The sequence below is a fragment of the Phytomonospora endophytica genome (assembly GCF_014202425.1).
Taxonomy (GTDB): Bacteria; Actinomycetota; Actinomycetes; order Mycobacteriales; family Micromonosporaceae; genus Phytomonospora; species Phytomonospora endophytica.
In genome coordinates this window covers 288358-344066 of record NZ_JACHGT010000009.1, presented here as the reverse complement: position 1 = coordinate 344066, position 55709 = coordinate 288358, and the positions used below count along the sequence as shown (strand labels likewise).

Annotated in this window: 56 protein-coding genes (2 of these 56 only partly in view); 38 read left to right on the top strand and 18 right to left on the bottom strand. The window is 71.6% G+C overall.

What is annotated here, in order from left to right:
* The 5 genes in view from HNR73_RS22240 to tsaB are tightly spaced (at most 54 nt apart) and all read left to right on the top strand, a layout consistent with a single transcriptional unit that may run on beyond the window.
* Positions 1 to 362 carry the final stretch of an NAD(P)H-hydrate dehydratase gene (locus tag HNR73_RS22240; RefSeq protein ID WP_373316602.1) on the top strand. 1060 nt of this gene lie to the left of the window's left edge, so 362 of the gene's 1422 nt are visible here — the last part of the coding sequence; the start codon falls outside the window, past its left edge; its stop codon occupies positions 360 to 362.
* 54 nt (positions 363 to 416) lie between these two features.
* Complete coding sequence (gene alr, locus HNR73_RS22235; protein WP_184789499.1) at positions 417 to 1526, top strand: alanine racemase; 1110 nt, start codon at positions 417 to 419, stop codon at positions 1524 to 1526.
* A complete protein-coding gene (locus HNR73_RS22230) occupies positions 1523 to 2677 on the top strand; it encodes an alpha/beta fold hydrolase (RefSeq protein WP_184789498.1) in 1155 nt (384 codons plus the stop codon). Before alr ends, HNR73_RS22230 begins: the two co-directional genes overlap by 4 nt.
* Positions 2674 to 3153, top strand: coding sequence for a tRNA (adenosine(37)-N6)-threonylcarbamoyltransferase complex ATPase subunit type 1 TsaE (gene tsaE / locus HNR73_RS22225; protein WP_203686052.1), 480 nt, complete (start codon positions 2674 to 2676; stop codon positions 3151 to 3153). Before HNR73_RS22230 ends, tsaE begins: the two co-directional genes overlap by 4 nt.
* A 10-nt stretch (positions 3154 to 3163) precedes the next feature.
* Positions 3164 to 3814, top strand: a complete 651-nt coding sequence (tsaB, locus tag HNR73_RS22220; RefSeq protein WP_184789497.1) for a tRNA (adenosine(37)-N6)-threonylcarbamoyltransferase complex dimerization subunit type 1 TsaB — start codon at positions 3164 to 3166, stop codon at positions 3812 to 3814.
* Here the strand turns inward: tsaB and HNR73_RS22215 are convergent.
* Positions 3807 to 4385 carry a protein kinase family protein gene (locus HNR73_RS22215; protein ID WP_184789496.1) on the bottom strand — a complete coding sequence of 193 codons (579 nt, stop codon included), beginning with the start codon at positions 4383 to 4385 and terminating at the stop codon, positions 3807 to 3809. The two genes, tsaB and HNR73_RS22215, sit on opposite strands and share 8 nt — an antisense overlap.
* Positions 4386 to 4522: 137 nt before the next feature.
* Between HNR73_RS22215 and rimI the strand changes: the two genes are divergently transcribed.
* The 4 genes from rimI to HNR73_RS22195 all read left to right on the top strand — a co-directional run bounded on the left by rimI (position 4523) and on the right by HNR73_RS22195 (position 8994).
* Positions 4523 to 4972, top strand: coding sequence for a ribosomal protein S18-alanine N-acetyltransferase (gene rimI / locus HNR73_RS22210; protein WP_184789495.1), 450 nt, complete (start codon positions 4523 to 4525; stop codon positions 4970 to 4972).
* Positions 4969 to 6039 carry a tRNA (adenosine(37)-N6)-threonylcarbamoyltransferase complex transferase subunit TsaD gene (gene tsaD, locus HNR73_RS22205; RefSeq protein ID WP_184789494.1) on the top strand — a complete coding sequence of 357 codons (1071 nt, stop codon included), beginning with the start codon at positions 4969 to 4971 and terminating at the stop codon, positions 6037 to 6039. The genes rimI and tsaD overlap by 4 nt, the downstream gene beginning before the upstream one ends.
* Positions 6040 to 6128: 89 nt before the next feature.
* Positions 6129 to 8546, top strand: a complete 2418-nt coding sequence (locus HNR73_RS22200; RefSeq protein ID WP_184789493.1) for a hypothetical protein — start codon at positions 6129 to 6131, stop codon at positions 8544 to 8546.
* Between the two features lie 13 nt (positions 8547 to 8559).
* Complete coding sequence (locus HNR73_RS22195; RefSeq protein WP_184789492.1) at positions 8560 to 8994, top strand: nuclear transport factor 2 family protein; 435 nt, start codon at positions 8560 to 8562, stop codon at positions 8992 to 8994.
* Positions 8995 to 9015: 21 nt separating this feature from the next.
* Here the strand turns inward: HNR73_RS22195 and upp are convergent, their stop codons facing one another.
* The gene (upp, locus tag HNR73_RS22190; protein ID WP_184789491.1) at positions 9016 to 9648 is read right to left on the bottom strand and encodes a uracil phosphoribosyltransferase; all 633 of its coding nucleotides are present in this window, start codon (positions 9646 to 9648) and stop codon (positions 9016 to 9018) included.
* A gap of 62 nt (positions 9649 to 9710) precedes the next feature.
* Between upp and deoC the strand changes: the two genes are divergently transcribed.
* Genes deoC through HNR73_RS22175 form a run of 3 tightly spaced genes read left to right on the top strand, consistent with a single transcriptional unit; the run spans position 9711 to position 12917 of the window.
* Entirely contained in the window at positions 9711 to 10616 is a 906-nt protein-coding gene (gene deoC, locus HNR73_RS22185; RefSeq protein WP_184789490.1) for a deoxyribose-phosphate aldolase, read from the top strand.
* An 8-nt stretch (positions 10617 to 10624) separates the two neighbouring features.
* Positions 10625 to 12052, top strand: a complete 1428-nt coding sequence (locus HNR73_RS22180) for an aldehyde dehydrogenase family protein (protein ID WP_184789543.1) — start codon at positions 10625 to 10627, stop codon at positions 12050 to 12052.
* On the top strand, positions 12045 to 12917 hold the full coding sequence (locus HNR73_RS22175; protein WP_184789489.1) for an aldehyde dehydrogenase family protein: 873 nt from the start codon (positions 12045 to 12047) through the stop codon (positions 12915 to 12917). The genes HNR73_RS22180 and HNR73_RS22175 overlap by 8 nt, the downstream gene beginning before the upstream one ends.
* A 175-nt stretch (positions 12918 to 13092) precedes the next feature.
* Here HNR73_RS22175 and HNR73_RS22170 read toward each other — a convergent pair whose 3' ends face one another.
* From HNR73_RS22170 to HNR73_RS22155, 4 genes are all read right to left on the bottom strand, one after another.
* Positions 13093 to 14484: an alpha/beta hydrolase family protein gene (locus HNR73_RS22170; RefSeq protein WP_184789488.1), complete on the bottom strand. Its 1392-nt coding sequence runs from the start codon at positions 14482 to 14484 to the stop codon at positions 13093 to 13095.
* A 108-nt stretch (positions 14485 to 14592) separates the two neighbouring features.
* Entirely contained in the window at positions 14593 to 15174 is a 582-nt protein-coding gene (locus tag HNR73_RS22165) for a winged helix-turn-helix domain-containing protein (RefSeq protein ID WP_184789487.1), read from the bottom strand.
* Between the two features lie 49 nt (positions 15175 to 15223).
* On the bottom strand, positions 15224 to 16366 hold the full coding sequence (locus HNR73_RS22160) for a carboxylate-amine ligase (protein WP_239122062.1): 1143 nt from the start codon (positions 16364 to 16366) through the stop codon (positions 15224 to 15226).
* A 209-nt stretch (positions 16367 to 16575) separates the two neighbouring features.
* Positions 16576 to 17055 carry a gamma-glutamylcyclotransferase family protein gene (locus tag HNR73_RS22155; RefSeq protein WP_221331061.1) on the bottom strand — a complete coding sequence of 160 codons (480 nt, stop codon included), beginning with the start codon at positions 17053 to 17055 and terminating at the stop codon, positions 16576 to 16578.
* 35 nt (positions 17056 to 17090) lie between these two features.
* Here HNR73_RS22155 and HNR73_RS22150 point away from each other — a divergent pair, with 35 nt between their 5' ends.
* Together HNR73_RS22150 and HNR73_RS22145 are read left to right on the top strand one after the other, a co-directional pair.
* Entirely contained in the window at positions 17091 to 18482 is a 1392-nt protein-coding gene (locus tag HNR73_RS22150) for an NAD(P)H-quinone dehydrogenase (RefSeq protein ID WP_184789484.1), read from the top strand.
* Positions 18483 to 18590: 108 nt separating this feature from the next.
* Positions 18591 to 19490, top strand: a complete 900-nt coding sequence (locus HNR73_RS22145) for a DUF4349 domain-containing protein (RefSeq protein ID WP_184789483.1) — start codon at positions 18591 to 18593, stop codon at positions 19488 to 19490.
* Here HNR73_RS22145 and HNR73_RS22140 read toward each other — a convergent pair.
* The 3 genes from HNR73_RS22140 to HNR73_RS22130 form a co-directional block, all read right to left on the bottom strand.
* The gene (locus HNR73_RS22140; protein WP_184789482.1) at positions 19487 to 19867 is read right to left on the bottom strand and encodes a DoxX family protein; all 381 of its coding nucleotides are present in this window, start codon (positions 19865 to 19867) and stop codon (positions 19487 to 19489) included. The genes HNR73_RS22145 and HNR73_RS22140 overlap by 4 nt on opposite strands.
* A 160-nt stretch (positions 19868 to 20027) precedes the next feature.
* A complete protein-coding gene (locus HNR73_RS22135; RefSeq protein ID WP_184789481.1) occupies positions 20028 to 21245 on the bottom strand; it encodes an amidohydrolase in 1218 nt (405 codons plus the stop codon).
* Between the two features lie 559 nt (positions 21246 to 21804).
* Complete coding sequence (locus HNR73_RS22130; protein ID WP_184789480.1) at positions 21805 to 22113, bottom strand: hypothetical protein; 309 nt, start codon at positions 22111 to 22113, stop codon at positions 21805 to 21807.
* A 139-nt stretch (positions 22114 to 22252) separates the two neighbouring features.
* Between HNR73_RS22130 and HNR73_RS22125 the strand changes: the two genes are divergently transcribed.
* Complete coding sequence (locus HNR73_RS22125) at positions 22253 to 23527, top strand: MFS transporter (RefSeq protein ID WP_184789479.1); 1275 nt, start codon at positions 22253 to 22255, stop codon at positions 23525 to 23527.
* Here the strand turns inward: HNR73_RS22125 and HNR73_RS22120 are convergent.
* The gene (locus HNR73_RS22120) at positions 23503 to 25086 is read right to left on the bottom strand and encodes an acyl-CoA mutase large subunit family protein (RefSeq protein WP_184789478.1); all 1584 of its coding nucleotides are present in this window, start codon (positions 25084 to 25086) and stop codon (positions 23503 to 23505) included. The genes HNR73_RS22125 and HNR73_RS22120 overlap by 25 nt on opposite strands.
* A gap of 98 nt (positions 25087 to 25184) precedes the next feature.
* Between HNR73_RS22120 and HNR73_RS22115 the strand changes: the two genes are divergently transcribed.
* The 8 genes from HNR73_RS22115 to HNR73_RS22080 all read left to right on the top strand — a co-directional run bounded on the left by HNR73_RS22115 (position 25185) and on the right by HNR73_RS22080 (position 37210).
* Complete coding sequence (locus HNR73_RS22115) at positions 25185 to 27161, top strand: serine/threonine-protein kinase (protein ID WP_184789477.1); 1977 nt, start codon at positions 25185 to 25187, stop codon at positions 27159 to 27161.
* 62 nt (positions 27162 to 27223) lie between these two features.
* On the top strand, positions 27224 to 28897 hold the full coding sequence (locus tag HNR73_RS22110; protein WP_184789476.1) for a phospho-sugar mutase: 1674 nt from the start codon (positions 27224 to 27226) through the stop codon (positions 28895 to 28897).
* A gap of 256 nt (positions 28898 to 29153) precedes the next feature.
* Positions 29154 to 30848: an ABC transporter ATP-binding protein gene (locus tag HNR73_RS22105; protein WP_221331059.1), complete on the top strand. Its 1695-nt coding sequence runs from the start codon at positions 29154 to 29156 to the stop codon at positions 30846 to 30848.
* 59 nt (positions 30849 to 30907) lie between these two features.
* Positions 30908 to 32086, top strand: a complete 1179-nt coding sequence (locus tag HNR73_RS22100; RefSeq protein ID WP_184789474.1) for a hypothetical protein — start codon at positions 30908 to 30910, stop codon at positions 32084 to 32086.
* Between the two features lie 3 nt (positions 32087 to 32089).
* Positions 32090 to 33322 (top strand): hypothetical protein, encoded by a 1233-nt coding sequence (locus tag HNR73_RS22095; protein WP_184789473.1) that lies wholly within the window; start codon positions 32090 to 32092, stop codon positions 33320 to 33322.
* On the top strand, positions 33319 to 33987 hold the full coding sequence (locus HNR73_RS22090; RefSeq protein WP_184789472.1) for an ABC transporter ATP-binding protein: 669 nt from the start codon (positions 33319 to 33321) through the stop codon (positions 33985 to 33987). The genes HNR73_RS22095 and HNR73_RS22090 overlap by 4 nt, the downstream gene beginning before the upstream one ends.
* Positions 33965 to 35197, top strand: coding sequence for an ABC transporter permease (locus HNR73_RS22085; protein WP_184789471.1), 1233 nt, complete (start codon positions 33965 to 33967; stop codon positions 35195 to 35197). Before HNR73_RS22090 ends, HNR73_RS22085 begins: the two co-directional genes overlap by 23 nt.
* A gap of 273 nt (positions 35198 to 35470) precedes the next feature.
* Positions 35471 to 37210, top strand: a complete 1740-nt coding sequence (locus tag HNR73_RS22080) for an ABC transporter ATP-binding protein (protein ID WP_184789470.1) — start codon at positions 35471 to 35473, stop codon at positions 37208 to 37210.
* A gap of 7 nt (positions 37211 to 37217) precedes the next feature.
* Here the strand turns inward: HNR73_RS22080 and HNR73_RS22075 are convergent, their stop codons facing one another.
* Entirely contained in the window at positions 37218 to 37589 is a 372-nt protein-coding gene (locus tag HNR73_RS22075; protein ID WP_184789469.1) for a DoxX family protein, read from the bottom strand.
* 95 nt (positions 37590 to 37684) lie between these two features.
* Between HNR73_RS22075 and HNR73_RS22070 the strand changes: the two genes are divergently transcribed.
* The 4 genes from HNR73_RS22070 (at position 37685) to HNR73_RS22055 (ending at position 40227) form a co-directional block, all read left to right on the top strand.
* On the top strand, positions 37685 to 38284 hold the full coding sequence (locus HNR73_RS22070; RefSeq protein WP_184789468.1) for a TetR/AcrR family transcriptional regulator: 600 nt from the start codon (positions 37685 to 37687) through the stop codon (positions 38282 to 38284).
* An 80-nt stretch (positions 38285 to 38364) separates the two neighbouring features.
* Positions 38365 to 38793, top strand: a complete 429-nt coding sequence (locus tag HNR73_RS22065; RefSeq protein WP_184789467.1) for a MarR family winged helix-turn-helix transcriptional regulator — start codon at positions 38365 to 38367, stop codon at positions 38791 to 38793.
* Between the two features lie 2 nt (positions 38794 to 38795).
* Positions 38796 to 39218, top strand: a complete 423-nt coding sequence (locus tag HNR73_RS22060) for an organic hydroperoxide resistance protein (protein ID WP_184789466.1) — start codon at positions 38796 to 38798, stop codon at positions 39216 to 39218.
* A gap of 1 nt (position 39219) precedes the next feature.
* Positions 39220 to 40227: an NADP-dependent oxidoreductase gene (locus tag HNR73_RS22055; RefSeq protein ID WP_184789465.1), complete on the top strand. Its 1008-nt coding sequence runs from the start codon at positions 39220 to 39222 to the stop codon at positions 40225 to 40227.
* A gap of 52 nt (positions 40228 to 40279) precedes the next feature.
* Here HNR73_RS22055 and HNR73_RS22050 read toward each other — a convergent pair whose 3' ends face one another.
* Positions 40280 to 40861, bottom strand: a complete 582-nt coding sequence (locus HNR73_RS22050; protein WP_184789464.1) for a histidine phosphatase family protein — start codon at positions 40859 to 40861, stop codon at positions 40280 to 40282.
* A gap of 70 nt (positions 40862 to 40931) precedes the next feature.
* Here HNR73_RS22050 and HNR73_RS22045 point away from each other — a divergent pair, with 70 nt between their 5' ends.
* A complete protein-coding gene (locus HNR73_RS22045) occupies positions 40932 to 41657 on the top strand; it encodes an SDR family oxidoreductase (protein ID WP_203686058.1) in 726 nt (241 codons plus the stop codon).
* On the opposite strand, the gene HNR73_RS22040 is transcribed toward HNR73_RS22045, so the two are convergent.
* Positions 41615 to 41971, bottom strand: coding sequence for a winged helix-turn-helix transcriptional regulator (locus HNR73_RS22040; RefSeq protein WP_239122060.1), 357 nt, complete (start codon positions 41969 to 41971; stop codon positions 41615 to 41617). The two genes, HNR73_RS22045 and HNR73_RS22040, sit on opposite strands and share 43 nt — an antisense overlap.
* An 87-nt stretch (positions 41972 to 42058) precedes the next feature.
* Between HNR73_RS22040 and HNR73_RS22035 the strand changes: the two genes are divergently transcribed.
* On the top strand, positions 42059 to 42916 hold the full coding sequence (locus HNR73_RS22035; protein ID WP_184789462.1) for an NAD(P)-dependent oxidoreductase: 858 nt from the start codon (positions 42059 to 42061) through the stop codon (positions 42914 to 42916).
* A gap of 352 nt (positions 42917 to 43268) precedes the next feature.
* Here the strand turns inward: HNR73_RS22035 and HNR73_RS22030 are convergent, their stop codons facing one another.
* The gene (locus HNR73_RS22030; RefSeq protein WP_184789461.1) at positions 43269 to 44456 is read right to left on the bottom strand and encodes a class I SAM-dependent methyltransferase; all 1188 of its coding nucleotides are present in this window, start codon (positions 44454 to 44456) and stop codon (positions 43269 to 43271) included.
* 95 nt (positions 44457 to 44551) lie between these two features.
* Here HNR73_RS22030 and HNR73_RS22025 point away from each other — a divergent pair, with 95 nt between their 5' ends.
* The 4 genes from HNR73_RS22025 to HNR73_RS22010 all read left to right on the top strand — a co-directional run bounded on the left by HNR73_RS22025 (position 44552) and on the right by HNR73_RS22010 (position 47751).
* Positions 44552 to 44758, top strand: coding sequence for a DUF1918 domain-containing protein (locus HNR73_RS22025; RefSeq protein WP_184789460.1), 207 nt, complete (start codon positions 44552 to 44554; stop codon positions 44756 to 44758).
* A gap of 219 nt (positions 44759 to 44977) precedes the next feature.
* Positions 44978 to 45286 (top strand): co-chaperone GroES, encoded by a 309-nt coding sequence (gene groES / locus HNR73_RS22020; RefSeq protein ID WP_505862857.1) that lies wholly within the window; start codon positions 44978 to 44980, stop codon positions 45284 to 45286.
* Positions 45287 to 45385: 99 nt separating this feature from the next.
* The gene (gene groL / locus HNR73_RS22015) at positions 45386 to 47017 is read left to right on the top strand and encodes a chaperonin GroEL (protein ID WP_184789458.1); all 1632 of its coding nucleotides are present in this window, start codon (positions 45386 to 45388) and stop codon (positions 47015 to 47017) included.
* An 89-nt stretch (positions 47018 to 47106) separates the two neighbouring features.
* Positions 47107 to 47751, top strand: a complete 645-nt coding sequence (locus HNR73_RS22010) for a maleylpyruvate isomerase N-terminal domain-containing protein (RefSeq protein ID WP_184789457.1) — start codon at positions 47107 to 47109, stop codon at positions 47749 to 47751.
* Between the two features lie 54 nt (positions 47752 to 47805).
* Here the strand turns inward: HNR73_RS22010 and HNR73_RS22005 are convergent, their stop codons facing one another.
* Genes HNR73_RS22005 through HNR73_RS21995 form a run of 3 tightly spaced genes read right to left on the bottom strand, consistent with a single transcriptional unit; the run spans position 47806 to position 48871 of the window.
* Entirely contained in the window at positions 47806 to 48147 is a 342-nt protein-coding gene (locus HNR73_RS22005) for a peptidase inhibitor family I36 protein (protein ID WP_184789456.1), read from the bottom strand.
* A 38-nt stretch (positions 48148 to 48185) separates the two neighbouring features.
* Positions 48186 to 48521: a peptidase inhibitor family I36 protein gene (locus HNR73_RS22000; RefSeq protein ID WP_184789455.1), complete on the bottom strand. Its 336-nt coding sequence runs from the start codon at positions 48519 to 48521 to the stop codon at positions 48186 to 48188.
* Positions 48518 to 48871 (bottom strand): peptidase inhibitor family I36 protein, encoded by a 354-nt coding sequence (locus HNR73_RS21995; protein ID WP_184789454.1) that lies wholly within the window; start codon positions 48869 to 48871, stop codon positions 48518 to 48520. The genes HNR73_RS22000 and HNR73_RS21995 overlap by 4 nt, the downstream gene beginning before the upstream one ends.
* Positions 48872 to 48981: 110 nt before the next feature.
* Here HNR73_RS21995 and HNR73_RS21990 point away from each other — a divergent pair, with 110 nt between their 5' ends.
* Entirely contained in the window at positions 48982 to 49560 is a 579-nt protein-coding gene (locus HNR73_RS21990) for a TetR/AcrR family transcriptional regulator (RefSeq protein WP_184789453.1), read from the top strand.
* A gap of 140 nt (positions 49561 to 49700) precedes the next feature.
* Positions 49701 to 50351, top strand: coding sequence for a helix-turn-helix transcriptional regulator (locus tag HNR73_RS21985; protein ID WP_184789541.1), 651 nt, complete (start codon positions 49701 to 49703; stop codon positions 50349 to 50351).
* Positions 50352 to 51819: 1468 nt separating this feature from the next.
* Here HNR73_RS21985 and HNR73_RS21980 read toward each other — a convergent pair.
* Positions 51820 to 52197: a DUF5319 domain-containing protein gene (locus tag HNR73_RS21980; RefSeq protein WP_184789452.1), complete on the bottom strand. Its 378-nt coding sequence runs from the start codon at positions 52195 to 52197 to the stop codon at positions 51820 to 51822.
* 116 nt (positions 52198 to 52313) lie between these two features.
* Here HNR73_RS21980 and guaB point away from each other — a divergent pair, with 116 nt between their 5' ends.
* The 3 genes from guaB to HNR73_RS40810 all read left to right on the top strand — a co-directional run.
* Positions 52314 to 53834 carry an IMP dehydrogenase gene (guaB, locus tag HNR73_RS21975; protein ID WP_203686050.1) on the top strand — a complete coding sequence of 507 codons (1521 nt, stop codon included), beginning with the start codon at positions 52314 to 52316 and terminating at the stop codon, positions 53832 to 53834.
* 15 nt (positions 53835 to 53849) lie between these two features.
* Entirely contained in the window at positions 53850 to 54974 is a 1125-nt protein-coding gene (locus tag HNR73_RS21970) for a GuaB3 family IMP dehydrogenase-related protein (RefSeq protein WP_184789450.1), read from the top strand.
* A 179-nt stretch (positions 54975 to 55153) separates the two neighbouring features.
* Positions 55154 to 55709 carry the 5' end (the start) of a DUF6346 domain-containing protein gene (locus HNR73_RS40810; RefSeq protein ID WP_184789449.1) on the top strand. It continues 1511 nt past the right edge of the window, so the window shows 556 of its 2067 coding nt (coding positions 1–556); its start codon is at positions 55154 to 55156; its stop codon lies beyond the right edge, outside the window.

Below are 55709 nucleotides of genomic sequence, written 5' to 3'. Positions count from 1 at the left end.
GCCTCAACGACGGTGAGGCGCCCGGCGCCGACCGCGTCGCCGCCGCCCGGCACCTCGCGGAACGCTACGACGCCGTCGTCCTCCTCAAAGGACACCGCACGGTCGTCGCCGCCCCCGACGGTCGCGCCTACGCCAACCCCACGGGCCACGCCGCCCTGTCCACCGCGGGTTCCGGCGACGTCCTCGCCGGGCTCCTCGGCTCGCTGCTGGCCGCGGGGACCGAACCGGCGATGGCCGCCGTCGCCGCCGCCTATCTCCACGGCCTCGCCGGTGCCCGTGCCGCCGAGGGCGGGCCCGTCTCGGCGACCCGGGTGGCCGCCGCTCTGCGGCCCGTCGTCCGCGACCTCACCGGGCCGGCATGACGTCGGCGCGTACTTCTGACAGGGGCGATAAGTGACCGGACGTACGCTGTGACCATGCTTTCTCAGACCGAGGCGCTCGTCGACCTGGCCGCCGTACGCGCGAACACCGCGCTCATGGCCGGCCTGACGCGCGCCGAGGTCATGGCGGTCGTGAAGGCCGACGCCTACGGTCACGGCATCGTGCCCTCCGCTCGCGCCGCCCTGGAAGGGGGCGCGACCTGGGTCGGGGTGGCCACCCTCGACGAGGCGCGCGCGGTCCGCGCCGGAGGCGTCACCGCGCCCGTGCTGGCCTGGCTGCACACCACCGGATCGGACTTCGCCGAGGCGATCACCGCCGAGGTCGACCTGTCGGTGTCCTCCCTCGCGCAGCTCGACGAGGTCACCGAAGCCGCCCGCGGGACCGGCCGTGCCGTGCGGCTCCACCTGAAGGCCGACACGGGCCTGGCGCGCGCCGGGGCCCGCCCCGAGGACTGGCCGCGTCTCCTCGACGCCGCCGCCAAGGCGCAGGCCGACGGGCACGCCGAGATCATCGGCGTGTGGAGCCACCTGGCGTGCGCCGACGAACCCGGCGCCGACTCCAACGCCGTCCAGCTCGCCGCGTTCCTCGAAGCCCTCGAAGCCGCCGACGCCGCCGGGGTCCACGCCCCCGTCCGGCATCTGGCGAACACACCGGGCCTGCTCGCCGCGCCCGAGACGCATTTCGACCTGGTACGGCCCGGTCTCGGGCTGTTCGGCCTGTCGCCGTTTCCCGGCGACGATCACGGCCTGCGCCCGGCGATGACGCTGCGCGCGAAGGTCGCGCTGGTCAAACGGGTCCCCGCCGGGACGAGCGTCTCCTACGGCCACACGTACACGACCACCGAGGACACGACCCTGGCGCTCGTGCCGCTCGGGTACGGCGACGGCGTGTCGCGCGCGGCCTCGGGCTCGGGGCCTGTGGACATCAACGGCCGGCGCTTCACCGTCTCCGGACGGATCTGCATGGACCAGTTCGTCGTCGACGTCGGCGACCACCCCGTCGCCGAAGGCGACATCGCGACGCTGTTCGGCCCCGACGGCCCCTCGGCCGACGAGTGGGCGGATGTCACCGGGACCATCAACTACGAGATCGTCGCACGGGTCGGACCGCGGGTACCCCGCCGGTACGTTGGAGGTGAGGCGTGAGTCCCGAACCCAAACCCCCCGCGAGTAAGGCGAAGAAGGCCGGGATCATCGGCGCGATCGTGGGCTTGGCGGCCGCGGGGATCGCGGCGGGCGTGGCGACGGAGCGGTATCTGGTGCGAAAGGCCCGCAACATCGACGACGATCCCTATGCCGACGAGCCTTTCGGTCTGCTCCCCTACGACAGGAGCGCGACGGTCACGACGGCCGACGACATCGAGATCTACGCCGAGATCGAGGGCGCCGACGACGCGCCGGTCACGGCGGTGTTCGTGCACGGTTTCTGTCTCGACATGGGCACCTTCCACTTCCAGCGCCGTGCGTTGACGCAGGCGAAACTCCCGGTGCGCGCGATCTACTACGACCAGCCCGGTCACGGCCGTTCGGGCGCGCTGCCGGTCGCCGAGTACGACATCGAGACGCTCGGCACGGGCCTCGGCGCCGTCATCGACGCGCTCGCGCCCAAGGGCCCGCTCGTCCTCATCGGGCATTCGATGGGCGCGATGACGATCATGGCGCTCGCCGAGCAGCGGCCGGAGTTGTTCGCCGAGCGCGTCAAAGGCGTCTCGCTGCTGTCGACGAGTTCCGGCGGGCTGTCGGAGGTCTCCTTCGGTCTCCCGAAGATGATCTCGCAGCTGCGCCGTCCGCTGCTGCCGCTGGTCACCCGCGCGGCGACGATGACGCCGACCATGATCGACCGGGCCCGCCGCGCCGCCGGGGACATCGCCTGGCTCCTGACCCGCCGCTACGGCTTCGGCACGTCCCGGCCCAGCCCGAGCGTCGTCTCCTACGTCGAGCTGATGAACACCGCGACGCCCATGCAGACCGTCGCCGGGTACCTCAAGACCCTCATGGAGCACTCCCGCGCCGACAGCCTCATGGCCTTCACCGGCGGCGACGTCCTCATCATCGGCGGCGCCAAGGACAACTTCACGCCCGTCGCGCACACCCGCCTGCTCGCCGAGGCCATGCCCGCCGCACGCCTGGTCGTGCTGCCCGAGGCGGGTCACGTCGCGCCCCTGGAGTTCCCCGACGAGGTGTCGGGACCGCTCATCGCCCAGCTCCACCGCATCTGCGAGGCCGTCACGGCCTCACCGCTGAAGAAGCTCTTCAAGCGCAGGCGCAAGAACACCGACCAAGGAGAACGCACGTGACCAGCCCCAGCCCGGTGCGGTTCGAAGCCGCGCGGGTAGAGGACACCAAGGCCGCCGGCGAACGCCTCGCGAAGGCCCTGCGCCCCGGCGACCTCATCGTCCTGATCGGCCCGCTCGGCGCGGGCAAGACCGCCTTCACCCAGGGCCTCGGCGCCGGGCTCGGCGTGCGCGGCTCCGTCACCAGCCCGACCTTCGTGATCTCCCGCGTCCACCGCGGGCCGCTGCCGCTCGTGCACGTCGACGCCTACCGCCTCGGCGGGACCCTCGAAGTCGACGACCTCGACCTCGACGCCGACGTCGCCGACTCGGTCACGGTCGTCGAATGGGGTGAGGGCCTCGTCGAGCAGCTCACCGACGGGCACCTCGAAGTCCGCATCGAGCGGCGCCCCGACGACGTCCGCGTCCTCACCTTCACCGGTGTGGGCGGCGACTGGCCCGAACGGCTCGCCGCCTTCGCCGACGGCGCCCGCGCATAGGATGCCCAGCGTGCATGTACTCGCCGTCGACACTTCGACACCCGCGACCGCCGCCGCGGTCCTCGACGTCTCCGACACCGCCGTCACGGTCGTGTCCGAGCACCGCGTCGTCGACGCCCGCGCGCACGGCGAGAGCCTCTCGCCGCTGATCGCCAAGGCCCTCGCCGAAGCCGGCATCGCGCCCGGCGACCTCGCCGCGATCGTCGCCGGGGTCGGGCCGGGGCCGTTCACGGGCCTGCGCGTCGGACTGGTCACCGCCGCCGCGATGGGCCACGCCCTGGTCGTCCCGACCTACGGCGTGTGCTCCCTCGACGCGCTCGGCGCCGGCACGAACGGCCGGGTCCTGGCCGCCACCGACGCCCGCCGCCGCGAGGTCTACTGGGCCGTCTACGACAACGGTGAACGCGTCGAAGGCCCCTCGGTGGACAAGCCCGCCGACCTGAGCCTCGACGGTGTCGACACCGCCATCGGCGACGGCGCGCTGCTGTACGCCGAGGTCCTGGGCGTGGAGGTCGGCGAGGAGCCGCGCTACCCCGTGTTGCGCGCGCTCGTCGAGGTCGCCGCCGACCGGGTGCGCGCGTCGGCGGTCGGCGAACTGCTCACGCCGCTGTACCTGCGCAGGCCCGACGCGACACCGCCGCCGGGCGTCGTCGTCACTTGATCTTCAGCGAGCGCAGGACGGTCTGACAGGCCGAACCGAGCTCGGCGGGCAGCTTGTCCCACTGGCAGATGACCTGGACGAGGTTGGGGCCGAAGAACAGGTAGGTCGCCTCGAAGGTCGTCGTCTTGCCGTTCTCGGCCTTCTCGACCGACTGGACGAAGCCCCGGTGCCGGTTGGCGATGGCCAGGATCGGGTCGCCCTTCGGGGTGACGCCCGCCGCGTTGTTGTACTCGCTGATCTTGGCCAGGAGTTCGGCGTCGGTGGCGCCGGTGAAGTCCTGCGGGAGGGCGTAGGAGACGACCATGATCGCCTCGACGCTCTGGACGTCCTTGAGGGCGATGATGTCGGGCGTGCGGTAACTCTCGGAGATGATCATCGGGAGCGGCACGGCGGAGGTGCTGCCGAAGTCGCCGGGCATCCGGAAGTCGACGATGAGGCGGCCCTCGGGGTCGACCTCGCCCGAGCTGGACGGGCCGGCCCCCGGATCGGCGGGCGGGTCCTCGCTCGTGCAGGCCGTCAGCGCGACGACCGCCAGGGCGAATGCGGCGATCAGGCGGGTCCAGCGCGGCACGGGGCACCTCCGGGGTGGTTCTCGCGGGTCGAACGCCGGCGGAGGGGGTTGGCCGGCCGATCCCAGGGTACGGCGTGTCGGCGACCGCGACCCCGCCGGAGCGAACACGCCGGGACCACAGGGCGCAAGATAGGCCTATGCACTTGCAGCGCCTCCGCTGGTGGCACATCGACGCCCTGCTCCCCATCGAACGCGACGTCTTCGGTGCCGAGGCGTGGTCGCCGGCGATGTTCTGGTCGGAGCTCGCGGCCGGCCACCACTACCTCGTGGCCCTCGACGACTCGGCCGACCCGCCCGCCGTCGCCGCCTACGGCGGTCTCGCGGTCAGCGGCGAGGAGGCCTGGATCAACAACATCGCCGTCGTTCCCGCCTACCGCCGCCGGGGTCTGGCCAGCCGCATCGTCGACGCGCTCCTCACCGAGGCGAAAGGCCGCGGGGCCCGTCAGGTCGCACTGGAGGTGGCCGTCGACAACGCCCCCGCGCAGCGCCTCTACGATTCCTACGGGTTCGCGCAGATCGGGTTGCGGCGCGGCTACTACCAGTCGACCGGCACCGACGCGCTGGTGATGATCAAGGAGCTGACGTGAGCAACGAGCCGCTGGTCCTGGGGATCGAGACGTCCTGCGACGAGACGGGTGTCGGCATCGTGCGCGGGCACACGCTGCTCGCCGACGCCGTCGCCACGTCCGTCGACCAGCACGCGCGCTTCGGCGGGGTCGTGCCCGAGGTCGCCAGCCGCGCGCACCTGGAGGCGATGGTCCCGACCGTCCAGCGCGCCCTCGACGACGCCGGCGTCACCCTCGACGACGTCGACGCGATCGCCGTCACCGCCGGTCCCGGCCTGGCCGGGGCGCTGCTCGTCGGCGTCGCCGCCGCGAAGGCCTACGCGCTGGCCGCCGGGAAACCCATCTACGGCGTGAACCACCTGTCGGCGCACATCGCCGTCGACACTCTGGAGAACGGTCCCATCCCCGCGCCCGCGCTCGGCCTGCTCGTCTCCGGCGGACACTCCTCGCTGCTGCTCGTCGAAGACCTCGCCGGGCGCGTCGTGCAGCTCGGCGCGACCATCGACGATGCCGCCGGCGAGGCCTACGACAAGGTCGCCCGCCTGCTCGGCATGCCCTTCCCCGGTGGCCCGCCCATCGACCGCGCGGCCCGCGACGGCGACGCCGGCGCGATCACGTTCCCGCGCGGCCTCACCGCCCACCGCGACATGGAGAAGCACCGCTACGACTTCTCCTTCTCCGGGCTCAAGACCGCCGTCGCCCGCTGGGTCGAGGCCCGGCAGCGCGCAGGGGAGACCGTGCCCGTCAACGACGTCGCCGCGTCCTTCCAGGAGGCCGTCTGCGACGTGCTGACCCGCAAGGCCGTCGCCGCCGCGAAAGACCACGGCATCGACACGATCCTGCTCGGCGGCGGTGTCGCGGCGAACACGCGGCTGCGGTCCATGGCCGTCGAACGCTGCGAGAAGGCCGGGATCCGCGTGCGCGTCCCACGGCCGGGGCTGTGCACCGACAACGGTGCCATGGTCGCCGCCCTCGGCTCGCACCTCGTCGCCGCCAACGTCGAACCCTCCGACCTCGGCATCCCCGCCGACTCGGCCCTGCCGGTCGAACTGGTCAGCATGGTCCGCCATGAGGCCCGTGCCCTTTGAGGCACACTTGCCCAACGCGCCTGTCCTTACCAGGGAAAACGTGCCACGCTCGATCGTGACGGACGCACGTCTCCACCCCGGAGAGTCCCATGCGCGAACACGCCGGCACGGCCACGGCGTCGCGGCCCGCCCGCGACGGCCGTAAGACGCCGCCGCGCCCGCCGCACGCCTTACTCGCGCTACAGGCCAAGGCCGGGAACAGGGCCGTCGCCGGACTCGTCGCCGTCCAGCGTTGCGGGCCCATCCCGCACGAGCAGTGCCCCTGCGACACCGACGGGGAACCCAAGGTCCAGCGGCTCGCCGACGGAGCCGGACTCGTCTCCGGTTTCGCCGCCGCACCCGGCTCCTTCGGCGCCGGGCTCCCCGAACTGAGCGGTTCCCTCGCCGAGCTGCGGGCATCCGACGCGCCCGAGGCCGCCGAGCGGCTCCCCACCGTCGACCAGCGGCCCGGGCTGCCCGCCGCGAAAACCCCGGCGGCGCCCAAACCCGTCGCCGATCCCAAGCTCGGAGCACCGCGCACGCCCGCGCCGGTCAGCCCGCCCGCGACGGCGCTGTCCGGGCCGCCGCCGGTCCTGGAACTGTCCGGCGAGGCCGACCCCGGCCTCGCCCACCGCGCCGGGGAGTCCGCGCTCGGCGAGCTCGGCGCCGTCGCCGGCGAGTCGGGCAGGGAGGCCGCCGCCGATCACGGCGAGAACGCCGTGGGGGAGGCCGCGCCGGCCGTGCGCGTCAGCCCGGCGCCGTTGAGCGTGCCGTCGGCCACGCTGACCGCGCCCGCGATCGTGCCTCCGGCCGGCGACTCCCCGACGATGGCGCAGGCCGAGTCGAGCCTCGGCGGGTGGCTCACCGAACGTACCGGGGAGGCCGCGTCCGGTCTGCGGGCCGGGGAGTCGGCGGGCCGCGACCGGATCGACAAGGCCGTCGGCGACGGTGACGCGCGGCTCGCGAAGGCCACCGCCGACACCACGACCAGGCAGCAGGCCCTCGGTACCGGCGTCCAGCAGGACGTGGCGGGGGAGCGCGCCACGTGGACGACGACCGCGACCGCGATGCACGCCGAGCACACCACGTCGACGAAGGCGAAACTCTCGGCGCTCGACGCCAACGTGAGCGGGATCGTGGGCGAGGCCGACCGGGGTGCCAAACGCGAGTACGCCTCGGCGGAGTCGGCGGCGAAGGCCCAGCAGGGGACGTCGCTGCTCGACCGCGCGGCGGGCGCGTTGAGCACGCTCAAGCAGGCCGTCGGCGGACTCTTCGACCGCGCTCGGCAGGCCGCCAAGGGCCTCTACGACGCCGCCAAGTCGAGGGTGTCCGGGCTGGTCGGGGCCTTCGCCGACGCCGTACGGGCGGGCGCCGCGGCGGTCGCGGAGAAGATCCGCGCGGCCGCCGCGCGCGCCAAGGCCGCCATCGCCGCGAAAGTCCGCGCCGCCGTCGAGGCGGTGAAGAAGGCCGCGTCGGACCTCGCCGCCCTCGGCCGGAAGGTCCTCGACGGTGTCGGCGCCGCCGTCCGCGCCGGGCTCGCCGTGATCGGCCGGGCGGCGCAGGCGGCGATGGCGGCGCTGCGCAAGGCGGCCGAGCTGGTGAAGCGGGCGCTGTCGGCGATCGCCGACCTGATGCGGCGCATCGCCGCCTACGAGCCGATCCCCGTCGGCCTCTACGAACTCGCCGCGATGTTCAAACGCGAAGGCGAGCGCCTCGCGGCGAACCCGCGGGCCGTCACCGCGAACATGGGCGGCGCGGCGGCGAAAGGGGCGCCCGACCCGCTCAACGTCGGGCCGGCGGGCAGTTGCGGCGTCTGCAAGGGCGGGGCGATGCGCGCCGGGAGCACCGCCCACCGCATCATCCAGGCCGCCTACATCACGACCGGGGGGTTCGTCGAGTACCCGATCCCGCAGCGCGACCCCACCCGCCGCGACTGGCGCGTCGACCTCGCCCGCTGGCAGCCCGACGGGTCGCTCGCCATCGGCGAGATCAAGCCCGGTCATGAGGCGGGCTACGAGTCCGGGGTCAAGTCGATCGCGAAGTACCTGGCGGGGATCGAGGGGATCCAGCCCGGCCTGCGGCTGATCCCGCTGACCGATCTGATCCCCGACGCGAAGTACCCCAACCCCGAGGGCGGGCCGAACTGCCCCGACCAGACCTTGAAGGTCAACCCGCCCGTCGGCGGCATCTACGGGTACCGCTGCGAGCCGCGCCGGGAGCGGATCGAGCAGCAGTGCGAGTGCGAGGAGAAGAAGCCGCCGCCGTTGCCGGTCGGCAAGAAGAAGGAGAGCGAGGCCGACGAGAAGGAGAAGGACCAGGCGAAAGAGGCCTGGCCGGGCCTGACGCCGGTGCTGGCGTTCATCCTCGTCGCGGCGATCCTGTACTTCGTGGCGGCCGCGCTCGTGGCGATCTTCTCGCCGGAGCCGATCAGCAAGACCGCCGGTGCCGTCGCCGCGATCGCCCTGTTCGTCGGCCTGGCGGCTCTGCTGGCGCAGGCGAAGGGCGGGGGCGGGGACACCCAGGCCTGACTATGCTCCGCGCATGACCACCCCACGCGAGGTATTCCTGAAGTTGGTCAACGGGGTCTGCGACGGCGACCCGGACCTGGCCGAGCTCTACGCCGAGGACACCCACGTCAGCCACCCCTTCGACCCGGCGGGCTCACCGCCGCTGACGAGCCGCGAGGAGCTGCGAGCGCACTTCGCCGGGCGGCCGGGAGTCGTGTACCCGAAGCTGGAACGGCGGGTCGCCGGCCTCGTCGTGCACGAGACGACCGACCCGGAGGTCATCGTCGCGGAGTTCGCCTACGAGGGCCGCAACCTCGACACCGGCGGGGAGTTCCGGATGCCGTGCGTGTTCGTGATGCGGATCCGTGACGGGGAGATCGTGGAGTCGCGCGACTACCTCGACCACGTGCGCGGGTACAAGGACCGGGGGATGGTCGAGGAGCTGGTGAGGGTGTTGCGGGCGGGGTAGACCCGCGCCCGCCGCCCGTCGTCAGAACCTCCGGTACGCGCCGAACTGCCGGTCCCCGGCATCCCCGAGTCCGGGCACGATGAACGCCTCCTCGTTCAGTCCCTCGTCGATCGACGCCGTCGTCATCCGCGGCACCAGTCCCGACGCGCGCAACCGCTCCACGCCTTCGGGTGCGGCGAGCACGCAGATCACGTCGATGTCGGTGCAGCCGCGGCTGGCGATCATCTCGCAGCACGCCACGAGCGACCCGCCGGTCGCGAGCATCGGGTCGAGTACGACGACGTGCCGGCCGGTCAGGTCATCCGGCAGCGACTCCATGTAGGCGCGCGGCTCGTGGGTCTTCTCGTCGCGGGCGAGCCCGACGAAGCCCATCGATGCCTCGGGCAGGATCGCGTGGGCGGCGTCGGCCATGCCCAGCCCGGCGCGCAGCACCGGCACCAGCAGCGGCGGGTTCGCCAGTCGCGTCCCCGTCGTCTCGGCGACCGGCGTGCTGATCGGGTACTTCTCGGCCGCGATGCCTCGCATGGCCTCGTAGACCAGCAGCGTGGTCAGCTCGTGCAGCGAGGCCCGGAAGGTGCCCGAGTCCGTCTCGGCCGCGCGCATCGTGGTGAGCCGCAGGGCGGCGAGGGGATGATCGACAACGTGTACGTCCACAGCCCCAGACCCTAGCGGCTACTCTCCGGTAGCCCGCACGCCCGGCCCGTACACTCACCTGCATGACCGAGCTGTCCACCCTTCTGTCGGGACTGCCCGGCGTGGACCGGGTCGGCGCCGACCAGCGCGCCGCTACCCTCGCCACCCGGTCGATCAAGACCACCGCGAAAGCGTGGGCGATCGACCTGGCCATCCGGATGGTCGACCTGACCACCCTGGAAGGCGCCGACACCCCCGGCAAGGTCCGCACCCTGTGCGCCAAGGCCCGTCGTCCCGAGCCGTCCGACGCGTCGTGCCCGAGCGTGGCCGCGATCTGCGTGTACCCGTCGATGGTCCCGGTGGCCGCCGAGGCCCTCAAGGGCTCCAAGGTGCACCTCGCCAGCGTCGCCACGGCCTTCCCGTCGGGGCAGGCCCCTCTCGACATCAGGCTCGACGACACGCGCGCGGCCGTCGCGGCCGGTGCCGACGAGATCGACATGGTGATCAACCGGGGCGCGTTCCTGTCGGGCGACGTGCAGCGCGTGTACGACGAGATCGTCGCGGTCAAGGAGGCGTGCGGCAAGGCGCACCTCAAGGTCATCCTGGAGACCGGGGAGCTCGCGACCTACGACAACGTCCGCCGTGCCTCGTGGCTGGCGATGCACGCCGGCGCCGACTTCATCAAGACCTCCACCGGCAAGATCTCCCCGGCGGCGACCCTGCCGGTGACGATGCTGATGCTGGAGGCCGTCCGCGACTTCCGTGAGGCCACCGGCCGCCAGGTCGGCGTGAAGCCCGCCGGCGGGATCCGCACCACCAAGGACGCGATGAAGTACCTCGTCGTCGTCAACGAGACCGCGGGCGAGGACTGGCTGGACCCGGACTGGTTCCGCTTCGGCGCCTCCAGTCTCCTCAACGACCTGCTCATGCAGCGTCAGAAGCTGACGACCGGCCACTACTCCGGTCCTGACTACGTCACGGTGGACTAGCCATGTCGATCTTCGAGTACGCCCCCGCGCCCGAGTCGCGCGACATCGTCGACATCAAGCCCTCCTACGGCCTGTTCGTCAACGGCGAGTGGACCGACGGCAAGGGCGAGGCCTTCAAGACGATCAACCCCGCCACCGAGGAGACCCTCGCCGAGGTCGCCTGCGCCACCGACGCCGACGTGGACGCCGCCGTCGCCGCCGCCCGCGCCGCCTACGACAAGGTGTGGGGCCCGATGCCGGGCCGCGAGCGCGCGAAGTACCTGTACCGCATCGCCCGCATCATCCAGGAGCGCGGCCGTGAGCTCGCCGTCCTGGAGTCCCTCGACAACGGCAAGCCGATCCGCGAGTCGCGCGACGTCGACATCCCCCTCGTCGCCGCGCACTTCTTCTACTACGCGGGGTGGGCCGACAAGCTCGGCTACGCCGGGCTCGGCCCGAACCCGCGGCCGCTGGGCGTGGCCGGTCAGGTCATCCCGTGGAACTTCCCGCTGCTGATGCTGGCCTGGAAGATCGCGCCTGCGCTGGCCTGCGGGAACACCGTGGTGCTCAAGCCGGCCGAGACGACGCCGCTGACGGCGCTGCTGTTCGCCGAGATCTGCCGGCAGGCGGACCTGCCCCCGGGCGTGGTCAACATCCTGACCGGCGCCGGTGAGACCGGCGCGGCCCTGGTCAACCACCCCGACGTCAACAAGGTCGCCTTCACCGGTTCGACCGAGGTCGGGCGCCGCATCGCCGAGTCGGTCGCGGGGACCCGCAAGAAGCTCACCCTGGAACTGGGCGGGAAGGCCGCCAACATCGTCTTCGACGACGCCGCGATCGACCAGGCCGTCGAAGGCGTCGTCAACGGGATCTTCTTCAACCAGGGACACGTGTGCTGCGCCGGTTCGCGGCTGCTGCTGCAGGAGTCGGTCGCCGAGGACTTCCTCGCGCGGCTGCGCCGCCGCATGGGCACCCTGCGGGTCGGCGACCCGCTCGACAAGAACACCGACGTCGGCGCCATCAACTCCGCCGAGCAGCTGGAGCGCATCCGTGCCCTGTCGGAGATCGGCGAGGCCGAGGGCGGCGAGCGCTACACCGCGCCCTGCGAGCTGCCGGAGCGTGGCTTCTGGTTCGCGCCGACGATCTTCACCGGGGTCTCCCAGTCGCATCGCATCGCGCGTGAGGAGATCTTCGGGCCGGTGCTGTCGGTGCTGACCTTCCGCACGCCCGAGGAGGCCGTCGCCAAGGCCAACAACACGCCCTACGGGCTGTCGGCCGGGGTGTGGACGGAGAAGGGTTCACGGATCCTGTGGATGGCCGACCGGCTGCGCGCGGGCGTGGTCTGGGCCAACACCTTCAACAAGTTCGACCCGACCTCGCCCTTCGGCGGCTACAAGGAATCCGGGTACGGCCGCGAGGGCGGCCGGCACGGTCTGGAGGCGTACCTCGATGTCTGACGAAGCCAAGCGCCTGGCCGTGCGCAAGACCTACAAGCTCTACGTGGGCGGGAAGTTCCCGCGCAGCGAGTCCGGGAGGTCCTACCAGGTGACCGGGTCCGACGGTGCCGTCCTCGCCAACGCCTCCCGCGCGTCCCGCAAGGACGTCCGCGACGCCGTGGTCGCCGCCCGTAAGGCCCAGCCGGGCTGGGCGGGTGCGACGGCCTACCTGCGCGGGCAGATCCTGTACCGGGTCGCCGAGATGCTCGAAGGCCGCCGCGCGCAGTTCGCCGACGAGGTCCGCACCGCCGAGGGCGGGACCCGCAAGGCCGCCGAGGCGGCCGTGGACGCCGCGGTGGACCGCTGGGTCTGGTACGCGGGCTGGGCCGACAAGATCCCGCAGGTCCTCGGTGGGGGGAACCCCGTCGCGGGCCCGTACTTCAACCTGTCCAGCCCGGAACCGACCGGCGTCGTCGGGGTCCTGGCGCCGCAGGACTCCTCGCTGCTGGGCCTGGTCAGCGTCATCGCGCCCGCGATCGCGACGGGTAACACGACCGTCGTCGTGGCCGCCTCGGAGCGTCCGCTGCCCGCCGTGACGCTGGGGGAGGTGCTCGCCACCTCCGACCTGCCGGGCGGTGTGGTCAACCTCCTCACCGGACACGTCGCCGAGCTCGCGCCGCACCTGGCCTCGCACGCCGACGTCAACGGTGTGGACCTGACCGGTGTCGACGACGACGAGCTGGCCCGCTCCCTCGAAGTCGCGGCCGCGGGAAACCTCAAGCGGGTCCTGCGCCGGGCGGAGAACGACTGGACGGCCGAGCCGGGCATCAAGCGCCTGCGCGCGTGGACCGAGATCAAGACGGTCTGGCATCCGGCGGCGGGATAGTCGCGGATTTCGTGGGCCGGAGATGATTCACCCGGATGCGTGGAGGTCGATGCTCGGCACGCATCCGGGGATACCTCTTGAGTGTGCGGGTAGACGTGTACACCGCGACGGACAGCTTGTGCGTTGTTTCGCGTGGGTTAGGGGAGATCGCGGATGATTTCGGCGGGGCCGCCCGTCAGGGCAGCAACAGCCCCCAGTGCGCGGTCCACGGCACGAACACCGCTCCCGCCGCAACGACCGTCCACAGCCGCACCCGATGCGTCCCGCGCAGGGTTTCCCGCCCGCGTAGGCCGAGGACGGCCGCGGCACCCGTCGCGATGACCGTCGCCAGTGCCAGACCCTGGAGGATCCACCACGGCACGGGCTGCCCGAGGACGACCGGTCCGGCGAGGTTGGCGGCCGTGACGACCAGGAAACCCAGGTAACCGAGGAAACCGGCCAGCGTCGCCGTACCCAGCCCGACCGCGAGCCGCGTCGTGCGGGCCGCCACCGCGGGTTTCCCGCGACGGCCGCGCGCCCGCTGGACCAGCGCGGTCACCGGGTAGGCCAGGTACACCAGCAGCATCAGCAGGTACGCGGCCATCTGCACCCACGGCGTGTTCAGTCCACCCGGCTCCTCGACGGCCCGGCTCGGCTCGGTCGCCCCGGTGAACGGCGCCGCCGAACTCGGCGGCGGACCGTCGGCGAGGCCGTGGATCCAGGCCGCCTCCAGCTCGCCGTAGGCGGCGGGCAGTGCGTCCGGGCGGTCGAAGCCGTCGTCGAAGGTCGCGCCGAGGTTGTGCCGCACGCCCGGCAGGAACGCGATCGTGCAGGAGGTGCCGCCGCCCTCGGCGAGCGCTCCGGCGATGGCCGGGGCGCTCTCGGCGGGCACGGCTTCGCGGTCGAGTTCGCCCCAGACGGCCAGGACGGGCTGCCGGACCCGCCGCCAGGTGGGGAGGGGATCGTGGCCGACTTCGCCGAACAGGCCGCTGGCCGCGCCGAAGGGCAGCGCGGTCTCGGGGAGCATGTCCGCGAGGGATCCGCGCACGCCCTGGTGGCGCAGGTACTGGCGGTAGGCCCAGGCGGTCTGCCTGGCGGGGGTGACGCCGACGGCGCCGGCGACGACCACGAAGGCCACGTCGGACGACGTCGCCGCCGCGATCGGCGCGGCCCAGGCGCCTTCCGACAGTCCCCACACTCCGGTGCGCGCGGGGTCGACGCCGGGCTGTGCGCGCAGGAGCGCGTGGGCGGCGAGGGCGTCGTCGGCCAGGACGGTGTAGTCGCGGTGGAAGAGGTCGTAGTCGGGCCGTTTGCCGTAGGTGAGGACCACGACGCCGAGCCGGGCGAAGGCCGCCGCCTCCTCGGCGAGTTCGGCGCGGGTGACCGGTCCGGCGCCGGGCAGCATGACCATCGCCGGGTGAGGGCCGGGGGTGTCGGGCGAGACGACGGTGGCGTGGAGGGTCACGCCTCCGGAGCCGGTGAAGTCGAGGTCGGTCGCGGCGGCGTCGGCACGGGCCGGGAAGGCCAGCAGCGCGGCGGCGAGGGCCGCGAGCAGCGGCCATGTCGTTTTCCGGGCAGGGTGCGGCACGGATAGGGTCCTTTCGGGAACGTGCGCGTGCAGGAGCGCCCTGATGGGCGTGCGTGTGCTTCCTCGCCGGGTCGTCGAGTTGCCGCTCGACGGCCCGGTTCCGCGTGCTCAGTGGCCGGTGTCGTCCTCCTCGATGATCGGGAACGCGATGAAACGCGTGTGCACGTCGAGCGCCCCCTCCGGGGTGTCGGCGGGGGCGCGTTTGTAGCGGTAGAGGAGGCGGATGTACTCCTCCTGGAACTCGGCGAGCTCGGCGGGCGTCATGCGGACCGTCGAGCGGGAGTAGGCCAGTGAGTCCGACCAGCCGTCGAGGTCGTCGCGGCCGCGCTGGAAGCGGTCGAAGCCCTCCAGCTCGTCGGCGAACTCGCGGCGGGCGAGTTCGTCGACGACGGCGCGGATCGGGCCGCTCTGCCTGCTGTGCGGTGGGACGCGGCGGTCGCCGGGGACGGCGCGGAACCAGCGTTCGCGGCCTTTGGCGAGTTCGGGTGCCTCTTCGACGAAGCCGTAGCGGGCGAGGCGGCGCAGGTGGTAGCTGGCCAGTCCGGTGCTCAGGCCGAGGGCGGCGGCGAGTTTGGCGGAGTTGACCGGGCCTTTGCGCAGTTCGTGCTCGATGCGGTGCCGCAGGGGGTGCGCCATGAGGCGGAGGGCCTCGGGGTCGGTGATCTCCTGCGGTGGCGGCTTCTCTGGCACACCAACAGACTAGGACTTGCAAAGCAGACTTGCAAGTCTGCTTTGCAAGTCAGTTGTCGATCGTCAGGGCGACCATCTCGCCGCCGCTGTGCTCCCGTTCCCCCGGCCGCGGATCGGGGTCGGAGCGTTCGATGAGACCGTCGACGACATCGGTGAGCCGCCCGCGCCGGGCGTAGTCGGCGCGCTGTCGGGCCGCGCCGCTCCCGTCGGCCCGCAGCATCCCCCACAGCCGCTCGACCGTGTCGTACTCGCCCCACGCCTCCAGCAGCGGGCGGACGTGCGCGAGCAGCGCGTCGACCAGCATGACGGCCGGACGCAGTCGTCCACTGCGGACGTCGAGGCCCTGGCCCTCGATGCCGTCGCGGGCGGCCCGCCACTGCGCGGCCCGCAGCAGCTCGGCGGGCACCCGCGGCCCCTTGTCGCCCTCGCCGACCGCCTGCACTCCCAGCACGACGAGCGCGCGGACCAGCGCGGCGAACAGCACCGTCTCCTTGTAGGCCGACGCGACGTCGGCGACCCGGATCTCCAGCGTCGGCAGGTGGGCCGAAGGCCGCACGTCCCAGAAGATCGAGCGCCGGTCCTTCAGCGCGCCCGCCTCCAGCAGGGTGCCAACGACGTCCTCGAAATGCCCCAGCGAACCGAAGAACGGCGGGGGCCCGGCCACCGGCCAGCCGCTCCACGACAGGGTCCGCCAGCTCGCGTAACCCGTGTCGCGCCCGGCCAGGTACGGCGAGTTCCCGGTCATCGACAGCAGGACCGGCAGCCAGGGCCGCACATGGTTGCCCGCCAGGATCGCCGTGGCGCGATCCGGGACGTGCACGTGGACGTGGCAGGCGCAGATGTTCTGGCCGTCCTGCAGGGCACGGAACATCTCCGTGGTCTCGCGGTAGCGCGGGACGTCGGCGATCGGCGGCGGGATCACGTCGCCGAGGATCGGCGTGCCCGTCGCGGCGACCCGCAGGCCCTCCGCGCGGGCCGCGGCGACCGCCACCCGCCGCATGCGCCGGATCTGCCCGGCGAGCTCGCCGAGGGACGTGAACGGCGCCGTGCGCGCCTCGATCTGCTGACGGGTGAACTCGGTGCCGACCGAGCCGCCGTCCCAGTCGGCGACGTTCGCGACGACCGCCTCGGCGTGCGGGACGGCCGCGCGGGTGCGCGGGTCGACGATGAAGTACTCCTCTTCGACGCCCATGGTCGGCGGCGGAGGGAAAGATGCGTGTCCAGGGGTGCCCATGGTCGCCAATCGGGATTGCAGAACGCGATTCCCTGGCTCCACCACGCCAAAGATCGGCACGCGCACGAGGCGCGCGGCCCCCAGCGGGAGCTGTCCGATGTCGCCACACTACCGCCTGTGGCGGCGGGGCGCGACGGCCGGACGGCGCGCTCCCGGCGCCCGCGATCTCAGCCCGTCGGCCGCTTCCTCAGCGCGTCCACGTAGTCCTCGGGGGCACCGGCCTTCTCGGCGGCGGCGGCGAGTTCGGCGAGGTACCAGCTCGACGGGAGCCCGCCCTCGTACCCGTCGAACACGTACATCCACGTGTTGGCGTCGCCGTTGAGCGTCGCGACCTGGGCGTGCAGTCTGCGGTAGACGCCGCCGGTCGCGCCTTCGAGTTCGTCGAGGGTGGCGGCGTCGACGGTGTCGACGTCATAGAGGGCGCAGAAGACCCGATCTCCCGGCGATTCGACGACCGTCGCCAGCGAGCCCTCCCAGCCCAGTTCGGAACCGGCGAAGGTCAGGCGCCAGCCCTCAAGCCATCCAGTGCCGACCAGCGGCGAATGCGGGCACGTGGCCCTCATCCGTCCGGGGTCGAGGTTTGATCCGTACGCGGCATACAGCGGCACTGTACGACGATAGCTTGAGAGACAATGCCGTGGAAGCATTTGTACGCGTACAACACCGGCGGGAAGGTACTGAAGTGACCCGGATAGCGATCATCGGCGGAGGTCCTGCCGGGTACGAGGCGGCCCTCGTCGCCGCCCAGCTCGGCGCGGACGTGACCGTGATCGAGGAGGCTGGCGCCGGCGGCGAGTGCGTCCTGTCGGACTGTATTCCCAGCAAGACCTTCATCGCGTCGTCCGGCGTGGTCACCGCGGCACGCCATTCGGCGCGTCTCGGCGTGTCGACCGGCGACATCACCGTCGACGCGTCCTCGGTGCATTCGCGGGTCAAACAGCTCGCGGTGGCGCAGTCGGAGGACATCCACGCCAAGCTCGTCAAGGCGGGCGTGTCCTTCATCGCCGGGCGCGCCGCGCTCGCCGGAGCCGCCGACGGGCACCAGCACAAGGTGCGTGTGGCGCCCGCCGAGGGTGATCCGCACGACATCGAGGCCGACGTCGTGCTCTTGGCCACAGGCGCCACGCCCCGGGTCCTGCGCGACGCGCAGCCCGACGGCGAGCGGATCCTCACCTGGCGGCAGGTCTACGACCTCGACGAGTTGCCGACGAAACTGATCGTCGTCGGTTCGGGTGTGACGGGCGCGGAGTTCGCCGGGGCCTATCAGGCGATGGGCGTCGAGGTGACGCTCCTGTCGAGCCGCGAGCGGGTCATGCCGCACGAGGACGCCGACGCGGCCATGGCGATCGAGAACGTGTTCCGCGAGCGCGGCATGGAGATCCTGCCGAAGGCGCGTGCGGCGAGCGTGAAGCGCGACGGCGACGGCGTCCGGGTCGAGTTGACCGACGGGCGCGTCCTGGAGGGCTCGCACGCCCTGATGACGGTCGGGTCGGTCCCGAACACCGCCGACCTCGGGCTCGCCGAGGCCGGCGTCGACCGCGGCCCGGGCGGGTTCATCACCGTCGACCGCGTGTCGCGCACGAACGTGCCGGGCGTCTACGCGGCCGGCGACGTGACGGGCGTGCTGATGCTGGCGTCGGTCGCGGCCATGCAGGGCCGCATCGCGATGTGGCACGCGCTCGGCGAGGCCGTGCAGCCCTTGCGGCTGAAGAAGGTCGCGGCGAACGTCTTCACCGACCCCGAGCTGGCCACCGTCGGCGCCACCCAGGCCGATGTGGACTCCGGCCGGGTCCCCGCGCGCGCGGTGATGCTGCCCCTCGAAGGCAACGCCCGCGCGAAGATGAACGGCGACACCGACGGCTTCGTCAAGCTCTTCTGCCGCCCGGCCTCCGGGCTCGTCGTGGGCGGCGTTGTCGTGGCACCGCGTGCCAGCGAGCTGATCCTGCCGATCGCGATGGCCGTCGAGAACCACCTGACGGTGAGCGAGCTGGCGCAGACGATCACGATCTACCCGTCGCTGTCGGGCTCCCTGGCCGAGGCGGCGCGGCAGCTGATGCAGCACGAGTTCGAGTAGGGGCGCCACAACCGACGCCGTTCCGCGATCGGCCGTGGCCCCAGCGCGTCCCGATCGAGATCCGCTGCGAGGAAGGTCACATCCGAGCCCACTGCCCGGAGGTGTCCCATGCGTCGTCTCGCCGCACTGCTCCTGCCCATCGCCCTGGCCGTCCCCGTCCTGACCGGCTGCTCCGCCGGGCGGGAGGACTCCGACTCCGGGACGGCCACCGGCGGTGATCCCGCGCCCGCCGCCACCGAGGCTCCGGCCGCCCGTGAAGGCGCCGACCGCCTCGTCGTCTACACCGGCGAGCTGTCGCTGACCGCCCCCGACGTGCCCGGGGCGGCCCGGCAGGCGATCGCGGCCGTCGACGCCGTCGATGGCTTCGTCGCGGGCGACGAACGCGAAGGAAGCGGCGACACGGCCACGGCGACGCTGACCCTGCGCATCCCCGCCGAGGTCTACACCGCCACCGTCGAGTCCCTTGCCGCGCTGGGCACCGAGCAGGCGCGCGAGCTGTCCACGACCGACGTCACCGAGACCTCGGCCGACCTGGACACCCGCATCGCGACCAAGCGCGCGAGCGTCGAGCGGGTCCGCGAGCTCATGGAGAACGCCGCCTCGCTGTCCGAAGTGGTCGCCCTGGAGGCCGAACTGACCACACGCGAGGCCGAACTCGCCGAACTTCAGGCGAAACAGCGCGACCTGACCGACGCGGTCACCTTCGGCACGCTCACGCTGCGACTGGAGTCGCCGGTGAACGAGACCGCCCCGGCCGGGCCTCCGGGCTTCGGTTCCGGCGTGGCCTCGGGCTGGGACGGGCTGCTGCTGTTCCTCGGGGTGAGCGCGACCGTGCTGGGTTTCCTGCTGCCGTTCCTGGTCGTCGTCGGCCTGCCCCTCGCCGCGCTCTGGACGTGGTCGCGTCGCAGGCGCGGCCTCCCCGTCCTGCGGCGTGCACCGCGCCGGCCCGCCCCGCCGTTCGCCGGGGAACCCGGCGGGCCGAAGCCGCCGGGCCCCGGGCGTTTCTAGAACGCGTAGGGCCCGAAACGGGCCCACGCCACGAAGACCAGCAGTACGAGGTAGACCAGGTCGACCGCCATCAGCGTGAACTCGCCACGGCGGAAGCGGACGGTGGCGGCACCGACCATCACGATCGCGAGACCGGTGGCCGCCAACGGCACCAGGATCGGCGCGATGTCGAGCAGCGCCGGCAGGACCAGGCCGATCGCGCCGAGGACTTCGAGGGCGCCGATGCCCTTGACCGCCGCCGCGCTGAAGTCCTCGGTCCACCGCGCGCTCGGCCCGAAGACGGCGATCCGCTCCTTGCGGACGAACAGTTTCCCGACGCCGCTGCCGAGATAGGCGGTGGCGAGCAGCCCGGTGACGATCCACAGCGCGATGTTCATGGGGCACTCCCTGACGTGGCGGCCGCTTCGCGGGTCGAGGCGGCCGTACACGGGACGAACGACGCCCGGGTTCTGTGACATGCGCCCGCACAGAACAGTGGCCGGTGAGCCACTCCGGCACCACCGACCACCGAGTCCTGCCCGCCCGTCCGGGCGGAAACTAGAACGCCGCCGAACCGACCGCCGCCATCGCGGTGTGCGTCATGACCCGCACGCCCGTCGCGATCGCCGACTCGTCGACGTCGAAGTCGCCCTGGTGCAGATCGAGCGCCTGCCCGGCACGGCCGACGCCGAGGCGCGCCATCGCGCCCGGCACCTGCTCCAGGTACCAGGCGAAGTCCTCGCCGCCCATGCTGATCGGCGACTCCGTGACCCGCTCCTCGCCGAGCGCGGCCGCGGCGGCACCGGCGAAGACCGCCGTCGCCACGCGGTCGTTGACGACCGGCGGCACGCCCTGCGTGTACTCGATCTCGGCGGTCGCGCCGGTCGCGGCGACGACATCGCGGATGAGTTGCTCGACCATGCCCGGCACGGTCTTCCACGCGTTGCGGTCGAGCATCCGCACGGTCCCGCGCACGACGCCCTCCTGCGGGATGGCGTTGGCCGCCTGTCCCGCCTGGATCGCGCCGAAGACGAGGGCCACCCCGATCCGCGGGTCGAGCCTGCGGTTCAGCAGCGCCGGCACGTCCACGACGACCCGCGACAGCGCGTGCACCAGATCCGTCGTCAGATGCGGGCGGGACGTGTGCCCGCCGCGACCCGACAGCCGCACCTCCAGCATGTCCGACGCCGCCGTCAGCGGCCCCGAACGCATCCCGACCATCCCGGCCGGAAGCCGCGGGTCGCAGTGCAGCGCGTAGATCGCCGCCACGTCGTCCAGCGCGCCGGCGCGCATCATGACCGGCGCCCCCGACGGGAACTTCTCCTCGCTCGGCTGGAACACCAGCCGCACCCGACCGGACAGCTCGCCCCGCGACGCGAGGTCGGCCAGCATCAGGCCCGTGCCGAGGATGACGGTCGTGTGCACGTCGTGTCCGCACGCGTGACAGGCCCCGTCGACGGTCGAGCGGTAAGGCACGTCCTTCGGGTCGACGATCGGGAGCGCGTCCATGTCGCCGCGCAGGGCGATCACGCGGTCGCCTTCGCCGATGTCGCAGAGCACGCCGTTGCCGCCGGGAATCAGCCGTGGCGACAGCCCGGCGGCGCTGAGCCGCTCGGCCACGTACGCGGCGGTGCCGTGCTCCTCACCCGAGAGTTCGGGGTGCATGTGGAAGTGACGGCGGATCCGGACGAGTTCCTCGGCATGAGCGGCCAGCCAGGCGTCGAGGCGACCCGGCAACGGGTCTCCCTCGGCGTCCGGCCCGAATGGGGCGGGCATCGGCTCTGCGGAGAGTGTCGACGTGATAGTCACGGTGTGGGTACCTTCGTGCTGGATTGAATGGACTTGAGGTCGGACTCCATGGCTCTTGGCTGCGTTGCCCGAAACATTGTCGCAATGTGTCGGCGTACGCGGGTCGTGAGTCTTGTGTGCGTCTACAAAAGACTCGGTCAGCCTAGACCGCCGCTGATTACTGTCCGCATTGGGCAGCCGATTGGCGTCCATGCCGTCCGAGGGTCGCTCGCGACGCCTGGCCGTACCCGGCCCGCGCTTGGATGCGCCGCGGGCCTGTTCGCGCTCGTGGTGGGGTTGCATAGAGCCTGCCACCTGTCCCACACCTCCCATAACGGTTTACGAGCCGATCAAGTTACGGCTTGAGCGGTCAACCGTTGGTGGGACGACCCGGTCGGCGGATCGTGACGGGACTTCCCAAATGAACTACGTTGAGTAATCTCCACTGATGAATTCTTACCCCCAACAACGCAGTGGCGTCGCACAACGGGTCCGAACATTTAGGCACTGAGTGCAATTGCTCGCGCCCGGTGTCAATTGATCTTCCCTATTCGCTGATACGACGGCGCCAGTACGGACTCTCCCGCGGCCGCTCCCGCTGGAGCCGCTCCCAGAGGCGGCCCAGTTCGAACGCTACCGCGAACCTCGACCGCACTCCCAGCATCGCCGCGAGACTCGCCACGTCCCGCTGAACCGTCCGCCGTCCGCAGCCCACCTCCCGCGCGACGCGCTCATCGTCATGACCCGACCAGAGCAGATACGCCACCTTCACGTGCCGCGGCGAGAACCGCACCCCGAGCAGCGCACTCGCCCGGACGGACAGGTCCCGGTAGAAGCTCTCGTCCTCCCTCGTCATCTTGACTGTCTAACACGCACGTACCCATGTGTCGCGCCGACTACACGGAGTGCGAACTCCGGCGGCTTCGCGTCACGGATCTTCCCGGCGCGCGGCCGACGATCTAGCGTTGCCTCACCCGTGCCCGAAAGGACCGTCCGTGACCGACAACGCCGGTGCGGTGCGAGCGGAACCGGCCGACCTCGCCGGACGCTCCCGCGCCCCCCTGTACGTCGTGCTCGGATCGACGGCCGTCAACGTCTTCGGCAGTGCGATCACCGTCGTCGCCGTACCGCTGCTCGTCCTGCACCTGACCGGCTCCGCCCTCCACCTCGGACTCGTCGGCGCCTTCGAGGCCGTCGGGCTCGTCCTCGGCAACACCTTCGGCGGCGCGCTCGCCGACCGCTTCGGCGCGCGCCGGACCGCCATCGGCGGCAGCTCCGCCGCCGGGCTGATCCTCATGCTCATCCCGCTCCTCGGCGGGTTCGGCGCCCTGAACGTCGCCGTCCTGTGCGCGATCGGCCTGGCCGCCAACGCCTGCGGCAGCACCGGCGGCATGGCCCGCCGCGGACTGGTCAACCAGGTCGCCGAACGCGCCGGCGTCAACGTCGACCGGGCCGAGAGCGCCTACCAGTTCCTGCTCAGCGCCGGCTACGTCGGCGGTCTCGCCCTCGCCGGGCTCCTCGCCGCCGCCGTCGACCTGCCCACCCTCATCTGGATCGACGCCGGCAGCTTCCTGCTCACCGCCGCGGTCGTCACCGCCGTCCGCTACCGCCGCGTGCGGCAGGCCGCGCCCGACGGCGGCGGCCTGCTCGCCGACTGGCTCGACGGCCTGCGCACCGCCTGGCGCCAGCCGCCCGTCCGGCTCGCCCTGATCGCCGGATGCGTCATCTCCGGCGTCGCCGCGGCCACCGGCACCGTCGTACTGCCGCTCTACGGCACCCGCCCCGGCGCACCCGAAGGCGGCCTCGGCTGGCTTCTCGGCGCCAGCACCGTCGGCTCGCTCCTCGGCCTCGGGCTCTACACGCTCATGGTCAACCGGGTCTCGCGATGGGCGGCGCTGCTGGCCTGTCTCGCCGTCGAGGGCGCGGCCATGTTCGCCTTCGTCGCCGTCCCGACCTTCGGTGCGCGGCTGGTGTTCCTCGCGCTCGCCGGGCTCGGCAGCGGCCCGGTCGTGCCGCTGGTCATGTCGCTGATCCGGCGGTTCACGCCCGAGGAGATGCACGGCCGCGTCCTCGGCCTGTTCTTCGCCGCCGCGACGGGACTGTCACCACTGGCGAACGTCGTGGCCGGCGCCATCCTGGAGTTCGCGCCACTGTGGACGGTGCCCGCGTTCCAGGGCGCCGTCCTGCTCGGCCTGTCGGTGCCGCTGGCCCTGCGCATGCGCGCGGCGATGGCGACCCTGGACGCTCAGAACGAGTCCGGCGGCACGTAACGCCCCCAGGTCTCCCGCAGCGTCCCGCACACCTCGCCGACGGTCGCCTTCGCCCGCAGCGCCTCGCGCAGCGGGTACAGCACGTTCCCGTCGCCGTCGGCGGCCTCACGCAAGGCGGCGAGCTTCGCCGTGACGTCGGTGTTGTCGCGCCCGGCGCGCAGTGCCGCCAGTCGCTCGGTCTGCGCGGCCTCGATGGCCGGGTCGACGCGCAGCGGCTCGTAGGGCTCCTCGGTGTCGACGGTGAAGCGGTTCACGCCGACCACGACGCGCTCCCCGGAGTCGATCGACAGCGCCGTGGCGTAGGCGCTCGACTCGATCTCCTGCTTCTGGAATCCCGCCTCGATCGCCTCGACCGACGAGCCGTGCGCGAAGACGCGCTCGATCAGCGCCACGGCCTCCGTCTCGATCTCGTCGGTCATCGCCTCGACCACATAGGACCCGGCGAAGGGGTCGACGGTCGCGGTCACGTCGGTCTCGTAGGCCAGCACCTGCTGCGTCCGCAGCGCCAGCCGGGCGGCCTTCTCCGTCGGCAGCGCGATGGCCTCGTCGAAGGAGTTCGTGTGCAGCGACTGGGTTCCGCCCAGGACGGCGCCGAGGCCCTGCACGGCGACCCGGACGAGGTTGACCTCCGGCTGCTGCGCCGTCAGCTGCACCCCGGCCGTCTGCGTGTGGAAACGCAGCATCAGCGACTTGGGGTTCTTCGCGCCGAACTCCTCGCGCATCACCCGCGACCAGATCCGCCGCGCGGCCCGGAACTTCGCGACCTCTTCGAGCAGCGTCGTGCGCGCCACGAAGAAGAAGGACAGCCGGGGCGCGAACTCGTCGACGTCCATCCCGGCCGCGATCGCCGCCCGGACGTACTCGATGCCGTTGGCGATCGTGAAGGCGATCTCCTGCGTGGGCGTCGCCCCGGCCTCGGCCATGTGATAGCCCGAGATGGAGATCGTGTTCCACTGTGGAATCTCAAAACGGCAGTAGGCGAAGGTGTCGGATACCAGACGCAGGGACGGTTTCGGCGGATAGATATAGGTTCCGCGCGCGATGTACTCCTTGAGGATGTCGTTCTGGATCGTCCCGGTCAGCGCCGACCCGGCGATCCCCTTCTCCTCGGCGACGAGCTGGTAGAGCAGCAGCAGGACCGACGCCGGCGCGTTGATCGTCATCGAGACCGAGACCCTGTCCTGCGGGATGCCCTCGAACAGCACCCGCATGTCCTCGATCGAGTCGATCGCCACACCGACCTTGCCGACCTCACCGCGCGCGATCGGGTCGTCGGAGTCGAAACCCATCTGGGTGGGCAGGTCGAAGGCGACGGACAGTCCCATCGTCCCCGCGTCCAGAAGCTGGTGGTACCGACGGTTGGATTCGGCGGCGGTGCCGAAACCGGCGTACTGTCGCATCGTCCACGGCCGCGTGGTGTACATGGTGGGGTATACGCCCCTTGTGTACGGGTAGCTCCCGGGCTCCCCGAGGCGTTCGTCAAGCCCGGGTGCCACATCGGCGGCCTTATATACCGGTTTGATGGGGAAGCCAGACTCACCACGTCGTACGTCCGTCATGGCGCTGATAGTAGGGGCGCCCTCAGTCGGCTGGCGGCCGGTGGGCACAATGGCGCGGTTCCGCCACAATGGGACCCTCGCCCCTCGGAGGAAGCATCGTGACTCAGCACACCCCCGTGCCCGGAGACGGACGAGCCGTCGTCGGCGCGACGATCGCCGGACGTTACGAGCTGCGCGCACCCATCGGCGACGGTGGCATGGGAGCGGTCTGGCGTGCCCACGACACGCTCCTGCAGCGTGACGTGGCCATCAAGGAGGTCCTCCTCCCCGCCGAGCTGCCGTCCGCCGAACGCGACACGCTCGTCGAACGCACGCTGCGCGAGGCCCGCGCGGCCGCAGCGCTGTCCCACGCGTCGGTGATCCGCGTCTTCGACGTCATCACCGAGGCCGGACGCCCGTGGATCATCATGGAGCTCCTGCAGGCCCGCAGTCTCGCCGACATCCTCAAGGACGACGGCCCGATGCCGCCGCGCGTGGTGGCCAAGATCGGCCTGTCCATGCTCGGCGCCCTCGAAGCGGCGCACGCCGCGGGCATTCTGCACCGCGACGTCAAGCCCGGCAACGTCCTCATCAGCTCCGACGGCCGCTGCGTGCTCTCCGACTTCGGCGTCGCCCGCACCAACGCGCCCTCCAACCTGACCACGCCCGGCATGGTCCTCGGGTCGGCGCACTACATCGCCCCCGAGCGCGCCACCGGCGGCCAGATCGGGCCCCCGAGCGACCTGTTCTCCCTAGGTGTCACCCTTTACGCCGCCGTCGAGGGCCGTCCGCCCTTCGACCGCGCCAACGCGCTCGCCACCATGCAGGCCGTCGTGCACGACCCGCCGGAGTCGCCGCGCCGGGCCGGGCCGCTGCTGCCGATCCTCGGCGGTCTCCTGGAGAAGGACCCCCAGCGCCGCTGGAACGTCGAGCAGACCCGCGCGGCCATCCAGCAGCTCCTCGGCGGTGCCGGGCCCCTCGCCTCGCAGGCCGTCGACGGTCTCACCGACCTCCACCGCGTCATTCCGCAGCAGCCTTCGCGGCCGGTGTCCTCGCCTCCGGTGTCGGGCGCGCCCGTCTCGGCGGCGCCCGTGTCGGGCATGCCGGTCTCCGGTTCACCGCGGTTCCAGCAGCCGCGGCCCGAGGCGGCCTTCGAGTCGACCGCCGCGCATCCCGCCCCTAGCGCCGACAGCGGCGCCTACGAGCAGCAGCAGCAGTCCTATGCCGTCGGCCCGCCCGCACCCCAGCAGGGCGGTTACGGCGAGCAGACGCGGCCGTTCACGCCCCCACAGCCGCCGCAGGGCGGTTACGGCGAGGAGACGCGGCCCTTCAGCCCGCCGATCCCGCAGCAGTCCTACGGCGCACCTCAGCAGCAGCAGTCGCCGTACGGGCCCCCGCCCGGACAGCAGCCCTACGGTCAGAACCTCCCGCCCCTGCCGGGGCAGGGCGGGCCGGGCAAGTCCTCCGGCGGCGGTGTCGCGGGTCTCCTGGACACCGTGAAGAAGAACCCCAAGCCGTGGATGCTCTCCGCCGGCGCGGCGGTGGTCGTCATCGTCCTGGTCTTCGTGATGATCGGCGTCTTCGGCGGCGGCGACGACGAGGATCCCGGCGGCGCGACGCCCACCGGCAACGGTGAGAACACCGCGATGGAGACCGAGGTCTACACCAACCCCGAGAACGGTTACACCGTCAACGTTCCGAAGGGCTGGTCGGTCGAGCCGGAGAAGGCCAACGTCATCAACGTCTACCACCCCGACAACGACGACGTCTGGATCCGCTTCAACGTCACCGACGAGAAGTCCGCCCCCGACAAGCTCCTCACCGGCGCGGCCGCCGGCCTCGACGGAGGCTACTTCGTCAAGGGCAGCCTGGAACAGATCAGCCTCGGCCCGATCAGCTACGGCGGACACGACGGCTCGGTCATCGAGTACACCGGCACCCGCAAGAGCGACGACGCCGCCCGGCACGGACTGTGGGCGATCATCAAGGTCGACGGTGACAACTACCACATCTACCTCTCGGTCCCCGAGGACGCCTTCGCCGACAACAAGGCCGTCTTCGACGAGGCGGTGAAGTCCTTCCAGCTCGGTGAGTAGCGGCACCCGCGCGGGCCGCCACCGAGGCGCCACAGCCGTGTCCGTTATGCGAACATGCACGCATGAACCAGTCACCACCTGACCGCAGGCTCGCTCGCCTGAGCGCGGCCGCGCAGTCCTGGATCGCCGACGACCCCGACCCGGCGACCGCCAAGGAACTGCGCCGGGTCCTCGACGAACTGCCCGACAGCGCCGACGACCTCGCCGACCGCTTCGCCGGCCGGCTCGCCTTCGGCACCGCCGGGCTGCGCGGCCCCGTCCGCGCCGGGCCGAACGGGATGAACCGCGCGGTCGTGCGCGCCGCCGCCGCGGGACTGTGCGCCTGGCTGGACAAGTCCGGCGCGAAAGGGCCGGTCGTGATCGGCTACGACGCCCGCTACGGCTCGGTCGACTTCGCCGAGGAGACCGCGCGAGTCGTGACCGGCACGGGCCGTCGCGCGCTGATGATGCCCGAGCCGCTGCCGACGCCGGTGCTCGCCTACGCCGTCCGGGCCCTCCAGGCCGTCGCCGGGGTCATGGTCACGGCGAGCCACAACCCGCCGCGCGACAACGGGTACAAGGTCTACCTGGGCGCCGAACTCGGCGGCGTGGAAGGCAACGGCGCGCAGATCGTGTCCCCTGTGGACACCGAGATCGAGGCGGCCATCGAAGCCGTCGGGCGCCTCGCGGAAGTCCCGCTCGGCGACGCCGCCGAACTCCTCGACCGGTCCGTCGTCGACGGCTACCTCGCCGGAGTCGCCGCCGTCACCGACCGCGACGACCCCCGCGACCTCGACATCGTCGCCACGCCGATGCACGGCGTCGGCGGCACGACCCTCATCGAGGCCCTGGAACTGGCCGGATTCAGCACGCCGACCCTCGTCGCCGAACAGACCCGGCCCGACCCGGCCTTCCCGACCGTCGCGTTCCCCAACCCCGAGGAACCCGGCGCGACCGACCGGCTGCTCAACCTCGCGCGCAAGCGCAAGGCCGACATCGCCATCGCGCTCGACCCCGACGCCGACCGTTGCGCCGTCGCCATCCCGCACGGCGAGGACTGGCGGCTCCTGCGCGGCGACGAACTCGGCATCCTCCTCGCCGACCACCTGATGCGGCGGGGCCGCGAAGGCACCTACGCGACGACGATCGTGTCGTCGTCGATGCTGCGGGCCCTGTGCCTCGCTCGTGACGTGCCGTACGAGGAGACGCTCACCGGCTTCAAGTGGATCGTGCGGGCGTCGCGGGATTTGGCGTTCGGGTACGAAGAGGCGATCGGGTACTGCGTCGCGCCCGGCAACGTTCGCGACAAGGACGGGATCAGTGCCGCGGTGCTCGCGTGCGAGCTGGCGGCCGGGCTGAAGGCGCAGCTGAGCAACCTCGGGGAACGGCTCGACGAGCTCGCCGACGAGTTCGGGGTCCATGCCACCGATCAGCTGTCGGTGCGAGTCGAGGACCTGCGCGAGATCGCCGACGCCATGGCGCGGTTGCGGGCGCGGCCGCCCGCGACGTTGCTGGACGAGCCGGTCGCGTCGGTGGAGGACCTGCTGCCCGAGACCGACGCGATGAGGCTGCGGACACCGCAGGCGCGGGTGGTGGTGCGGCCGTCCGGGACGGAACCGAAGCTGAAGGCGTACCTGGAGGTCGTCGAGCCGGTGGTGGGGGGAGAGGTCGGGGAGGCGCGGGAGCGGGCCACGGCTTGTTTGCAGGCGTTGCGAACCGAGGTGGCGCATGCGTTGGGCTTGTTAGAAGGGCGGTGAGAGGGCGGGGCTTTCCGGTCGTGTCGGGTTGGTTCCGGCCGGGGGCTTCGCCCCGAACCCCACCGGGGACTCCGTCCCCGACCCGGGACTTTCGGTCCCGGGATCGCTTCGCTCCCCGGTCCTGGGGGCTTGGGTCCTCCCCTTCGTCTTTGTCTTGACCTTGTCCATGTGTCCCCTCCCACATGTGCTTCGGATGGTGGGATATGGGGTCGCCAATTGGTTCGTCCAGGCGTAGCGTCCACCGGCTGTGCGTACCATGCCTTCGCCCGATCCCGGCACTCCCGATTCCGTCTCACCGGCCCGCTACCTGTGGTGGTTGCTGAGGGGGCAGATGCCGCGTGTCCTCGCCGGGATGTTCTACGGGATCGTGTGGATGGTGTGCATGGCCGTGTCTCCCGCGCTGCTCGGGCGGGCCATCGACCAAGGTGTCGCCACCAAGCACTGGCCCTCGCTGCTGGCGTGGTCCGGGGGGATCCTGCTGCTCGCCGCGATCGGTGCCGGCGCCGGGATCATGCGGCACCGGACCGTCGTCAAGGTGTCCATGTACGGCGGTATCCGCACCGTCCAGGTCGTGACCCGGCGAGCCGTGAAACTCGGTGCCGCCCTGCCCAAACAGGTGTCCACGGGTGAAGTCGTCTCGATCGGCGCCGCCGACATCGCCAACATCGGCATGGCCCTCGACATCAGCGCGCGGCTCTCCGGCGCCGTCGTCACCCTCGTCGTGATCGTCGCGATCCTGCTCGCCATCTCACCGCCCCTCGGGGCCGTCGTGCTCATCGGCGTACCGATCCTGATGTTCCTCGTCGGGCCCCTCATCAAGCCCCTCCAACGCCGCGAAGCGCACTACCGCGAACAGCAGGGCGCGCTGTCGGCGCAGGCGAACGACATCGTCTCGGGACTCCGCGTACTGCGCGGCATCGGCGGCGAAGAACTGTTCCACCGCCGCTACGGTGAGCGTTCCCAGCAGCTCAAACGAGCCGGGTTCCGCATCGGCGCCGTCCAGACCTGGGTCGAGGCGCTCCAGATCCTGTTGCCCGGCCTGTTCCTCGCCCTGGTGACCTGGCTGTCGGCGCGGATGGCGAACTCCGGGACCATCAGCGTCGGCGACGTCGTCGCCATCTACGGCTACGCCGCCCTGCTCACCATCCCCCTGCGCACCTTCGCCGAGGCCGCCTACAAGATCACCCGCGGGCTCGTCGCGGCCCGCCGCGTCGTGAACATCCTCAAGCTCCAGCCCGACGTCGAAAGTGGACGGTCCACGGTGGACAGTCCGGGCGGTGGGCTGGTCGACCCGGACTCCGGGCTGGCCGTACCGGCGGGGCGCCTGTACGCGATCGCCGCGGCCGAGCCGGCCGACGCCACCGCCATCGCCGACCGCCTCGGCCGCTACGAGGACTCCGGCGCGACCTTCGGGAACGTGCGGCTTTCGGACATGGACGTCGCCGAGGTGCGCCGCCGGATCCTGATCGCCGACAACGAGGCCCGCCTGTTCGCCGGCCGTCTCCGCGACGAACTGGACGTGCGCGGCGGCGCCGAGGACACCGAGATCGAGCGGGCGCTGAAGATCGCCGCCGCCGAGGACGTCGTCGAGGCCCTGCCCGGTGGGCTCGACGCCGAAGTCGCCGAAGCCGGCCGGTCCCTGTCCGGAGGGCAGCGGCAGCGCCTGCGACTGGCCCGCGCCCTGGTCTTCGACCCCGAGGTGCTCGTCCTCGTCGAGCCGACCTCGGCCGTCGACGCGCACACCGAGGCCGCGATCGCCGATCGGATCCGCGACGCCCGCGAGGGCCGGACCACGATCATCGCGACCACCAGCCCGCTGCTGCTGTCCCAGGTCGACGAAGTGGCCTATGTGGCCGGCGGAAAGGTGCTGGCCACCGGATCGCACCACGAGCTTCTGCGCACCGAGCCCCGTTACCGCGCGACCGTGACGCGCGGGGAATCCGAGGACTGACGACGGCAACCTCCCGCCCTCCGCCCGCATCTTTCGGGTTGAACACAACTGGAGGGACCATGAGGTCACGTGTGTACCGGCTGCTGCCGGTCGTTTTGATCGGCGCACTGGCGCTGGTCGGGTGCTCTGGAGACGACGGCGGCGACGGAAAGCCGACCGGCGCCAAGGAAGCGTGGCTTGAGGGCAACAAGTCGGACGCGGAACTCGACCAGGTCATCGCCCGCCTGACCAGGCAGTGCATGGAGGGCAAGGGCTTCACCGTGCACCCCGACGGTGGGATGGTCGGCGGCGAGCAGTGGGTCTTCAACCCCGACGAGATCATCACCGAGAACCAGGGCATGACGCCCACCCTCGAAGAGGCCCAGAAGAACGGCTACGGCATGGACCCCCGGGGTCCCGGGCCGGGCGGCGAACCGAGCGAAGGCGAGAGCGAGGCGCCCACCGACGATCCGAGCGGTGACGCCAGCGGCCTGCCCGGCGGGCCCGAGGAAGAGTACGACGACAGCTTCTACACCAAGCTCACCGACGAGGAGCGCGACGCGTACTACATCGCGCTCGAAGGCGTGAACAAGGAGAAGCTCTGGGAGGAGTACTACAAGGAGATGGAGGAGAAGGGCGAGACCGACGACATGAAGATGGAGGAGCCCGAGTACCCCAACCACGAGAAGGTCACGCTCCCCGACGGCACGACGCGCCAGTTCCCCACCCAGGGCTGCACGGCCGAGGTGAACACCCAGGTCTTCCCCGACGGCATCGGCGTCTACACCGAGAAGGAGTACTACGCCCTCGACAAGTTCTCCATCCTGATCTGGGACGAGCTGCGCGAAGGCCCCGACATGCAGGCCCTCAACGAGTCCTGGGCCAGCTGCATGACCGGCCGCGGCTTCGACGACCTCGAAAGCCCCGACGACGCCTACGAGAAGGCCAACGAGCTCTACTACGGCCCCTCCCAGGTGATCGAGAGCGAGGACGGCGGCTCGGCGACCACGTACGTCGGTGACCCCGACGAGTTCGAGATGCCGACCGACGAGGAGATGGACGAGGCCAAGGAGAAGGAGATCAAACTCGCCGTCGCGCACGTCGAGTGCGACCAGGAGTCGGGCTACTCCACCGGCCAGGCCGAACTGATGAAGGGCGCGCTCGACACCTACCTCGTCGACTACGAGACCGAGCTGTTCGGCTGGTACGAGTACGTCACCGCCGCGCTCGGCACCGCACAGGGCCTGTTGAAGGAGTAGCGGGTGAAGATCGCCGTCACCCGCTCGCGGGTCATCATCGCGTTGTTGAGCCTGGGGCTCGTGGTCTCCTCCGGCGTCGCGGTCTGGGCCGGTTCCCAGGCCCGCACGCCCGCGCAGGTCTCCTCCGAGGCCGACGCGCCCGAACCCTCGACGGTCACCGCGACCGTCCAGGAGGGGCCCCTGGCCGCCTCCCGCAAGTTCACCGGCGAGCTCGGCCGCGAGGTCGCGCTGTCGGTGAAGGCGCCCGCCACCGGATCCGAGAACGGTGGGGGAGGGGCCGAGCAGATCGTCACCTTCCTCCCGCGCGAGTCCGGCGACGAGGTGAAGAACGGGCAGTCGCTGATCGAGATCTCCGGCCGCCCGATGATCGCGCTCCAGGGCAGGTTCCCCGCCTTCCGCGACATCAAGGAAGGCGACAAGGGCCGTGACGTCTCGCAGCTCCAGCAGGCGCTGTCCTCGCTGTACGGGACGCCGGTTACCGGGACCTTCGACGCGCGCACCACCGCCGACGTCAAGCGCCTCTACAGCGCCCTCGGCTACCAGCCGTCCACCGTGGACGGTGAGGCGACGGTCGGCGAGGACGGCGAGACCACGCCGGGACCGAAACTGGTGAGCGTCCCGGCCGCCGAGCTGCTCATCGTCAAGTCGCTCCCGGCGACCGTCGGGAAGGTCTCGGCGCAGGTCGGGCTGCCCGCCAAGGACACGCTGCTGACGCTCGTCGGCGGAGCCTGGCAGGTCACCGTTCCCCTGGCCGACGGCACCAAAGGGCTCGACAGCCTCGACGAGGACGCCCGCCTGACCTTCGGCGACGGACCGCTTGAGGACAAGAGCACCAGCCTCCTCGGTATCGGCCCGCCTCCCGGCCAGGAGGAGCAGTCCGAGGAGAACGACGAGGGCGGCGACCCCTGGGGCAACGGTGAGGACAACGGCCCCAGCGACGTCGCCACCTTCAAGGTGAACCCGAAGGACCTCCCCAAGAAGCCGAAGGTCGGCCTCGCCCAGGAGGTCGTCGTCGAGTTCAAGCACTCGCCGCCCGAAGCGGTCGTCGTGCCCGTCTCCGCCCTGTGGCGCAAGGCCGGCACCGACGTGGTGACCGTCGTCGACGCGGCGGGAAACCGCACCGACGTGCCGGTGACGATCCACCTCAACCACGAGGGTCTGGCCGCGGTGACCGCGAAGGAAGGTGAACTGGCGGTCGGCGCGAAGGTCGTCGTCGCCGAGCGGAGCAAGAAATGATCGCCCTGAACGAAGTGGGCCGGACCTTCCCCGGCCCGCCCGAGGTCGCCGCCCTGCGGGACGCGACCTTCACCGTCGACGCCGGTGAGATGGTGGCCATCATCGGGCCCTCGGGCTCGGGGAAGTCCACGCTCCTCAACGTCCTCGGCCTGCTCGACGAACCGACCTCGGGCACCTACCTGCTCAACGGCGTCGACACCGGGAAGCTCAAGGAGCGCTCCCGGACGGCGCTGCGGGCCACGACGCTGGGCTTCGTGTTCCAGTCGGCCTACGTCGTGGCGCACCTCGACTGCATGGCCAACGTCGCGTTGCCCCTGACGCACCTGGGCGTGCCGCGCAAGGAACGGCCCGTGCTCGCCGAGGCCGCGCTGCGCTCGGTCGGGCTCGGGCATCGCCTGCACGCCCGACCGAACACGCTGTCCGGTGGTGAGCGGCAGCGGGTCGCGATCGCCCGCGCGATCGTGCACGAGCCGCGCGTCCTGCTGTGCGACGAGCCGACCGGCAACCTCGACAGCGAGAACACCCAGGCCGTGCTGGACCTGCTGGAGAACCTGGTGACCGGTGACCGCGCGGTCGTCGTCGTGACCCACGAGAACGAGGTCGCCGACCGGGCCGGCCGAACCGTGAAGGTGGTGGACGGCCATGCGGCTCCCCTGGCGGCGTAAAGGGAAGGACGACGACCTCGCCGGGCTCGGTGCCGTCAACAACGGCCGCAAGGTCCGCACCTCGCCGCGGGACGCGCTGATCCAGGCCGCGCTGGCGGTCAAGGGCCGGCGGCTGCGGTCGAGCCTGACCATCGCCGGCGTCGCCCTCGGCATCGCCACGGCCATCGGCACCCTGGGCATCACGGCCTCGGCCGCCGGGGCGGTCTCCGACCGCTTCGACGCGATCAAGGCCACGCAGGTCACCGCCCGCTACCCCGAGGGGATCGCGGCCCCGCCCGGCGCGGCGTCGGAGAACGTCCGCTCGCTCAACGGCGTCGAACAGGCCGGGCTGTCCTGCAAGGCGCAGGACCTCGACGTCGGCCGCAACGCCTACGGCAAGACGGTGAACCTCTCGGCGATGGCCGCGCAGTCCGAGGCGATGGTCGCCTACCAGGCGTCCCTCGACCAGGGCCGCTGGTTCGACGCCGGGCACGGCGAGCGCGGCGATCCCGTCGTCATGCTCGACACCGCGGCGGCCGCGCAGCTCGGTATCAAGTCCCTGGTGGACGGCCCGATGGTGTTCATCGGCGGGCAGCCCTACCTCGTGGTCGGGATCTTCACCGCGCCCGACAACGAGACGCGTTTCACACGTGCCGTGGTGTTCCCCTACGAGCGTTGCCTCGGTGGCGGTTTCAGTGCCGCCGAGGCGATCGTGCGGACCTCGCCGGGGGCGGCGCAGCAGGTCGCCACGGAGGTCGCGCTGGCCCTGCATCCGCAGGCGCCGGCGCGGTTGACGGTGACGACCCCGCCGGACCTGGAGACCTTCCAGCAGGGCGTGCAGTCGGAGACGCAGGCGCTGTTCCTGGGGCTGGCGGCGATCTCGCTGCTCATCGCCGCGATCGGGATCTCCAACACGACCTATGTGGCCGTGCTGGAACGCAAACCCGAGATCGGCCTGCGCCGGGCGACCGGCGCGACGAGGTCGGCGATCACCGTCCAGTTCCTCTTCGAGTCGGGGATCCTCGGCCTCGTCGGCGGGACGATCGGCACGATCCTGGGCGTCGACGCGACCGCGGCGGCCGCCCTCGGCAAGGACTGGCTGGTCATCCTCGATCCGCTGCTGCTGGCCGGGGGACCGCTGCTCGGGCTGGTCGTGGGCACGCTCGCCGGGATCTACCCGGCGCTGGCGGCGGCGCGGCTGCATCCGGTCGAGGCCCTGCGGACGGCCTAGGACGGAGGTGGGCGCCCGCTCGGGGGAGGGGCGCCCACCTCGCGAACGGCGGTGGGCCGGTGGGGAACCGGCGCCATCGCTGGCCGCGCGCGAAGACGGTCGCGCGCGTGGCTCGGGCGGTCCGGAGTCCGGGGCTCGTGAAACCGAGTCCCGGTACCCGGGCCGCTCCGCCGCGACGCCGGTCACAGTACGGCCGATAGTGGGAAAAACGATGGCCGTCGCGGGCGGGCGGGCGTAGCGTCGCGGGCGCCTAGATCCGAGGAGCCCCACCCCATGAGCACCACCACCGACCTGCCGGTCGCCGATCCGCCCGAGGTCCGGCGGGCCGCCTGGCGTCTGCTGCGCTCCCGGCCGGGCGTGCTGACCGCGGTGATCGCCCTGCACGTGTCGGCCGCCGTCACCGGGCTGGCCGGTCCATGGCTTCTCGGGCACCTCATCGACGACGTCCGCAAGGGCACCACGAACGCCGGCATCGACCGGATCGCGCTGCTCATCGCCGGGTTCGTCGTGGTCAACGCCGTCGTCACCCGCTTCGCCCGCTACGTGTCCTTCCGTTTCGGCGAGACGCTGCTGGCCGAACTGCGCGAGTCCTTCATCGGCCGCTCGCTGTCCCTGCCGCTGTCCACGGTGGAGCGCGCGGGCACCGGTGACCTGATGACCCGCAGCTCGCAGGACGTCGACGCGCTCGGCTCCTCGATCCGCTTCGCCGTCCCGGAGATGCTCGTCGGCGTCGTGACGCTCCTGCTCACCTTCGTCGCCATGGTGACCCTCAGCCCGATCCTCGCGCTGACCTCGCTGGTCGGCGCGCCCGTGCTGTTCCTCGTCACCCGCTGGTACCTCCGCCGGGCCCGGCTGATCTACCTGCGCGACGGGCGCGTCCGCTCCGGCCTCAGCGAGGCCCTGGCCACCACCGTCGAAGGCGCCCGCACCATCGAGGCCCTCGGCCTCCAGGAGCGCCGGGTCGAGCGCGGATACGCCACGCTCAAGGACTTCCACGACGTGCGGATGAGCGCGCTGCGGCTGCGCACGGTGTGGTTCCCGATCACCGAGTTCACCTACCTCGTGCCGCTCGCCGCGATCCTGCTCGTCGGCGGCGTGCTCTACGCCAACGACCTCGCCACCATCGGCGCCGTCACGGCCGGCGCGCTCTACGTCAACCAGATCATCGAACCGCTGGACCGGCTGCTCGCCTGGACCGAGCAGCTCCAGATCGGCAGCACCTCCTTCGCCCGCGTCCTCGGCGTCGGGAAGGTGCCCGCCGACCGCACCGAGCACGGCCTCGACCCCGAGGACGACCGGCTCGCCGCGACCGACGTCCGCTACGCCTACGCCGGAGGGCACGACGTGCTGCACGGCGTCGACATCACCATCCGGCCCGGCGAGCGCCTGGCCATGGTCGGGCCGTCGGGTGCGGGCAAGTCGACGCTGGGCAGGCTGCTGGCGGGCGTGGACGGGCCGCGTACCGGGAGTGTGTCGGTCGGCGGTGTGGACGTGACCGGGCTGCCGCTCGGTGAGCTGCGGCGGCGGATCGCGCTGGTCACGCAGGAGCACCACGTGTTCCTGGGGACCCTGCGCGACAACCTGGCGCTGGCCCGGCCGGACGCGACCGACGCCGAGATCTATCAGGCGCTGGCGTCGGTCGACGCCGACTGGGCCGCCGACCTCGACGGCGGGCTCGACACCGAGCTGGGTTCCGGTGGCTACGAGCCGAGTCCCGCGCAGGCGCAGCAGATCGCGCTGGCGCGGCTGGTCCTGGCCGACCCGCACACCCTCGTGCTCGACGAGGCGACCTCGCTGCTCGACCCGCGCGCGGCCCGTCACCTGGAGCGGTCGCTGGCGGCGGTGCTGGAAGGGCGCACGGTCATCGCGATCGCGCACCGGTTGCACACCGCGCACGACGCCGACCGGGTGGCGGTCGTCAGCGGCGGCCGGATCGCCGAGCTGGGCAGCCACGACGAGCTGATCGCCGCCGACCGGGACTACGCGGCCCTGTGGAGGTCGTGGCGGTCGTAGACCGCTCCTAGAAGGCCCACTCCCCGAAGCGGCCCCAGGCCACGAACACCGCCACGGCGAACAGCACGGCGTTCACCGGGATCGACTTGTACTCCTTGTGGCGGGCGTGGACGATCGCCGCGCCGACCATCATCAGCGCCAGGCCCGTCGCGGCCAGCGGTACGAGGATCGTGGCCACGTCCAGCAGGGGCGGCAGGATCAGCGCGAACATGGCCGCGACCTCGGACAGCGCGATCAGGCGCACGACGACGGGCGGGAAGTCGTCGATCCAGGGCCCGAGCTTCTCGCGCAGCGTCGGAATGGGCGCGAAGGTCTTGAAGAGGCCGCCGAGGCCGATCAGGACCAGGACGATCTGGCCGATCCAGAGTGCGGTGTTCATGTCCGTCTCCCGAGGGGATAAGTGGAGGGTCCTATCCGTATCGGCGCCGAGCCTAGCATAAGTGGAAGGTGATCTCCGCTTGTTAGGCTGGCTCCATGGGGTCCCCGGGTCTGCGCTCCGACGCCGCGCACAACCGCGAACGCATCCTCGCCGTCGCGCGCGAGCTCTTCGCCGAACGCGGCGCCGACGTGCCGATGGACGAGATCGCCCGCCGCGCCGGCGTCGGCATCGCCACCCTCTACCGGCGTTTCCCGACGCGGGAGTCGCTGACCCAGGCGGGAATCCGCGACGTCATGGACTCCTTCACGGCCGCCATCGCCGACGCGGCCGTCGCCGCCGACCCGGCGGCGGCCTTCCTGGAACTCGTCGAGCGCGCCCGCCGTCTCCAGCTGGCCAACCGGGGCTTCAGTGACGCCATGTGCAAGGACACCCCGGGCTTCGAGGAGGAGAAGCAGGCCCTGCTCGCGGCGGTCGGCACCGTCGTCGAGCGCGTGAAGGGCGCCGGGCTGCTGCGCGAGGACTTCACGGCGCTGGACTTCCTGGCGATCATGCTCGGTCACGCCGGGCTGATCGAAGGCGCCTGCGAGGGCGCCGACGCCGACGCGCTGTCGCGCCGCTTCATGGCGGCCCTGCTCGCGGGCTACGGGCGCGAGGTCACCGCCGCACTGCCGCCTCCGCCGGAGTGGCACGGCTGAGGCCCGCCGCCGTTGTGCCCTCGCCCACGATCCGGCCGATTAGATTGTGCACAACTTAATTGGGCACTACCGTTACGGGCATGGACGAGAACCTCGCGTTGCGCGACCAGGTCTGCTTCGCGCTCTACTCCGCCTCCCGCGCGGTCACCGGTGTCTACCGCCCGCTCCTCGACGAGCTCGGCCTGACCTACCCGCAGTTCCTCGTCCTCCTCGCGCTCTGGGAGCGCGACGGCCGGACCGTCTCCGAGATCGGCACGGCCCTGCGCCTCGACTCCGGCACCCTCTCGCCGCTGCTCAAGCGCCTCGAAGGCGCCGGCCTCGTCGACCGCCGCCGCGCGGCCGCCGACGAACGCCAGGTCACCGTCCACCTCACCGACGCCGGCTCTGACCTGCGCGAACGCGCTAGGACCGTGCCGGCCCGCGTCGCCGAGGCCGCCGGCCTCACCACCGACCAGTTGCGCGAACTGCGCGACGTCCTCACCACACTCACCGACAACCTGAAGGGCTGACCATGAAGGTGCTCTACACCGCCGGGGCCACCGCCACCGGCGAAGGCCGCAACGGCCACGTCACCTCGTCCGACTCCCGCCTCGACCTCGACCTGCGCGTCCCCGCCGAACTCGGCGGCCCCGGCGGCGGCAGCAACCCCGAGCAGCTCTTCGCCGCCGGGTACTCCGCCTGCTTCCACAGCGCGCTCCAGACCGTCGCCCGCCGCGAGAAGGTCGCCCTCGGCGCCTCAACGGTCACCGCGAAGGTCGGCATCGGCCCCAGCGGCGGCGGTTACGGCCTCACCGTCGCCCTCGACGTCGCCATCCCGGGCGTCGAACACGACGTCGCCGAAGAACTCGTGGCCAAGGCCCACCAGGTCTGCCCGTATTCGAACGCGACCCGTGGCAATGTCGACGTCACGCTGACCGTCGTCAAGGGGGAGTGACATGGCCTACCAGTCCCGCGAGGTCCGCCTCGCCCGCCGTCCGCAAGGCTGGCCCGTCCCCGAGGACTTCGCCCTCGAAACCGTCGACCTGCCCGAGCCCGGCGCCGGCCAGGTCGTGGTCCGCAACGCCTTCATCTCCGTCGACCCGTACATGCGCGGGCGCATGAACGACGTCCCCTCCTACGTGCCGCCCTACGTCCTCGGCGAACCCATGGAGGGCGGCGCCGTCGGCACGGTCGTCGCCTCCGGCGAGGAGAAGGTGCCCGTCGGCACCCACGTCATCCACGGCCAGGGCTGGCGCGAGTTCGCGCTCGTCGACGCCGCCAAGGTCCGCGCCGTCGACCCGGCCCTCGTCCCCAGCGAGTCGGTGTACCTGGGCGCGCTGGGCATGACCGGCCTGACCGCCTACGCGGGCCTGACCGCGATCGCCGACCTGAAACCCGGCGAGACCGTGTTCGTATCCGGCGCCGCCGGAGCCGTCGGCCAGATGGTCGGCCAGATCGCCCGCCTCAAAGGCGCCGCCCGCGTCGTCGGCAGCGCCGGTTCCGACGCCAAGGTCGAGCGCCTCACCGGCCGCCTCGGCTTCGACGCCGCCTTCAACTACCACGACGGGCGCGTCAAGGACCTGCTCGGCGAGGCCGCGCCCGACGGCATCGACGTCTACTTCGACAACGTCGGCGGCGAACACCTCGAAGCCGCCATCGGCGCCATGAAACTCGGTGGGCGGGCCGCCATCTGCGGCGCCATCTCGATGTACAACTCCACCGAACCGCCGACCGCGCCCCGCAACCTCGGGCTGCTGATCGGCAAGCGGGCCACCCTGAAGGGCTTCCTCGTGGGAGACCACGGCGCCCTCATGCCGGAATTCCTCGCCGAGGCCGCACCGTGGCTGCGCGACGGGAGCCTCATCGCCGACGAGACCGTCGTCGAGGGCGTGGACAACGCCGTCGACGCGTTCCTCGGGATGCTGCGCGGGGAGAACCTGGGAAAGATGCTGGTCCGGGTCTAGGAACACCGGACCCCGTACGCCCGCCCGCCTCGCGGGCGGGCGTGCCCGGCGTCTACCCGATCGTCGCCGGCGCGAGGTTCCAGCGGCGGATCACCTTGCGCTCATGCTCGAAACCGAGCACCGACACCGTCGCCGTGTCCAGCCACAACAGCTCACCGCCCTCGGCACCCAGACCGATCCACCTCGCGGCGGCCACACGCAGCGCGTGACCGTGGCCGACGAGCGCGACATCGCCCATCGCGAGCATCCCCTCGGCCTTGGCGAGGACCCGGTCGAGGCGCACCCCGACCTCGGCGGGCGACTCACCGCCCGGAGCGCCGTCGTGCCAGATCGTCCAGCCCGGGTCCGTCTCGTGGATCCGCGCCGAGGTGACGCCCTCGTAGTCGCCATAGGCCCACTCGGCGAGATCCTCGTCGATCGTGGCCGGGGGCAGGCCCGCCAGTTCGGCCGTGCGCTTCGCCCGCCTCCTCGGCGAGCACAACACCGCCGTCAGCTGCAACGGCGCCAGCAGCGGCCGCAACCGCAGCGCCTGCTCCTCCCCGGCGGCCGTCAGGTCCAGATCCGTCACCGACGTGTGCCGCCCCGACAGGCTCCACTCGGTCTGGCCGTGCCGTACGAGAAAGATCTCCGCCATGCCGCCATCGTATGGGCGCCTTTTCGCCCGCGCTTAGGATCGAGCCCCCGGACAATGGAGGTTCCCCGTGATCCGCCCCCTCACCGTCGTCACCGGAGGCACCCGCGGCATCGGCGCGGCCACCGCCGCCCGCCTCGCCGCCGACGGCCACGACCTCGTCCTCTCCTACGCCTCCGACGGTGAGGCCGCCGCCAAGACCGCCGCGCTGGCCGAGGCCGCGGGCGCGCGCTGCGTGACCGTCGCCGCCGACGTCTCCGTCCAGGCCGACGTCGACCGCCTCTTCGACACCGCCGCCGAACTGGGCGTCATCACCGGCCTGGTCAACAACGCCGGGATCACCGGCGGCTTCGGCCGCCTCGCCGACGCCGAACCCGCGACACTCCAGCGCGTCATCGACGTCAACGTCGTCGGCGTCCTCCTGTGCTGCCGCCGGGCCATCGCCGACATGAACGGCGGCGCCATCGTCAACGTCTCCTCCGGCGCGGCCACCCTCGGCAGCCCCGGCGACTACGTCCACTACGCCGCCTCGAAGGCCGCCGTCGACACCCTCACCCTCGGCCTGTCCAAGGAACTCGGACCCGACGGGATCCGCGTCAACGCCGTCGCCCCCGGCATCATCGACACCGACATGCACGCCTCCGGAGGCGACCCCGGCCGCGCCGCCCGCGTCGGCCCGCAGATCCCGCTCGGCCGCGCCGGCACCGCCGAGGAGGTCGCCGCCGCGATCGCCTGGCTGCTGTCGCCCGAGGCGTCCTACACGACCGGCGCCGTGCTCAGGGTCGCCGGCGGACGCTGACCGAGGACGTTCTCCCGGCCCCACGCGCCCAAGGGCTTCAAGGCCGTGTTCAGCGCCGTCCCACGCTCGGTCAGCGAGTACTCCACGCGCGGCGGAACCTCGTCGAAGACCTCGCGGCGGACGACGCCGTCCTGCTCCATCTCCCGCAGATGCGAGGCCAGGACCTTCTCGGTGAGGCCCGGCATCGACCGCCGCAGCTCACCGAAGCGGAACGGGCGCTTGTCGAGCACCCACAGGATCGACACCTTCCACTTGCCGCCGATGACGGTCATCGCCGCCTCGATCGGGCATTCGCCGGCACTCGGCCTCACCACGTCCACCTCCACGCTTACCCGCGGGTGACCACCCACGTCGAAGTGCGTACTTGATCGACCCCGGATCCCGCGACAAGGCTAGTCGGCATGAAGACACCGATCACCCTCCTCGGCCTCGGCTCCATGGGCCGCGCGCTCGCCACCGCCTGGCTCGCCGCCGGGCACCCCGTCACCGTCTGGAACCGCACGCCCGGAAAGGAGCCCGCGGGCGCGGCCGTCGCCGCGACCGCCGCCGAAGCCGTCGCGGCGAACCGGCTCGTCGTCGTGTGCCTGCTGGACGACGCCTCCGTCGAGTCGGTGCTCGCCTCCACCGACCTCGACGGCCGCGACCTGGTGAATCTGACGACGAACACCCCCGGCGAAGGCCGCGTCCGCGCGGAGTGGGCGGTGCAGCGCGGTGCCCGTTTCCTGGACGGCGGGATCATGGTCCCGCCCGCGATGGTGGCGACGCCCGCCGGATTCGTGCTGTACAGCGGCTCGCGGGAGTCGTTCGACGAGCACCGGGCCGTGTTGTCGGCGGTGGCGCGCCCGGAGTTCACCGGCGACGACCCGGGGCGTGCCGCGCTGCTGGACGTGGCGTTGCTGAGTGCGATGACCGGGCTCTTCGGCGGGATAGTGCACGCCTACGCGGTCACGGCGGGCGAGGTGCCGCCGACCGAGTTCGCGCCGATGCTGGCGGGATTCCTGACCGCGATGTCGGGCGTGACGCCCCAGGGCGTCGGCGAGCGCTTGGCGAGCGGCGACCACACGACAGGGGTGGCGTCGACGCTGGCGATGCAGACCGCGGCGAGCGGAACGCTGCTGCGGACGGCGGGGGAGCAGGGGGTGAGTACGGAGCTGATCGAGCCGTACCTGGCGCTGATGGAGCGGCGGGTCGCGGAGGGGCACGGGGACGAGGGGAGCAGTGGGCTGGTGGGAGGGCTTGGGGTGACGGCCGGGGGGTAGCGCGACGGGGGTGGGGGGCTCGGGTTCGGGCGGGCTCGCGTGGCGTCGTGCGGTCTCGTGGTCTTGCGGTCTTGCGGTCTCGTGTGGCTTCGCACGGCGTCGCGCGGTTTTGCACGGCCGCGGCCTCGCATCGCCTCGCGCTGCCGCGCGGCGGCGCATGGGCTTGCGCGGTCTCGTGTGGCTTCGCATGGCGCCGAGCGGTCTCGCACGGCCGCGTCTCGCACCCGCCCCCACCCACCGCCCGGCAAGAAATGTCGCACCTCGCCCGTATCGTGATTTTTGGGGCCCCTTTGGGTGCATGGGCGGAGCGCGCGTTTCGTCGAGACGCGTGCCCGTCCGTGCTGCCCGCCCCTCACGCCCGCGGCAGTTCCTCGCAGATGAACGCCGTCCGCTGCCCCTCCACCCGCGTCACCACGACCGTCGCCTCCGCCGATCCCGCCGCCTTGCCTTTCAGCAGCTCCCGCCGCAGCGCGTCCGGATCCACGTCCACCCCGCGCTTCTTCACCGTCAGCCGCCCCACGCCCCTCTCCCGCAGCGCCGCCCGCAGCCTCTTCACCACGAACGGCATCCGCTCGGCCACCGCGAACCCGCGCGCGAACGGCGTGTCCACGGCAGCGTCGGTGTACAGGTACCCGATCGTCGCGTCGCCCAGCCGCGCGTGCAGCCGGTCGGCCAGCTCGCTCACCAGGTACGTCCGCAGCACGGCCCCGTCCGGCTCGTAGAGGTACCGGCCGGGCTCGCCGACGGGCGCGGGCCGCTCGCCGTCGCCGGTCAGTTCGTGCACCTCGCCGCCACGGACGACCGTGGCCCGCCTGGGCACCGTCGCGGCCTCCCCGAGCCACAGGGCGGCCTCGACGACGTCGCCGTCGACGGAGACCCACTCGGCCTCGGCGCCTGCCGGGATCGCCGCGTGCGGGATGCCCGGCCCGACCTTCACCGCCGCGAGCGGCACGCCCGACGCTCGCGCGACCAGCGCGTCCAGCGGCGGCGTGTACGCGGCCGGGTCGAAGACGCGGCGACCACGCGCGTCGCGCCTGGCCGGGTCGGCGAACACGGCGTCGCAGCCGTCCAGCGACGTGGTCAGCGCGTCGTCATGACGGACCTCGACCAGCCCGCCCAGCCCGAGCCCCTCGACGTTGGCGGCGGCCAGCGCGGCCGTCTCGGCGTCGGCGTCGACGGCCACGACGCGCAGTCCCGCCCGCGCCATCGCGACGGCCTCGGTACCGATCCCGCAGCACAGGTCGGCGACGCGGGTCGCGCCCGCCGCGCGCAGCCGCTCCGCGCGGCGACCGGCGACCGGGGGCCGCGTCGCCTGCTCCAGGCCGTCGCGGGTGAAGAACATGTGCTCGGCGTCCGCACCGAACTTCGCCGCCGCGGCCAGGCGCAGCGTCGCCTGCGTCAGCACCGCCGAGGCCAGCGCCGGGTCGTCGGTGTGGGCGCGCAGGGCGACGGCCGCGCGGGACGGGTCGGCGGCGGCCAGGCCGGCGGCGACGCCGAGCAGCGCGGCGCCCTCGGGGGAGCGGAGGACGTCAAGGGACATGGGTCAATCCTGCGGGATGGCACACCGGGTTCGGTTCGTGCCCTTCCACGCCACGGCGGGTCTTGGGACACTGGCGGGGAGAGGAGGTGGGGCAGATGCGCGCGTCCACAGGCGATCGGCTCCGCATTCACGGCCGGGTGATCGGCCAGAAGGACAACTGCGGCGTGATCGTCGAGGTCCGCGGGCCCGACGGCGGCCCGCCTTACCGGGTGAGATTCGACGACGGGCACGAGAGCCTGGTCTACCCCGGCCCCGACTGTGTCGTCGAACCGGCCGCGACGGTCGATTCGCCGACCCTTTGATCCCGCCTACGCCACGCCGGAAACCGCCTTCTACCAGCCCCGCTCGCTGTGACGTTGGCACTCTGGTTGACGGAGTGCCAGCCTTCGGCATAGTCTCTGCGTTAGCACTCTCCCTGTGAGTGTGCCAGCTCATCTGAGCGGACCGGGGGTCTCGCCACCCGCGACGACGGGACTCCGGTACATGTCAAGTTCGTTCCCATGTACCCACGGAGGGTATCAGTGACCACCGCGACCAAGGTTGCGATCAAGCCGTTGGAGGACCGCATCGTGGTCCAGGCCAACGAGGCCGAGACCACGACCGCCTCCGGCATCGTCATCCCCGACACCGCCAAGGAGAAGCCCCAGGAGGGCACCGTCCTCGCCACCGGCCCCGGCCGGATCGACGACAAGGGCAACCGCGTCCCGCTCGACGTCAATGTCGGCGACACGGTCATCTACTCCAAGTACGGCGGCACCGAGGTCAAGTACGCCGGTGAGGACTACCTGATCCTCTCGGCTCGTGACGTTCTCGCCGTCGTCGAGAAGTAGTAAGCCGAAGTCACGACCGTGACGATCTAGACGGTTGATCGCCCCGGAGTCTCGACGAGGCTCCGGGGCGGTGCCGTACGAAGGGAACCTCGAAACACCATGTCGAAGATCATCAGCTTCTCCGACGACGCCCGCAAGAGCCTGGAGGCCGGCGTCAACCGCCTGGCCGACGCGGTGAAGGTGACGCTCGGCCCGCGCGGCCGCAACGTCGTGCTGGACAAGTCGTTCGGTCCCCCCACGATCACCAACGACGGCGTGACCATCGCCAAGGAGATCGAACTCGACGACCCGTACGAGAACCTCGGCGCGCAGCTGGCCAAGGAAGTCGCGACCAAGACCAACGACGTCGCCGGCGACGGCACCACCACCGCCACCGTCCTGGCCCAGGCCATGGTCACCGAAGGCCTGCGCAACGTCGCCGCCGGTGCCGGCCCGATCGCCCTCAAGCGGGGCATCGACGCCGCGGCCCAGGCCGTCAGCGAGGCGCTGCTGGCCAAGGCCGCCGAGGTCGTCGACAACGCCGACATCGCCAAGGTCGGCGCCATCTCCGCCCAGGACGTCACCATCGGCGCGCTCATCGCGCAGGCGATGGACACCGTCGGCCGCGACGGCGTCATCACCGTCGAAGAGGGTTCCACGCTCGAAACCGAGCTGGAACTCACCGAGGGCATGCAGTTCGACAAGGGCTACATCTCCCCCTACTTCGCCACCGACGCCGAGGCCGGCGAAGCCGTCCTCGACGACCCGTACATCCTGGTCGCCAACCAGAAGATCTCGGCGATCGAAGAGCTGCTGCCGCTGCTGGAGAAGATCGCCCAGTCCGGCAAGCCGCTGCTGATCATCGCCGAGGACGTCGAGGGCCAGGCCCAGTCGACGCTCGTGGTCAACGCGATCCGCAAGACCTTCAAGGCCTGCGCCGTGAAGGCCCCCGGCTTCGGCGACCGCCGCAAGGCCATGCTGGAGGACATCGCCACCCTCACCGGTGCCGAGTTCGTGTCCCCCGAGATCGGCGGCAAGATCGACGGTCTCACCCTCGACCAGCTCGGCAGCGCTCGCCGTGTCGTCGTCACCAAGGACAACACGACGATCATCGACGGCGCCGGCGACAAGGCCGCCGTCGAAGGCCGCGTCTCGCAGATCCGCAACGAGATCGCCGACACCGACTCCGACTGGGACCGCGAGAAGCTCTCCGAGCGCCTCGCGAAGCTCTCCGGCGGCGTCGCGGTGATCAAGGTCGGTGCCGCGACCGAGGTCGAGATGAAAGAGAAGAAGCACCGCATCGAAGACGCGATCGCCGCCACCCGCGCGGCCGTCGAAGAGGGCGTCGTCCCCGGCGGCGGCACCGCGCTCGTCGCGATCGCCGACGCGCTCGACAAGCTCGACTTCGAAGGCGACGAGGCCACCGGCGTGCGCATCGTGCGCAAGGCGCTGCGCGAGCCGCTGCGCTGGATCGCGATCAACGCCGGCCTCGACGGCAGCGTCGTGGCCGAGAAGGTCGGGGCCCTCGACTGGGGTCACGGCCTCAACGCCGCCACCGGCGAGTACGGCGACCTGATCGCCGCCGGCATCCTCGACCCGGTCAAGGTCACGCGCAACGCCGTGATCAACGCCGCGAGCATCGCCGGTCTGCTGCTGACGACCGAGTCGCTGATCGTCGAGAAGCCCGAGGTCACCGAGCCGGCCGGACACGGGCACTCGCACTCGCACGGCGGGCACTCGCACTCGCACTAGTACGACCGCAAGGCACAACGGGACGCCTCCGCACGGAGGCGTCCCGTTCGCGTCACCCACACCTCGCCCGAGTTCGACATACTCGCGCCATGACTCCCATCTGGCAGCTCTTCTGCGCGACCGGGGCCGTCGCCCGCGACCTGCTGGCCTCCACCGAGGTCGCCGAGCGCTGGACCCGGCCGAGCGCCCTCGCCGAGTTCCAGGTCAGCGGCCTGTCGGGGCACCTCGCCCGACAGATCATCAACGCCGAACGCTTCCTCGACGTGCCGCTCACACCCGACACGCCACGTCTCGGACTCGACGAATGGTTCGCCAAGGGCGCCAAGGGCAAGAGCGACGAGCCGCTCGACTCACCCGCCCACCGCGCCATCCGTGAGCGCGCCGAACAGGACGCCGCACCGGGACCCGCCGCGCTCGCCGCGAAGGTCGACGCCGCGCTGGCGCGGCTCTCGTCGCGGCTGCCGTCGGAGGACCCGAACCGGTGGGTCAACGTGTTCGGGCACCACGCCCTGACCCTCGACACCTTCCTGCTGACGCGGCTGACGGAACTGGTCGTGCACGCCGACGACCTCGCCTTCAGCGTCTACGCCGAGCCGCCGGTGCTGCCCGACGAGGCGGTCGACGTCGTGATCACCGCCCTGACCGGCCACGCCGTCCGCAAGCACGGTCGCATCGCGGTGCTGCGTGCGCTGTCGCGCAGCGAACGGGCGCGCGGCACCATCTCCGCCTACTGACGACACGCGAACGGGACGCCCCTTCGCCGAGGCGTCCCGTTCGACCGCGTCGGTTCAGCTGCGCACCGAGTTGACCGGGAACGGCGTGGTCGCCGTGTCGAAGCCCGGCTCCAGCGTGAACGTCGCTCCGGTGCAGTCGCTGAACTCGAACGCGTGCACCGCGTGCCGCATCTCGTTGGCCATCGACCGGCCGTCGGTGATGCCGTGCCAGCACCGGTCGTGCTGGTCGCTGCCGTAGATCTCCCCGGTGAAGTCCGCGCCCTTCCAGACGCAGAACATCTTCCGAGGGCAGCTCAGGGCCTCGGCCGAGGCGGGCGCGGCCACGGCGGCCGGCCCGAGCAGCGCCACGGCGGCGGCCGCCACGGCCCCGGTTCGTACCTTCCATCCGTGGGACATTCCGGTTCTCCTCCCCTTGGGAGCGGGTTCCCGCCCGCTCACGTCAGCACCCCGAGAATCTGGAACGGCACGTGAGCCGCGTCGAAGCCCGGTTCCAGGGTGAAGGTCTCTCCCGTGCAGTTGGTGAACCCGAAGGCGGTCACCGTGTGGTCCATCCGGTTCTTCATCGACACCCCGCCCGGAGACACGTCGGAACAGACTCCGCCCGCGTCGCCGCCGTAGACCTTGCCGGTGAAGTTCGGCTCGGCCCACACGCAGAACGCGCCGGGCGGGCAGCCCGGTCCGGCGGCGGCGGGCGCGGCCACCGCCACCGGCCCGAGCAGCGCCATGGCGGCGACGGCGCCCAGCCGGGCCCCACGGCCGAGCGCGATCACGTGAGCACCGCGTAGATCGGGAACGGCGAGTTCCCGGTGTCGTAGCCGGGCTCCAGCGTGAAGCTCTGCCCGGTGCAGTCGCCGAACTCGAAGGCCCGGACGGCGTGACCCATCTGGTTGGCCATCGACCAGCCGCCCGGGATGCCGTAGTAACAGGTGCCGGCGACGTCGCCGCCGTACATGTCGCCGGTGAAGTTCTGCCCGGTCCAGACGCAGATGTGGGCGTCGGGGCAGGCCGGGTGGTCGAGCGGCCCGGCCGGCTCGGCGCTCGCCGGCGCGGCCGCGACGGCCAGGCCGAGCAGGCCGATGCCCGCGATCGCCGCGATCTTGGTGTTCCATCCGAGAGACATCTCGGTTCTCCTCCCCCTGGGAAGCGAGTCCCCACTCGCTCCACGTCAGCTGTAGTACTACAGCTGGTGTACAACTAAGGTAGACCCGTTTCGAGTCGATGGGAAGTGATATGCCGGAAAATCCCGAGCGCCGCGCGAAGCTGGGCGACGCCGCCGTCGCCGTGATCGCGCGCGAAGGCTGCCGGGGCCTCACCCACCGGGCCGTCGACCGCGAGGCCAGCGTGCCCATCGGCACCGCCGTCAACTACCACCGCACGCGTGAGGACCTGCTCATCGCCGCCGCCGGGCGCCTCATCGGCCCCGACGTCGTGCACGACACCGGGCCCGCCGAGGTCAGTGAGGAGGGCATGCGCGCACTGCTGCGCGCCCTGATCGCCGACGCCGTCGGCGAGGAGCGTGCCCCGATGTACCGCGTCACCTTCGAACTGCTCCTGGAAGGGGTGCGCCGACCGCGACTCCGCGAGGTCCTCGTCGAACTCAACCGTGCCGAACTCGCCGCGATCACCGACGCCTTCGCCGCCGCCGGATACCGGCTCCCCGCCGAGGACTTCTCGTCGGCCACCGCCGGTCTCTACGGCGTGATCTTCGGACTTCTCACCGGAGTTCCCGCCCTCGACGAGGGCTCCGCGCACGCGACCGTCGACGCGATCGCGACCCGTCTGTGGGCCTCGATGACTACGTCTCAGTAGGAATCTTTTGTCACACGCGTCACAAATCCCCGGGCAAAAGCATACAAACTACCGCCAACCTCGGCAAAATGCAGCTGCAAAACCGTGTCATCAACCGACCGGTGGCCTGTCTCACGAGCAAGACGAGAGAGGTGGGACAGATGAGATCGGTCCTGGTTTGTGTAAGAACTCCGGCGGCGGCGCAGAAGATCAGCGCCTGCGCCGGCCGCACCGGAGTGGCACAGGCGGTCCGTACCGCGTTGTCATCCGCTGATGTCCACATGAGATTGAGGGAGCGACGGGCCGACGTGGTCCTCGCCGACGTGGCGCTCACCCGCCCCGACCCGGTCTCCTTCACCCGACAGGTGCTCGCGCTCGCGCCGGGCACCGGAGTCGTGCTGGTCGGCAACGCCGACCCGCGCATCGCCGCCCTCGCCGTCGCGGCGGGCGCGCGCGGTGTGATCCGCGCGGGCAAGGAGGAAGAGGATCTGGTCGTCGCCCTCACCCAGGCGATCATGATGGTCTGCCCCCGCGTCAACGGGCTCGTGCCGAGGCAGCCGGCGATGGGCGCGGGCACGCCCACGCAGGCGCTGACGTCGCCGGGGCCCCGACGCGGGAGCGCGCTCACCGAACGCGAGATGCAGGTGCTGCGCGGCATGAGCGAAGGGAAGAGCAACGGCGAGATCGGTCGCGACCTGTTCGTGTCCGAGGACACCGTGAAGACGCACGCGCGGAGACTGTTCCGCAAGCTCGGGGCACGCGACCGGGCGCACGCGGTGGCCGAGGCGTTCCGCTCGGGGCTGGTGAGTTAGGGCTCCGGGTTCGACGGCGGGTTCGACGGCGTCGCGGATGGTGGCCGCGACGGGAAATCGGGCCTCCAGCGCATCGGCATCTCGATCTGGGTGTGGTGCGAAGTCCACGACGGACTCACCGGTACCGCCCTCCTTGAGGAAGGGGGTCGGTGCTCGCGAGGGCCGACGGGGTGCCGGTTCGGTTTGGTTCGGGTTCGGGTTCGGGTTTCGGGCCCGGTTCGGGTCCGGGTTCGAGTCCGGCAGGTGGTGGCACGACCGGTTCCGCGTGGTGGCGGAGTCGGCGGGTGGCAAGCCCGGGTCGCAGGCGTGGTGCCGCGGCCGGGACGGTACGACGGTCGTCGGCACGACGGGCGGCCGGAAGTGGTGGTGACGCCGCTCCACGGGTCTCTGGGGAGGGAGCCTCGCGGGCGGCCGGTGCGGTGATCGCGAGTCCGCCCGCGGTGGGCATGCCGCGGGCGGGCTTGCGGAGGTTCGGCGGGCGACCGCTTGGGTGCTCGCCTGTGCGGGCTGGTGGTTGGGTGAGTGCGCTGGTCGGTGCTTGTTTGTGCGGGCCTGTGGTTGCGCGAGTGTGCTGGGTTGGCGCTCGCGCGCGGGCTGGTGGTTGGGTGAGTGCGCTGGTTCGGCGCTCGTGTGCGCGGGCCTGTGGTTGCGCGAGTGTGCTGGGTTGGCGCTCGCGCGCGGGCTGGTGGTTGGGTGAGTGCGCTGGTTCGGCGCTCGTGTGCGCGGGCCTGTGGTTGCGCGAGTGTGCTGGGTTGGCGCTCGCGCGCGGGCTGGTGGTTGGGTGAGTGCGCTGGTTCGGCGCTCGCGCTCGCGTGCGCGTGTCTCGCTGGCTCGCTGGCTCGCTGGCTCGCCTGCCGCCCGCCCGGCTGGCCGGCAGGCTGCGTTGGCGTTGGCGTTGGCGTTGGCGTTGGCGGGCATGGCGCTGGATGCTCGCGTCCCGGCGTCCCGGCGTCCGGGCGAAGGAATCGCCACGTCGAAATGTCACACCCTGCCCGTAGTGTGATTTTTGGGGCCCCTTTGGGGGCATGGGCGGAGCACGCGTTTCAATCGGCCGCGTGCCGCTGCTCCGTGCCCGAAACTTCGCCAAGCCCCGCTCGCGCCCGAAACCCCGCCAGTCGCCAGCCGGGCACGCCCGAAACCCCGCCAGTCGCCACCCGGCACGCCCGAAACTCCACCCGAGCCCCCGGCCCAGGTCCACCCGAGTTCTGCCCGGCCGCCCCGAAAACGCGAACCGCGTCACGCCCTCGTCGGCATGTGACCGCGGTCGCCGCCGCCCGGGCGTTCCGGCCGCGTCCCTCGAAGGCTGTCCGGCGAGAGCGGAACCACCAGGCTGAGCCCGTCGGCGGTCCGAGCCGCGTGTATCGCACGAACCCCGCACGAACCCCGCACGAACCCCGCACGAACCCGAGTCCCGCACCAAACCCGAGCCCGCCGCCCGCCCGAACCCCGCACGAACCCGAGTCCCGCCCTACTCGTCCAAACTGCTGTGCGCGTCCTGCACCCCGTCGGTGTACCCCCGCGCGTAGTCCCACGACACGTACTGGCTCGGGTCCGGGTCGTACGCGGGCTCGTGCAACCGCGGCCGGTTCGACTCCAGCAGGTGCCGCAAATTCGACCGCAGCAGCCCCCACTCGAAGTAGTGCGGCTCCCGGCAGTCCGGGCATTCGATCACCAGGCCCCGCACGCCTGTCGGCTCCAGCAGGGACTGGTACACCTCCAGGCTGGTCAGGTCCTCGATGATCTCGGCGCGCTCGGTCTCGCTGAGCGGCTCGGCCGACAGCTCGTCGTCGCCGAGTTCGTGGTCCGGCTCGTCCTCGGAGAACGGATCGCGTGGCTCATCCTGCACCCGTCCACCGTATCCCGGGGGCGGGACAGAGTGTGTGCTCGTGCGATTTGCGTCGACCGTAGGATTACCGGATGGAACACCTTGGGGAACCGGGCGGGACCCCCGCCGCAGGAAACATGAGTGCCGGATTCGTACCTAACACACCCATGGGGGCCGAATTCGCGCTCCCGCTCGGCTTGACCTTCGACGACGTCCTCCTCCTTCCCGGGGAGTCCGACGTTCTCCCGCATGACGCGGACACCCTCACCAGGCTCACGCGGAACGTGACCTTGGGCATGCCGCTCATCTCGGCCGCGATGGACACGGTCACCGAGGCGCGCATGGCGATCGCGATGGCCCGCCTCGGCGGCATCGGCGTCCTCCACCGCAACCTCTCCCCGCAGGACCAGGCCATGCACGTCGACCTGGTGAAACGCTCCGAGGCGGGCATGGTCACCCACCCGGTCACCTGCGGCCCGGACGACACCCTCGAAGAGGTCGACCGCATGTGCGGCCGCTACCGCATCTCCGGTCTGCCCGTCGTCGACGCCTCCGGCACCCTCGTCGGCATCGTCACCAACCGCGACATGCGCTTCGAGAACGACCAGAACCGCCCCGTGCGCGAGATCATGACCCCGGCACCCCTGATCACCGCGCCCGTCGGCACCTCGGCCGAGGACGCCATCGCGCTCCTGCGGCAGCACAAGATCGAGAAGCTCCCGATCGTCGACGCCTCCGGCAAGCTGCGCGGTCTGATCACCGTCAAGGACTTCGCCAAGAGCGAGAAGTACCCGAACGCCACGAAGGACGACAGCGGCCGCCTGCGCGCGGCCGCCGCCGTCGGTGTCGGTGAGGAGGCCTACGAGCGCGCCGGCCTGCTCGTCGACGCGGGCGTCGACGTCCTCGTCGTCGACTCCTCGCACGGCCACCACCGCGGTGTCCTGGAGATGGTCGCGCGCATCGTCAAGGACTTCGGCGAGCAGGTCGACGTCATCGGCGGCAACATCGCCACCTACGACGGCGCCAAGGCCCTCGTCGACGCCGGCGCCGACGCCGTCAAGGTCGGCATCGGTCCGGGCGCGATCTGCACGACCCGCGTCGTCGCGGGCGTCGGTGCGCCCCAGATCAGCGCGATCATGGACGCGGCCCGTGCGGCCCGCCCGCACGGTGTCCCCGTCATCGGCGACGGCGGCATCCAGTACTCCGGCGACATCGCCAAGGCGATCGTGGCCGGCGCCGACGCGATCATGCTCGGCCAGCTTTTCGCCGGCTGCGAGGAGAGCCCCGGCGAGCTCGTGTTCGTCAACGGCAAGCAGTTCAAGTCCTACCGCGGCATGGGCTCGCTCGGCGCCATGCAGGCGCGTGGCCAGGGCCAGTCGTACTCGAAGGACCGCTACTTCCAGGCCGACGTGACCTCCGCCGACAAACTCGTCCCCGAGGGCGTTGAGGGCCAGGTACCGTACCGGGGCACCCTCGCCCAGGTCGCCCACCAGCTCGTCGGTGGGTTGCGTCAGGCGATGGGGTACAGCGGTGCCGGTACTATTCCAGCGCTGCACGAGCGGGGACGCCTGGTCCGGATCACCGCGGCGGGTCTCAAGGAGAGCCACCCGCACGACATCCAGATGACCGTCGAAGCGCCCAACTATCACTCGCGCTAGGGAAGGACAGTCGAAGTGCCAGATGTCGTGGAGATCGGAGTGGGCAAGGTCGCGCGCCGCGGCTACCACTTCTACGACGTGTCGATCGTGCCCAGCCGCCGTACTCGGGACGTCGACGACGTGTCCACGGCCTGGCAGCTCGACGCGTACCGCTTCGGTATTCCGTGCGTGGCGCACCCGTCCGACGCGACGATGAGCCCGGCCACGGCGATCAAGCTGGGTCAGCTCGGCGGCCTCGGCACGCTCAACGCCGAGGGCCTGTGGTGCCGTTACGACGACCCGGAGCCACTGCTGGCCGAGCTCGCCTCGCTGGAGGACGACTCGGTGGCGGCCACCCGCCGTCTGCAGGAGATCTACGCCGAGCCCATCAAGCCCGAACTGATCGCCGAGCGCGTCAAGCAGCTGCGTGAGGCGGAGGTGACGGTCGCGGTGCGGGTGTCGCCGCAGCACACCCTGGCGCTGGCGCCGGTGATCCTCGACGCGGGCATCGACATCCTGATCATCCAGGGCACGATCGTGTCGGCCGAGCACGTCTCGGCCCACGACGAGCCGCTGAACCTCAAGGAGTTCATCGCCGACCTCGACCTGCCGGTCATCGTCGGCGGCTGCACGAACTACCAGACCGCGCTGCACCTGATGCGCACCGGAGCCGCCGGTGTCATCGTCGGTGTCGGGCAGGACGTGTGGTCGACGACCTCCGACCAGCTGGGCATCAAGGTGCCGATGGCCTCGGCCGTCGCCGACGCCGCCGCGGCCCGCCGCGACTACCTCGACGAGACCGGTGGCCGTTACGTGCACCTGATCGCCGACGGCGACATCGAGACCTCCGCCGACATCTCCAAGGCGATCGCCTGCGGTGCCGACTCGGTCATGCTCGGCCTGCCGTTGACGCACTGCGAGGAGGCTCCGGCCGGTGGCGCGTGGTGGCACTCGGTGGCCAGCCACCCGAAGCTCCCGCGCGGTCGTTACGCCTCACCGGACCCGGACCGCCACGGCGACATGGAGCAGTTGCTGCACGGTCCGTCGGTGGATCCGTCGGGGACGATGAACCTCTTCGGGGGCCTGCGCCGGGCGATGGCCAAGTGCGGTTACTCCGATGTCAAGGAGTTCCAGAAAGTCGAACTCACGGTGTCCTTATAGGAACGCGAAAGCACCGAAAAGGCCGGAACCTTCGAGGTTCCGGCCTTTTCACTGAATATGCCTCCACAGGGGATTGACGACGATCATGACCCCTGGCATGCTTTCGCCTCGTGCCCCCATCGACTTCGGCCAAACGGGATCGCGCGCAAAGACTGTCCATTGAGGAGAGTCCGCCGGGGGTGCGGCATCTCCGGCGCTTCCCATCGGGTCTCGCACGACGGCGCGCGCACCGCCGCGTCAGCCGACACCGCACCTTCTATCTCATCGCCTATCTGGCCTTCCTCGTGGCGCCGACCGTCTACGCGCTCGACCGGGTCGTCCACGAGGATCCGCCCTGGGGCGGGCCGGTGGTCATCCTCGGGCTCGGCGCGTGCGCGCTGGGCGCGGCGGCGTTCTATCTGTTCACCGGTGCCGCGCGCATGAAGCTCGACGTCGAGCTGGCCGTCGACGGCTCGCTCCTCGTCGCCGCCACCGACGGCGAGCGCCACCCGACGGCCGTGGACCTGCACAGTCCCGAGGTCACGGTGTTGCGGAAGAACACCCGCGCGGGGGCGCGCTGGCTGTTGCGTATCCGCGCCGAGGGTGGTCGCCGCCGGGCCGTGGTGCCGTTGAACGATCCTCGGGTGGGGCAGGTGCGCTGCGCCGAGGACCTCACGGCGCTTGCCGACGCGCTGTCGGCCTCGCCGGAGCCGGAGGGCAAGGGCGCGGCGCGGGAGATCCGGGCGCTGGTCTCGC

Excerpts from the sequence above, each read along its gene's own strand:
- HNR73_RS22035 (WP_184789462.1), top strand. The coding sequence starts at position 42,059 with ATGAAGACACCGATCACCCTCCTCGGCCTCGGCTCCATGGGCCGCGCG.
- HNR73_RS22010 (WP_184789457.1), top strand. The coding sequence starts at position 47,107 with ATGACTCCCATCTGGCAGCTCTTCTGCGCGACCGGGGCCGTCGCCCGC.
- HNR73_RS22075 (WP_184789469.1), bottom strand. The coding sequence starts at position 37,589 with ATGAACACCGCACTCTGGATCGGCCAGATCGTCCTGGTCCTGATCGGC.
- HNR73_RS22175 (WP_184789489.1), top strand. The coding sequence starts at position 12,045 with ATGTCTGACGAAGCCAAGCGCCTGGCCGTGCGCAAGACCTACAAGCTC.
- deoC (WP_184789490.1), top strand. The coding sequence starts at position 9,711 with ATGACCGAGCTGTCCACCCTTCTGTCGGGACTGCCCGGCGTGGACCGG.
- HNR73_RS22200 (WP_184789493.1), top strand. The coding sequence starts at position 6,129 with ATGCGCGAACACGCCGGCACGGCCACGGCGTCGCGGCCCGCCCGCGAC.
- HNR73_RS22155 (WP_221331061.1), bottom strand. The coding sequence starts at position 17,055 with ATGCTTCCACGGCATTGTCTCTCAAGCTATCGTCGTACAGTGCCGCTG.
- HNR73_RS22060 (WP_184789466.1), top strand. The coding sequence starts at position 38,796 with ATGAAGGTGCTCTACACCGCCGGGGCCACCGCCACCGGCGAAGGCCGC.
- HNR73_RS22080 (WP_184789470.1), top strand. The coding sequence starts at position 35,471 with ATGAGCACCACCACCGACCTGCCGGTCGCCGATCCGCCCGAGGTCCGG.
- HNR73_RS21995 (WP_184789454.1), bottom strand. The coding sequence starts at position 48,871 with ATGTCTCTCGGATGGAACACCAAGATCGCGGCGATCGCGGGCATCGGC.
- HNR73_RS22055 (WP_184789465.1), top strand. The coding sequence starts at position 39,220 with ATGGCCTACCAGTCCCGCGAGGTCCGCCTCGCCCGCCGTCCGCAAGGC.
- HNR73_RS21985 (WP_184789541.1), top strand. The coding sequence starts at position 49,701 with ATGAGATCGGTCCTGGTTTGTGTAAGAACTCCGGCGGCGGCGCAGAAG.
- HNR73_RS22065 (WP_184789467.1), top strand. The coding sequence starts at position 38,365 with ATGGACGAGAACCTCGCGTTGCGCGACCAGGTCTGCTTCGCGCTCTAC.
- HNR73_RS22120 (WP_184789478.1), bottom strand. The coding sequence starts at position 25,086 with ATGACGGACGTACGACGTGGTGAGTCTGGCTTCCCCATCAAACCGGTA.
- alr (WP_184789499.1), top strand. The coding sequence starts at position 417 with ATGCTTTCTCAGACCGAGGCGCTCGTCGACCTGGCCGCCGTACGCGCG.
- HNR73_RS22135 (WP_184789481.1), bottom strand. The coding sequence starts at position 21,245 with ATGCCCGCCCCATTCGGGCCGGACGCCGAGGGAGACCCGTTGCCGGGT.
- HNR73_RS22140 (WP_184789482.1), bottom strand. The coding sequence starts at position 19,867 with ATGAACATCGCGCTGTGGATCGTCACCGGGCTGCTCGCCACCGCCTAT.
- HNR73_RS22030 (WP_184789461.1), bottom strand. The coding sequence starts at position 44,456 with ATGTCCCTTGACGTCCTCCGCTCCCCCGAGGGCGCCGCGCTGCTCGGC.
- rimI (WP_184789495.1), top strand. The coding sequence starts at position 4,523 with ATGCACTTGCAGCGCCTCCGCTGGTGGCACATCGACGCCCTGCTCCCC.
- HNR73_RS22070 (WP_184789468.1), top strand. The coding sequence starts at position 37,685 with ATGGGGTCCCCGGGTCTGCGCTCCGACGCCGCGCACAACCGCGAACGC.
- HNR73_RS22050 (WP_184789464.1), bottom strand. The coding sequence starts at position 40,861 with ATGGCGGAGATCTTTCTCGTACGGCACGGCCAGACCGAGTGGAGCCTG.
- guaB (WP_203686050.1), top strand. The coding sequence starts at position 52,314 with ATGAGTGCCGGATTCGTACCTAACACACCCATGGGGGCCGAATTCGCG.
- HNR73_RS22100 (WP_184789474.1), top strand. The coding sequence starts at position 30,908 with ATGAGGTCACGTGTGTACCGGCTGCTGCCGGTCGTTTTGATCGGCGCA.
- HNR73_RS22090 (WP_184789472.1), top strand. The coding sequence starts at position 33,319 with ATGATCGCCCTGAACGAAGTGGGCCGGACCTTCCCCGGCCCGCCCGAG.
- HNR73_RS22085 (WP_184789471.1), top strand. The coding sequence starts at position 33,965 with ATGCGGCTCCCCTGGCGGCGTAAAGGGAAGGACGACGACCTCGCCGGG.
- HNR73_RS22130 (WP_184789480.1), bottom strand. The coding sequence starts at position 22,113 with ATGACGAGGGAGGACGAGAGCTTCTACCGGGACCTGTCCGTCCGGGCG.
- HNR73_RS22005 (WP_184789456.1), bottom strand. The coding sequence starts at position 48,147 with ATGTCCCACGGATGGAAGGTACGAACCGGGGCCGTGGCGGCCGCCGCC.
- HNR73_RS22110 (WP_184789476.1), top strand. The coding sequence starts at position 27,224 with ATGAACCAGTCACCACCTGACCGCAGGCTCGCTCGCCTGAGCGCGGCC.
- HNR73_RS22145 (WP_184789483.1), top strand. The coding sequence starts at position 18,591 with ATGCGTCGTCTCGCCGCACTGCTCCTGCCCATCGCCCTGGCCGTCCCC.
- HNR73_RS22195 (WP_184789492.1), top strand. The coding sequence starts at position 8,560 with ATGACCACCCCACGCGAGGTATTCCTGAAGTTGGTCAACGGGGTCTGC.
- HNR73_RS22025 (WP_184789460.1), top strand. The coding sequence starts at position 44,552 with ATGCGCGCGTCCACAGGCGATCGGCTCCGCATTCACGGCCGGGTGATC.
- groL (WP_184789458.1), top strand. The coding sequence starts at position 45,386 with ATGTCGAAGATCATCAGCTTCTCCGACGACGCCCGCAAGAGCCTGGAG.
- HNR73_RS22105 (WP_221331059.1), top strand. The coding sequence starts at position 29,154 with ATGCCTTCGCCCGATCCCGGCACTCCCGATTCCGTCTCACCGGCCCGC.
- HNR73_RS22160 (WP_239122062.1), bottom strand. The coding sequence starts at position 16,366 with ATGGGCGTCGAAGAGGAGTACTTCATCGTCGACCCGCGCACCCGCGCG.
- HNR73_RS21990 (WP_184789453.1), top strand. The coding sequence starts at position 48,982 with ATGCCGGAAAATCCCGAGCGCCGCGCGAAGCTGGGCGACGCCGCCGTC.